At 52.9% G+C, this 57,671-nt stretch carries 55 protein-coding genes (2 of these 55 running past the window's edge); 21 read left to right on the top strand and 34 right to left on the bottom strand.

Features of this window, described 5'->3' with window-relative positions:
- Both DHf2319_RS09805 and DHf2319_RS09810 read right to left on the bottom strand, forming a co-directional pair.
- Positions 1 to 902, bottom strand: partial view of a DUF5801 repeats-in-toxin domain-containing protein gene (locus tag DHf2319_RS09805; protein ID WP_243478035.1) — the 5' end (the start) only. 10,777 nt of this gene lie to the left of the window's left edge; 902 of the gene's 11,679 nt are visible here — the first part of the coding sequence; it begins with the start codon at positions 900 to 902; the stop codon falls past the left edge of the window.
- 162 nt (positions 903 to 1,064) lie between these two features.
- On the bottom strand, positions 1,065 to 1,706 hold the full coding sequence (locus tag DHf2319_RS09810; RefSeq protein WP_243478036.1) for a response regulator transcription factor: 642 nt from the start codon (positions 1,704 to 1,706) through the stop codon (positions 1,065 to 1,067).
- A gap of 246 nt (positions 1,707 to 1,952) precedes the next feature.
- On the opposite strand from DHf2319_RS09810, the gene DHf2319_RS09815 reads away from it, so the two are divergent.
- The 3 genes from DHf2319_RS09815 to DHf2319_RS09825 all read left to right on the top strand — a co-directional run bounded on the left by DHf2319_RS09815 (position 1,953) and on the right by DHf2319_RS09825 (position 4,783).
- A complete protein-coding gene (locus DHf2319_RS09815; RefSeq protein ID WP_243478037.1) occupies positions 1,953 to 2,642 on the top strand; it encodes a response regulator transcription factor in 690 nt (229 codons plus the stop codon).
- A 177-nt stretch (positions 2,643 to 2,819) separates the two neighbouring features.
- Positions 2,820 to 4,160 carry an NAD(P)H-dependent oxidoreductase gene (locus DHf2319_RS09820; RefSeq protein WP_243478038.1) on the top strand — a complete coding sequence of 447 codons (1,341 nt, stop codon included), beginning with the start codon at positions 2,820 to 2,822 and terminating at the stop codon, positions 4,158 to 4,160.
- Between the two features lie 8 nt (positions 4,161 to 4,168).
- Positions 4,169 to 4,783: a 3'-5' exoribonuclease domain-containing protein gene (locus tag DHf2319_RS09825; RefSeq protein ID WP_243478039.1), complete on the top strand. Its 615-nt coding sequence runs from the start codon at positions 4,169 to 4,171 to the stop codon at positions 4,781 to 4,783.
- Positions 4,784 to 4,900: 117 nt separating this feature from the next.
- On the opposite strand, the gene DHf2319_RS09830 is transcribed toward DHf2319_RS09825, so the two are convergent.
- The gene (locus tag DHf2319_RS09830; protein ID WP_243478040.1) at positions 4,901 to 5,515 is read right to left on the bottom strand and encodes a flavin reductase family protein; all 615 of its coding nucleotides are present in this window, start codon (positions 5,513 to 5,515) and stop codon (positions 4,901 to 4,903) included.
- A gap of 530 nt (positions 5,516 to 6,045) precedes the next feature.
- Here DHf2319_RS09830 and DHf2319_RS09835 point away from each other — a divergent pair.
- The 3 genes from DHf2319_RS09835 (at position 6,046) to DHf2319_RS09845 (ending at position 8,892) form a co-directional block, all read left to right on the top strand.
- A complete protein-coding gene (locus DHf2319_RS09835; RefSeq protein ID WP_243478041.1) occupies positions 6,046 to 7,011 on the top strand; it encodes a TRAP transporter substrate-binding protein in 966 nt (321 codons plus the stop codon).
- A gap of 64 nt (positions 7,012 to 7,075) precedes the next feature.
- Positions 7,076 to 7,588: a TRAP transporter small permease gene (locus tag DHf2319_RS09840; protein WP_243478042.1), complete on the top strand. Its 513-nt coding sequence runs from the start codon at positions 7,076 to 7,078 to the stop codon at positions 7,586 to 7,588.
- A 2-nt stretch (positions 7,589 to 7,590) separates the two neighbouring features.
- Complete coding sequence (locus DHf2319_RS09845) at positions 7,591 to 8,892, top strand: TRAP transporter large permease (RefSeq protein ID WP_243478043.1); 1,302 nt, start codon at positions 7,591 to 7,593, stop codon at positions 8,890 to 8,892.
- Between the two features lie 96 nt (positions 8,893 to 8,988).
- Here the strand turns inward: DHf2319_RS09845 and cysQ are convergent, their stop codons facing one another.
- The 4 genes from cysQ to DHf2319_RS09865 form a co-directional block, all read right to left on the bottom strand.
- Complete coding sequence (gene cysQ / locus DHf2319_RS09850) at positions 8,989 to 9,882, bottom strand: 3'(2'),5'-bisphosphate nucleotidase CysQ (protein WP_243478044.1); 894 nt, start codon at positions 9,880 to 9,882, stop codon at positions 8,989 to 8,991.
- A 67-nt stretch (positions 9,883 to 9,949) separates the two neighbouring features.
- Complete coding sequence (locus tag DHf2319_RS09855; RefSeq protein WP_243478045.1) at positions 9,950 to 10,879, bottom strand: electron transfer flavoprotein subunit alpha/FixB family protein; 930 nt, start codon at positions 10,877 to 10,879, stop codon at positions 9,950 to 9,952.
- A gap of 3 nt (positions 10,880 to 10,882) precedes the next feature.
- Positions 10,883 to 11,632, bottom strand: a complete 750-nt coding sequence (locus DHf2319_RS09860; RefSeq protein ID WP_243478046.1) for an electron transfer flavoprotein subunit beta/FixA family protein — start codon at positions 11,630 to 11,632, stop codon at positions 10,883 to 10,885.
- Positions 11,633 to 11,782: 150 nt separating this feature from the next.
- Complete coding sequence (locus DHf2319_RS09865; RefSeq protein ID WP_243478047.1) at positions 11,783 to 12,709, bottom strand: histone deacetylase family protein; 927 nt, start codon at positions 12,707 to 12,709, stop codon at positions 11,783 to 11,785.
- Between the two features lie 9 nt (positions 12,710 to 12,718).
- Between DHf2319_RS09865 and mltB the strand changes: the two genes are divergently transcribed.
- Positions 12,719 to 13,858: a lytic murein transglycosylase B gene (gene mltB / locus DHf2319_RS09870; protein ID WP_369810180.1), complete on the top strand. Its 1,140-nt coding sequence runs from the start codon at positions 12,719 to 12,721 to the stop codon at positions 13,856 to 13,858.
- Positions 13,859 to 13,917: 59 nt separating this feature from the next.
- Here the strand turns inward: mltB and vapB are convergent, their stop codons facing one another.
- The 17 genes from vapB to gyrA all read right to left on the bottom strand — a co-directional run bounded on the left by vapB (position 13,918) and on the right by gyrA (position 31,932).
- On the bottom strand, positions 13,918 to 14,079 hold the full coding sequence (gene vapB, locus DHf2319_RS09875; RefSeq protein ID WP_369810181.1) for a type II toxin-antitoxin system VapB family antitoxin: 162 nt from the start codon (positions 14,077 to 14,079) through the stop codon (positions 13,918 to 13,920).
- A gap of 232 nt (positions 14,080 to 14,311) precedes the next feature.
- The gene (gene cysM / locus DHf2319_RS09880; protein ID WP_243478049.1) at positions 14,312 to 15,226 is read right to left on the bottom strand and encodes a cysteine synthase CysM; all 915 of its coding nucleotides are present in this window, start codon (positions 15,224 to 15,226) and stop codon (positions 14,312 to 14,314) included.
- Positions 15,227 to 15,313: 87 nt separating this feature from the next.
- Positions 15,314 to 15,745, bottom strand: coding sequence for a ComEA family DNA-binding protein (locus DHf2319_RS09885; protein ID WP_243478050.1), 432 nt, complete (start codon positions 15,743 to 15,745; stop codon positions 15,314 to 15,316).
- Positions 15,746 to 15,819: 74 nt separating this feature from the next.
- A complete protein-coding gene (gene rfaD, locus DHf2319_RS09890; RefSeq protein WP_243478051.1) occupies positions 15,820 to 16,821 on the bottom strand; it encodes an ADP-glyceromanno-heptose 6-epimerase in 1,002 nt (333 codons plus the stop codon).
- Positions 16,818 to 17,750, bottom strand: coding sequence for a D-glycero-beta-D-manno-heptose-7-phosphate kinase (gene rfaE1 / locus DHf2319_RS09895; RefSeq protein ID WP_243480086.1), 933 nt, complete (start codon positions 17,748 to 17,750; stop codon positions 16,818 to 16,820). The genes rfaD and rfaE1 overlap by 4 nt, the downstream gene beginning before the upstream one ends.
- A 47-nt stretch (positions 17,751 to 17,797) precedes the next feature.
- Positions 17,798 to 19,015: a lipopolysaccharide assembly protein LapB gene (lapB, locus tag DHf2319_RS09900; RefSeq protein WP_243478052.1), complete on the bottom strand. Its 1,218-nt coding sequence runs from the start codon at positions 19,013 to 19,015 to the stop codon at positions 17,798 to 17,800.
- Positions 19,016 to 19,034: 19 nt separating this feature from the next.
- Entirely contained in the window at positions 19,035 to 19,367 is a 333-nt protein-coding gene (locus DHf2319_RS09905) for a LapA family protein (protein ID WP_243478053.1), read from the bottom strand.
- A gap of 73 nt (positions 19,368 to 19,440) precedes the next feature.
- Entirely contained in the window at positions 19,441 to 20,493 is a 1,053-nt protein-coding gene (locus tag DHf2319_RS09910) for an SDR family NAD(P)-dependent oxidoreductase (RefSeq protein ID WP_243478054.1), read from the bottom strand.
- A gap of 26 nt (positions 20,494 to 20,519) precedes the next feature.
- A complete protein-coding gene (locus tag DHf2319_RS09915) occupies positions 20,520 to 20,864 on the bottom strand; it encodes an integration host factor subunit beta (protein WP_243478055.1) in 345 nt (114 codons plus the stop codon).
- 23 nt (positions 20,865 to 20,887) lie between these two features.
- Positions 20,888 to 22,606, bottom strand: a complete 1,719-nt coding sequence (gene rpsA, locus DHf2319_RS09920; RefSeq protein ID WP_243478056.1) for a 30S ribosomal protein S1 — start codon at positions 22,604 to 22,606, stop codon at positions 20,888 to 20,890.
- Positions 22,607 to 22,953: 347 nt separating this feature from the next.
- Positions 22,954 to 23,637, bottom strand: a complete 684-nt coding sequence (gene cmk / locus DHf2319_RS09925) for a (d)CMP kinase (RefSeq protein ID WP_243480087.1) — start codon at positions 23,635 to 23,637, stop codon at positions 22,954 to 22,956.
- Positions 23,631 to 24,965 (bottom strand): 3-phosphoshikimate 1-carboxyvinyltransferase, encoded by a 1,335-nt coding sequence (gene aroA, locus DHf2319_RS09930; RefSeq protein ID WP_243478057.1) that lies wholly within the window; start codon positions 24,963 to 24,965, stop codon positions 23,631 to 23,633. The genes cmk and aroA overlap by 7 nt, the downstream gene beginning before the upstream one ends.
- Positions 24,965 to 25,891, bottom strand: coding sequence for a prephenate dehydrogenase (locus DHf2319_RS09935; protein WP_243478058.1), 927 nt, complete (start codon positions 25,889 to 25,891; stop codon positions 24,965 to 24,967). The genes aroA and DHf2319_RS09935 overlap by 1 nt, the downstream gene beginning before the upstream one ends.
- Positions 25,888 to 27,036: a histidinol-phosphate transaminase gene (gene hisC, locus DHf2319_RS09940; protein WP_243478059.1), complete on the bottom strand. Its 1,149-nt coding sequence runs from the start codon at positions 27,034 to 27,036 to the stop codon at positions 25,888 to 25,890. Before hisC ends, DHf2319_RS09935 begins: the two co-directional genes overlap by 4 nt.
- Positions 27,033 to 28,121, bottom strand: a complete 1,089-nt coding sequence (pheA, locus tag DHf2319_RS09945) for a prephenate dehydratase (RefSeq protein WP_243478060.1) — start codon at positions 28,119 to 28,121, stop codon at positions 27,033 to 27,035. Before pheA ends, hisC begins: the two co-directional genes overlap by 4 nt.
- Positions 28,114 to 29,259, bottom strand: coding sequence for a 3-phosphoserine/phosphohydroxythreonine transaminase (gene serC / locus DHf2319_RS09950; protein ID WP_243478061.1), 1,146 nt, complete (start codon positions 29,257 to 29,259; stop codon positions 28,114 to 28,116). Before serC ends, pheA begins: the two co-directional genes overlap by 8 nt.
- Positions 29,260 to 29,277: 18 nt before the next feature.
- Positions 29,278 to 31,932, bottom strand: a complete 2,655-nt coding sequence (gene gyrA / locus DHf2319_RS09955; protein WP_243478062.1) for a DNA gyrase subunit A — start codon at positions 31,930 to 31,932, stop codon at positions 29,278 to 29,280.
- 476 nt (positions 31,933 to 32,408) lie between these two features.
- Here gyrA and ompA point away from each other — a divergent pair, with 476 nt between their 5' ends.
- The 4 genes from ompA (at position 32,409) to DHf2319_RS09975 (ending at position 35,238) form a co-directional block, all read left to right on the top strand.
- The gene (gene ompA / locus DHf2319_RS09960; protein ID WP_243478063.1) at positions 32,409 to 32,966 is read left to right on the top strand and encodes an outer membrane protein OmpA; all 558 of its coding nucleotides are present in this window, start codon (positions 32,409 to 32,411) and stop codon (positions 32,964 to 32,966) included.
- A gap of 234 nt (positions 32,967 to 33,200) precedes the next feature.
- Positions 33,201 to 33,953: a bifunctional 2-polyprenyl-6-hydroxyphenol methylase/3-demethylubiquinol 3-O-methyltransferase UbiG gene (gene ubiG, locus DHf2319_RS09965; protein ID WP_369810250.1), complete on the top strand. Its 753-nt coding sequence runs from the start codon at positions 33,201 to 33,203 to the stop codon at positions 33,951 to 33,953.
- 108 nt (positions 33,954 to 34,061) lie between these two features.
- Positions 34,062 to 34,466 carry a type II toxin-antitoxin system HicB family antitoxin gene (locus DHf2319_RS09970; protein WP_243478065.1) on the top strand — a complete coding sequence of 135 codons (405 nt, stop codon included), beginning with the start codon at positions 34,062 to 34,064 and terminating at the stop codon, positions 34,464 to 34,466.
- A gap of 106 nt (positions 34,467 to 34,572) precedes the next feature.
- Positions 34,573 to 35,238, top strand: coding sequence for an HAD family hydrolase (locus DHf2319_RS09975; protein WP_243478066.1), 666 nt, complete (start codon positions 34,573 to 34,575; stop codon positions 35,236 to 35,238).
- A 19-nt stretch (positions 35,239 to 35,257) separates the two neighbouring features.
- On the opposite strand, the gene DHf2319_RS09980 is transcribed toward DHf2319_RS09975, so the two are convergent.
- Genes DHf2319_RS09980 through DHf2319_RS09990 form a run of 3 tightly spaced genes read right to left on the bottom strand, consistent with a single transcriptional unit; the run spans position 35,258 to position 37,184 of the window.
- Positions 35,258 to 35,830 (bottom strand): biotin transporter BioY, encoded by a 573-nt coding sequence (locus DHf2319_RS09980; protein WP_243480088.1) that lies wholly within the window; start codon positions 35,828 to 35,830, stop codon positions 35,258 to 35,260.
- A gap of 44 nt (positions 35,831 to 35,874) precedes the next feature.
- Complete coding sequence (locus DHf2319_RS09985; RefSeq protein WP_243478067.1) at positions 35,875 to 36,507, bottom strand: energy-coupling factor transporter transmembrane component T family protein; 633 nt, start codon at positions 36,505 to 36,507, stop codon at positions 35,875 to 35,877.
- Complete coding sequence (locus tag DHf2319_RS09990) at positions 36,504 to 37,184, bottom strand: energy-coupling factor ABC transporter ATP-binding protein (RefSeq protein ID WP_243478068.1); 681 nt, start codon at positions 37,182 to 37,184, stop codon at positions 36,504 to 36,506. Before DHf2319_RS09990 ends, DHf2319_RS09985 begins: the two co-directional genes overlap by 4 nt.
- Before the next feature lie 54 nt (positions 37,185 to 37,238).
- Between DHf2319_RS09990 and msrB the strand changes: the two genes are divergently transcribed.
- From msrB to DHf2319_RS10010, 4 genes are read left to right on the top strand one after another with little or no spacing between them, the layout of a single operon-like run.
- Entirely contained in the window at positions 37,239 to 37,640 is a 402-nt protein-coding gene (gene msrB, locus DHf2319_RS09995) for a peptide-methionine (R)-S-oxide reductase MsrB (RefSeq protein WP_243480089.1), read from the top strand.
- A complete protein-coding gene (locus tag DHf2319_RS10000) occupies positions 37,637 to 38,227 on the top strand; it encodes a septation protein A (protein ID WP_243478069.1) in 591 nt (196 codons plus the stop codon). Before msrB ends, DHf2319_RS10000 begins: the two co-directional genes overlap by 4 nt.
- Positions 38,211 to 38,486, top strand: a complete 276-nt coding sequence (locus DHf2319_RS10005) for a BolA family protein (protein WP_243478070.1) — start codon at positions 38,211 to 38,213, stop codon at positions 38,484 to 38,486. Before DHf2319_RS10000 ends, DHf2319_RS10005 begins: the two co-directional genes overlap by 17 nt.
- Positions 38,483 to 39,259 carry a peptidylprolyl isomerase gene (locus DHf2319_RS10010; RefSeq protein WP_243478071.1) on the top strand — a complete coding sequence of 259 codons (777 nt, stop codon included), beginning with the start codon at positions 38,483 to 38,485 and terminating at the stop codon, positions 39,257 to 39,259. Before DHf2319_RS10005 ends, DHf2319_RS10010 begins: the two co-directional genes overlap by 4 nt.
- A 75-nt stretch (positions 39,260 to 39,334) precedes the next feature.
- Here the strand turns inward: DHf2319_RS10010 and ligA are convergent, their stop codons facing one another.
- From ligA to smc, 3 genes are read right to left on the bottom strand one after another with little or no spacing between them, the layout of a single operon-like run.
- Entirely contained in the window at positions 39,335 to 41,374 is a 2,040-nt protein-coding gene (gene ligA, locus DHf2319_RS10015; RefSeq protein ID WP_243478072.1) for an NAD-dependent DNA ligase LigA, read from the bottom strand.
- 22 nt (positions 41,375 to 41,396) lie between these two features.
- Entirely contained in the window at positions 41,397 to 42,455 is a 1,059-nt protein-coding gene (locus DHf2319_RS10020) for a cell division protein ZipA C-terminal FtsZ-binding domain-containing protein (RefSeq protein WP_243478073.1), read from the bottom strand.
- Between the two features lie 46 nt (positions 42,456 to 42,501).
- Complete coding sequence (gene smc / locus DHf2319_RS10025) at positions 42,502 to 46,047, bottom strand: chromosome segregation protein SMC (RefSeq protein WP_243478074.1); 3,546 nt, start codon at positions 46,045 to 46,047, stop codon at positions 42,502 to 42,504.
- Positions 46,048 to 46,145: 98 nt separating this feature from the next.
- On the opposite strand from smc, the gene lplT reads away from it, so the two are divergent.
- From lplT to DHf2319_RS10050, 5 genes are all read left to right on the top strand, one after another.
- Entirely contained in the window at positions 46,146 to 47,447 is a 1,302-nt protein-coding gene (lplT, locus tag DHf2319_RS10030; RefSeq protein ID WP_243478075.1) for a lysophospholipid transporter LplT, read from the top strand.
- 175 nt (positions 47,448 to 47,622) lie between these two features.
- Positions 47,623 to 48,603 carry a TAXI family TRAP transporter solute-binding subunit gene (locus DHf2319_RS10035; RefSeq protein WP_256462157.1) on the top strand — a complete coding sequence of 327 codons (981 nt, stop codon included), beginning with the start codon at positions 47,623 to 47,625 and terminating at the stop codon, positions 48,601 to 48,603.
- Positions 48,604 to 48,828: 225 nt separating this feature from the next.
- Positions 48,829 to 51,462, top strand: a complete 2,634-nt coding sequence (locus DHf2319_RS10040) for a TRAP transporter permease (protein ID WP_243478076.1) — start codon at positions 48,829 to 48,831, stop codon at positions 51,460 to 51,462.
- A gap of 19 nt (positions 51,463 to 51,481) precedes the next feature.
- Entirely contained in the window at positions 51,482 to 51,907 is a 426-nt protein-coding gene (locus DHf2319_RS10045) for a universal stress protein (protein WP_243478077.1), read from the top strand.
- A gap of 3 nt (positions 51,908 to 51,910) precedes the next feature.
- A complete protein-coding gene (locus DHf2319_RS10050; RefSeq protein ID WP_243478078.1) occupies positions 51,911 to 53,239 on the top strand; it encodes an aspartate aminotransferase family protein in 1,329 nt (442 codons plus the stop codon).
- 150 nt (positions 53,240 to 53,389) lie between these two features.
- Here DHf2319_RS10050 and DHf2319_RS10055 read toward each other — a convergent pair whose 3' ends face one another.
- The 4 genes from DHf2319_RS10055 to tsaB form a co-directional block, all read right to left on the bottom strand.
- Entirely contained in the window at positions 53,390 to 54,589 is a 1,200-nt protein-coding gene (locus DHf2319_RS10055) for an RNA/DNA-binding domain-containing protein (RefSeq protein WP_243478079.1), read from the bottom strand.
- Positions 54,586 to 54,789 carry a methylation-associated defense system helix-turn-helix domain-containing protein MAD1 gene (gene mads1, locus DHf2319_RS10060; protein ID WP_243478080.1) on the bottom strand — a complete coding sequence of 68 codons (204 nt, stop codon included), beginning with the start codon at positions 54,787 to 54,789 and terminating at the stop codon, positions 54,586 to 54,588. Before mads1 ends, DHf2319_RS10055 begins: the two co-directional genes overlap by 4 nt.
- Before the next feature lie 128 nt (positions 54,790 to 54,917).
- Positions 54,918 to 55,793, bottom strand: a complete 876-nt coding sequence (locus tag DHf2319_RS10065) for a uracil-DNA glycosylase (RefSeq protein WP_243478081.1) — start codon at positions 55,791 to 55,793, stop codon at positions 54,918 to 54,920.
- Between the two features lie 6 nt (positions 55,794 to 55,799).
- Positions 55,800 to 57,038: a tRNA (adenosine(37)-N6)-threonylcarbamoyltransferase complex dimerization subunit type 1 TsaB gene (gene tsaB, locus DHf2319_RS10070; RefSeq protein ID WP_243478082.1), complete on the bottom strand. Its 1,239-nt coding sequence runs from the start codon at positions 57,036 to 57,038 to the stop codon at positions 55,800 to 55,802.
- Positions 57,039 to 57,316: 278 nt separating this feature from the next.
- Between tsaB and DHf2319_RS10075 the strand changes: the two genes are divergently transcribed.
- A protein-coding gene (locus tag DHf2319_RS10075) for an IclR family transcriptional regulator (protein ID WP_243478083.1) crosses the window boundary here: on the top strand, positions 57,317 to 57,671 show its 5' portion. 461 nt of this gene lie beyond the right edge of the window; the window shows 355 of its 816 coding nt (coding positions 1-355); its start codon is at positions 57,317 to 57,319; the stop codon falls past the right edge of the window.

The raw sequence follows: 57,671 nt of genomic DNA on the forward strand, positions 1-57,671 counted from the left end.
AGATCCTGAGTATTGGCTGTGCTGATCTGGGCAAATACCAGACCACTCAAATCAACAGCTTCATCGGTATCAGTGGGGTCAGGATGCTCAAGTGGCTGATACAAGATGCTCCACAGCGCACCTCCCTGCACACTGTTGTCGGTGTGTTCCAAATACACCGCCATCACCACATCACCTAAAGCTGTGGTGCCGTAGACAATGGCGGGATTATGAGTGTCCGAGTAAAGATAGATAGCCTCACCGGTCACTGTCCTTAAGCCACTATCAGTACCGAAAAAGGTTTGACCCTGTGCATCGACCAAAGACATCACGACCGTGCTTGCCTGTGACTCAAACTCAAACGCATTGCCACCAATAAATCCGTTAAATCCTGTCAAGGCGGCATGCGCGGGGTCACCCAACCCCATTTCAATCAGGCGAGCAACAAATGCAGCTGGCAAGGCATCAACATGCGCATCATGGTCATCGCGATCACGTACAGTAGTACCTAGTTCAGCATTTTGCAACCCGACTGACTCATCTAGCGAGGTGTGATTGCCCGTATACCAAATCTCAAGGCTCGATTCAGGATCTGACTGTTGTGACGATTCGGATTCAGTAGCGAGACCTTGATTGGAAGTTTGGGTATTAACAGTTGGATCAGGGTCACCACTTGGATCAAATGCCATTGGTTCAAGCGTACGACCACCAGGTGAAACGCCTCGTGCGCTAGCGACATCAGCCAATACATCATCGTCCGAGTCAGGACGACGAACATCCACTCCTGCCATTTGGCTTAGGCCGCTACTCGCGTCACCCATGGGTTTATGTCCGGCATGGCCATAAAGCACCGTATGAGACGAAAACGAGTCTTGCAACTCATTAACAAGTGACAAACGACCTGCAACTGGGAGTTTGGACATGGTGTTCTCCTGACAAGATGAATTGACGTTGATGCGTTATTGCCTCGACATGAAGCAGCAAACGCGCATATTTCATCTTCAACGAATCGATGGAGAACTTAAATTGATCAGGCGAACTTGTTTTGTAGTAGATGTGGCATATGCCGGTTGTCACACATCATGTTAGGCAGTTACAAGCTGAGAGCGGATGGCATAACGTGTAATGTCTGCCGTTTTGTGCGCACCGATTTTTCTCATGATATTGCGACGATGAACTTCCACCGTGCTTGGTGAAATCGTGAGAATGCGAGCGATCTCTTTCGAAGAATGGCCATCAGAGACGAGTCTGACGACTTGTTTTTCTCTTTCACTCAGACATTCGTTTTCAATCGGCTGATTCCGATTAAACAATCCGCCTAGCAAGGTCTCGGCAACCTTCTGACAGACATAGGTGTTGCCATTGGCAACGCTGCGAACTGCTGGGATCAGCTCATCAAACCCAGCGTGGATTGGTGAAATAAAGCCCTTAGCCCCAGACTCCATGATTTCAAGCACAAAGTGACGCTCCACAGTGTTTGAAACTACTAAAAAGTTCGCGGCATCGCTACCCGCAGAAAAGTCGCGTATGTATCTTGGCGTGTGAGTATCCTGGAAGCGACCGCAGATCACGACCACGTTTGGCACGTGTGTCACATATAACTTTTCGAAATGGCGAGGATCTTCGACCCAGCCAACGACGCTCAAATCCGCCTCCTGTTGCAAGCGCAAACAGGCGCCTTCCGAGATCATATGTCTATGTGACGCAATTAAAATTTTCTTATTCATCGTCAAACCTTGTTTTTAAACAATTTTTTGTAGTCTGGCTGAGCGATCTATTCTTGAAAATTTACAAAATCTCGTAAATACCCTTTAAGTTGTATTGCATAGTAGTTATTTTTCATTAATTATTACGAATTAAGCTGTGGCGGAATAAGTCAGCGTTGGGGCGACTTCGGCGCTAAGCAACTATTTTAATTTTGATAGGCTAAAAAATAAAAATGGGGGAAGCCATGCCCAATCACGGAGGTTTCCATGAAAAGCCACCATTCAGTTGTGATCGCTGCCCACTCCCATCTCGGATTCGAGGCGATTGCCGCTCTTATCAACTCCCACCCAGATTACAGTATCGCCACTTACCAGAGTGATGAAACACTACTGATCGACACATTGCAGCAACATGCTGCCGACGTTTTGGTCATGTGCTACCAATTTGGCAACAATGGCTCTGGCCCGACCATCCCCGATATCAAACAATCGATGCCCGATATCGCCGTAGTGATCGTGAGCGCTCAGCCCCGTGACTTTGAAACAGTCTGCCTACTATATCAAGCAGGCGCAAGTGCATTTTTGTGTTCAACCACCGCAAACCAGCACGCCTTGTTTAACGCTCTCGAGTACGCTACCCACGGTAACAACTACTACACCAACTCGCATAAAGACAAACTCATTGAAACGACAGTTATTTCCACAACCACACCAATAACGAGCGCTGGAAATGGCAAGATTAAACAGGAGGCGGTTGGCTCAAATCTGGGCACTCGAGAAAAACAAGTGTTGTCACTAATTGCGCAAGGACATAGCGCCAAGGAGGTCGCCCGTATTCTGCATATCTCAAAAAACACAGTCGAAGTCCACCGTCGCAACATCATGATTAAGCTCGGATTGCGCAAGTCAACCGAGCTCACACGCTACGCCATTGAACACAAGCTTGACGAGTTTTGATGCGCCTATCAGCAGCTAGACGTTGTCACCGCGTCATTGACTGTACATCCATAAACTAGCCTCTCGATACAAAGCCTCACGATTCAAGCACACGGATCGGGTTTCTGATAGGCTTTCGCTGATTGCCACCGGTCTGAAATGACCTGGTGCTAGCTGTCACAAATTCAGGGAACCAAGATGAATCTCTATGCCAAACTCCAAGCCCGAGCCGCGCAGAACAAACCAATCCGAATCGGTCTGATCGGTGCCGGTAAGTTTGCGTCAATGTATTTGGCTCAAGTACCCAAGACACCCGGCATACACCTTGTGGGTATTGCCGATTTGTTACCAGACAATGCCAAACGCAACCTCGCACGTGTGGGTTGGCAAGCCGAACAATGCGGTGCCGATTCGATGGAGGCTGCGCTAGCTCATGGCAACACGCATGTGGGTGATGATTGGCTGGCCCTAGTTAAACATCCAGCCATTGACATCATTGTGGAGGCTACTGGCTCACCGATTGCCGCTGTTAATCACTGTCTGGGTGCATTTAATAACGGCAAACATGTTGTCAATGTGACGGTGGAAGCTGACGCGCTGTGCGGACCAATGCTGGGCAAACACGCACGAGATGCTGGTGTTGTCTATAGCTTGGCCTACGGTGACCAACCGGCTTTGGTGTGTGACCTGGTGGACTGGGCGCGTGCAGCTGGCTTTAACGTGATATCCGCTGGCCGCGGCCACAAGTGGCTGCCACACTTTGCGCAATCAACACCTGATACCGTCTGGGACAATTGGGGACTGACGCCAGAACAAGCTGAGCGCGGGGGCTTAAATCCCAAGATGTTCAATTCATTTCTTGACGGCTCGAAACCTGCGATTGAATCAACGGCCATTTGCAACGCCACCGGGCTGGTGGCACCGCCCGATGGCCTTACTTACCCACCGGCAAGCGTGGACGATATCCCGTTTGTCTGCCGTCCGATTCCCGAAGGTGGCGTCTTGCATCAAAAAGGACAAGTCGAAGTGGTGTCTTCACTTGAACGTGACGGCCGCGAGATTCCTTACGACATTCGCATGGGTGTATTTGTGGTGTTTGAGGGCGAAACGGAGTACATCCGCAATTGCTTTAGCGAATACAAAGTCAGAACCGATCCGAGTGGTCGCTATGCCTGTCTTTACAAACGCTGGCACTTAATTGGACTGGAAGTAGGCATATCGGTGGCATCGGTTGGGCTACGGCATGAGGCGACTGGCAGCCCGATTTGCTTAAATGCTGATGTCGTGGCTACAGCCAAGCGAGATCTCGCCCCCGGCGAAGTGCTGGACGGTGAAGGTGGCTATACCGTAGTGGGAAGCCTGTTTCAGGCCACCAAGTCGAAAGCCATCGACGCCCTGCCCCTGGGTCTAGCCCACAACCTCAAAGTCACACGCGCAGTCAAGGCAGGCCAGCACTTGACCTGGCAAGATGTTGCAGCTGACACAACGCTGGCTGCCTACCATTTGCGCAATGACATGATGAAAACTCTCTTGCCCTAGGAACTTGCTTGAAACCTGCAGAAGTCTATTTCAGTGTTGACATTGAGGCCGATGGCCCCATCCCCGGGGCAAACTCCATGTTGTCTTTAGGTTGTGCCGCCTTTGATCCTGAGGGTCGGGCGCTTGGCACTTACAGTGCCAACCTGAAACCTTTACCACAAGCAACACCCGACCCGCGCACAATGTCCTGGTGGGCAACGCAACCAACAGCCTGGCAAGCTTGCCAACAAAACCAGCGCGAGCCGTCTGAAGTAATGCCCGAATTTGCCAAGTGGGTGCTCAGCACCGCAGGCGATGGTGTTAAGCCGGTGTTTGCAGCCTGGCCAGTGGGTTTTGATTTCACTCACGTGTATTGGTACTTGATTCGATTCCACGGACACAGTCCATTTAGCCACCATGCGCTAGACATTCGTAGTTTTGCGATGGCATTCATGAATCTGACATACCGCAGTTCACACAAGTCCAAACTGCAAAAACGCCTGAGAGACCGCTTACAGTTGACGCACCGTCATGATCACATCGCAATACATGATGCTATCGAACAAGGTGAATTACTAGTGGCGCTCTTGGCCGCCAACCGTGAACAGCATGCTCAACTAAACTCGCGGCTAACTAATCTATGACTGATTGATGCTCCGACATTTTTATTGTCAGGTAAGTAACTGCAACTATGACCAAGCCAACAGATCATCAGACCGATGTATCGATGCATCGGTCTGACAGGCTGAGCTGGGATTTATCTACGCCTTTAATGGCGCTTCACCTGGTCGCAACAATTGAGTCAAGGTCGTTACCTGCGCGTAGTCCTGATAGCCGCAACGCGCCATGGTCTGAGCCTTCAGCATATCGAATCGCCCATTGACCAGGCAATCATCAGCGATGTGCACGCCAACGACCTGCCCAATCACCATGTACCGCCCCGTCAATTCACCATGCATGTCAACCAGTTCGTTGACAGCGGTGACTTTGCACTCTAATGCAGCTGGGGTATCGGCTACACGCGGAGGCTTGACTATTCGGCTAGGTGCGGAACCAAGCTTGGCAAACTCAAACTCATTCTCACCTGGATCCAACGCCGCTGATGTGGCGTTCATGGCTTGCATCAGCGATGCACTCACAAGGTTATAGACAAATTCACCGGTCTCGCGCGCGTTTCGCACGCTATCTTTCAGGCCTTCGCTAGAGAACATGATCATCTCGGGCACGCCCGAGACAGCGTTAAAGAAACTGTAAGGCGCCAAATTCGGCCGACCCTGGCCATCAATTGTCGACACCCACCCGATCGGCCGCGGTGCGATGATGGCTTTGAATGGATTAAAGGGCAGACCGTGGCCATGGCTTGGCTCGTAGAACATCTCGATCACTCTCCTGATTGGTTTTTATAAGTTCTGTAAATTTTTTGGCAGGCATGAGACTTGCTTGATCAAACCTGCAATTCAGATCGAACGCTCGACACTGAATGCTTATCCCCAAACTTTTTAACTTAATGGTGACGTGACTATAGCAAGTGATACGACCGGCAGGTTGACAAAGTTTCAGGCAAAGCAACGAGCCAAACCGATGTCACCAAGCTTATGGAAGATAACCCTTTAACGAATGTTTGATGAATGATGACTTGCCAGTTCATTCGGATATGAACAGTAGATATCGGTGTAAACACCTAGATGGTGCAAACCCGCACTCGCTTGATGTGCTCCGCACAAAGCCAGTGCCTATGCGGCTCACAGGACATTAAGAATTTTTACATAGGGAATATATTTATGCGCAGATTTGTTGTACGAAGTGTTGATTGTTGCTAATCTTGTCCGACGTTGTGGGCATGATTTAACAACAACAGCTATCTAAACCGCCTTGCAATACCGATCCTCTAACTTGGAGAACAGACATGACATTGACTAAAAGTCTGGTGACTGCAGCAGCATTGGCGACACTGTCCTTTGGCGCTGCCGCCCAAACCAACTGGAACATGGCTACACCCTATCCAGAAGCCGAATTCCACACTAAAAACATCCAACAGTTTGTGGCTGATGTCAACAAACTGTCTGGCGGTGATCTCACGATCAAAGTTCACTCAGCCCAGTCTTTGTTCAAGCACCCCGAAATTCCTCGCGCGGTACGCACGGGACAGGTTGAAATCGGCGAGACCCTGATGGCCAACCTGTCAAACCAGAGCCCTGTTTTCCAAGTGGACGCTATTCCCTTTTTGGTCGATGGTTATGCGTCAGCCAAGAAACTCTGGCAAGGTCAGCGCCCGTTTGTTGAAAAATACCTGCAAGACAACGGTATGCGTTTGATCTACGCGATCCCATGGCCAGGACAGGGCTTTTACACATCCAAGGAAATCCAGTCGATTGCCGACATGGAGGGAGTGAAGTTCCGTACTTACAACTCCACGACCGAGAAAATGGCTACGCTGATGAAAGCCGTGCCCACCACAGTTGAGGCAGTTGAAATTCCCCAAGCTTTCACGGCAGGGATTGTGAATGCTATGGTGACCTCTGCTGCTACTGGCGTGCGCACTGAAGCCTGGACCTTCTCGAATTACTACTACGATACTCAGGCCTGGATGCCCAAAAACATGATTTATGTAAATGAGGCAGCATTCAAGCGTTTGAGCCCCAAGGCGCAACAGGCATTGATTGATGCCGGTAAATCAGCTGAGGAGCGTGGCTGGAAAATGAGCGAAGAGGTGTTCACCGAGACCACCAACACGCTGAAGAGCAAAATGCAATACCGTCAGCCTAATGAAGCACTCACCAAGGCATTGGCACAGATTGGTGACGTGATGTCCGCTGACTGGGCTCAAGCTGTTGGCGCAGACGCCGACAAGATTCTGGCGCCATTGCGCTAACCTGACCTAACCGTCACAAAGCCGGCGCCATCCGCCGGCTTTGTTTTTACTGGAATGACAAACCATGTTCAGTAAGTTCTTGGATCGGCTGTTTACCTGGAGCGGTTACCTGGCTGGCGTTTTTCTAGTCACAATCGCGGTGTTGGTGGTGGCGCAAATTGTTGCTCGCCTCATGAACACGCAAATCCCGTCTGCTGATGAATTTGCTGGTTACAGCCTGGCAGCCAGCAGCTTTTTGGGATTGGCATATTCATTTCGTTCCGGCTCACACATTCGGGTCACGCTTTTGACAGGCCGTCTATCATCCAAAGCCCAGCGTGTAACGCTACTGCTGGTGCTAGCCTATGCAGTCATCATGATTGCGATCTGGGCATACAACTCCATCGGACTGGTGTGGGAGAGCTACACGTTCAAAGAAATGTCCACTGGCATTGTGAAATACCCCATCTGGATTCCACAGTTAAGTATGGGCATCGGGGTGACACTTTTTTGTTTGGCGATTCTCGAAGATCTGGTGAATGTGATTCGAGACAAAGTGCCGAATTTCGAAAAAAATAAAGAACAGATGGTGGACTAGCCATGGACGTCTCAATGATTGGTTTGATTGTGGCGGTCATCATGCTGGTGCTGCTGGCATCTGGTGTGTGGGTGGCTATTACCTTGATGTCGGTGGGTCTACTGAGCATGTTGATGTTCTCACACGCACCGGCTGCCACTATCCAGTCCACAGTGATCTGGGGCCAAAGCTCTAGCTGGGCATTGACAGCACTACCCTTGTTTATCTGGATGGGTGAGATTCTTTATCGCACCCGGCTCGCCAAAGACATGTTCGAGGGTTTGACGCCCTGGCTTGCCGGATTTCCAGGCCGATTGATCCACATTAACGTGGTGAGTTGCGGGATTTTTGCGGCAGTATCGGGATCCTCCGCCGCCACCACAGCTACGATTGGCCGAATCACCATCCCGGAGCTACTTAAGCGTGGCTATGACGAAAAAACCACGATCGGCAGCTTGGCTGGTTCTTCAACCCTGGGCTTTTTGATTCCGCCGTCTATCATCATGATCGTGTATGGTGTGGCCGCTGATGTGTCTATCACCCGGCTCTTTATTGCAGGCGTCTTGCCGGGCGTCATGCTAATGGCTTTGTTTATGGGTTACCTGGCCATCTGGTCCATGATCAACCCCTCCAAGGTACCGCCGCGTGAAGATCGGGTACCAATCCTGCAGCGTATCTGGGCGACACGCAAGCTTTTTCCGATTGTGGCCCTGATGATCGCCGTTATTGGCTCTATCTACATGGGCATTGCCACAGCAACCGAAGCCGCGGCTGTGGGTGTTGTGGGTGCCTTGTTGATTGCACTATTTACTGGGTCACTCACCCGACAAAGTTTCATCGACAGTGTGCTTGGAGCAACGCGAACCAGTGTCATGGTGTCATTCATTCTTGCCGGCGCCGCGTTCCTGTCAACTGCCATGGGCTTCACGGGTATTCCGCGTGAGCTAGCTGCCTGGGTTGGCACACTCGGACTCGATAAGTTCGAGTTACTACTGGCCTTGACGCTATTGTTCATCATCTTAGGCTGCTTTCTGGATGGCATCTCAATCGTTGTATTAACTGCCGCAGTCATCATGCCCATCACTCAGCAAGCTGGCATCGATCCGATCTGGTTTGGTATTTTCATTGTGGTGGTGATTGAAATGTCACAAATCACGCCACCTGTGGGTATTAATCTCTTTATCCTGCAATCCATGACGGGCCGCAACATATGGCAGGTGGCTGTTGCGGCATTCCCGTTTTTCTTATTACTGGTAGTGGCTACGATTCTGCTGATCATCTTCCCGGAAATCGCCACCTGGTTGCCTGATACGATCAGGCAGTAAGGACATCAGCTAACCGGTAACCCAAAACAAATTGATAGACCATTTAGCGGTACCCAACATACGTTGGGTACCGCTAATCTGTTTGACTCACCAAAGCTATGTCAAACGGTCGCCCCACCAGTGCATGACCTTTTCATAAGGCAATGCAGACGCTAAAAAATGGGGGTTAATGATATCGGGCTGGCCATAACTCAAGGGTTGCCCCTGCAGATCAATCACACAACCACCTGCCCCTTCAAGCACTGCTTGAGCAGCAGCGGTATCCCACTGGCTGGTAAACCCCAAGCGGGGATAGAAATCGGCCAAGCCAGCTGCAATCCGACAGAACTTTAACGAGCTGCCAGCCTGCATTAGCTCTGTCTGACCCATGCGTTCTATCAGTGTCCGGGTCTGTGGCCCAAGGTGGCTTCGACTCGCGAGTATGCGCCACGGTGGCTCGGATCTAGATTTGACCGTCATCAATTGGTGATCGCACCCACTGTTGAGCTCATAAGCACCCTCGCCGCCCACGGCACGCCAAGCCCCTAGGTCTGCACCGCCCCAAAACAGCTCTTCAGTCGTAGGTTGATAAACCACACCAAGCACCGGTTTACGGTTCTCGATTAGGGCAATATTGACAGTAAATTCACCCGTGCCCGACAAAAACTCCTTGGTACCGTCCAGAGGATCAACCAGCCAGAATGTCGATCCCGACTGCTGCACCGCTAGAAGCTGTTCGGGCTTGAAGGATTCTTCGGAAATCAACAAAATAGCTGGTGCGTGTTGAGCTAAGCCAGCAGCAATGATTTGATGGGCTGCCAGATCCGCTTCGGTTAACGGTGAATGATCGCTCTTGTGGTGAACCAGCACGCTAGAGCTGCCGTTCGGATGCAATTGTGAAGCCTTATAAACAGCCAGAATCGCTTGACCAGCCTCGTGGGCAAGGGGCAACAGCCACTTGAGCATAGCTCGCAGTTGCTCACTAGTTAATGCACCAGGAACTGTCACCACTGTTTGCATCCTTTAGATGGCACAACGGCCAGCATGGCTGGCCGTTGTCTACTTCGTTGCCGTGAATTTACAGACTTTTTTGAAGCTCGGGCACTGCTTCAAACAAATCAGCTACCAAACCGTAATCCGAGACACCAAAGATGGGTGCCTCCTCATCCTTATTGATCGCCACAATCACCTTGGAGTCCTTCATACCGGCCAAGTGCTGGATCGCGCCCGAGATACCAACGGCCACATATAACTGGGGAGCAACGATCTTGCCAGTCTGACCTACCTGCCAGTCATTGGGTGCAAAGCCAGCGTCAACGGCTGCACGCGATGCACCAAGCGCAGCACCCAACTTGTCTGCCAGAGGTTCCAAAATCTTGAAGTTCTCCGCACTGCCTATGCCGCGGCCACCAGAGACAACCACATTGGCACCTGCCAACTCAGGACGATCACTCTTGGCCAGTTCGCGCCCCACAAAACTTGACTTACCGCTATCGCCGACCACAGTCAAAGTCTCAACAGCGGCACTACCACCTTGGGCTGCAACCGCATCAAACGCAGTCGTGCGCACAGTCAGCACCTTTTTGGCGTCTTGGGACTGCACCGTGGCAATGGCGTTGCCGGCATAGATCGGTCGCTCAAACGTATCAGGCGAGACCACCGCGGTGATTTCAGACACTTGCGCCACATCGAGCTTGGCTGCAACTCGGGGGGCGACGTTCTTGCCCGACACAGTCGCCGGAAACAAAATATGGCTATAGCCATCGGCAACTGCCAATACTTGCTCGGCGACGTTTTCTGCCAGGGCATTACCGAGTGAGTCGCCGTCGGCTAACAGCACCTTGGTGACGCCAACTGCCTTAGCAGCCTCATCAGCGGCAGCCTGTGCACCTTGGCCAGCCACCAAGACATGGACATCAGCATCGATCTTGGTTGCTGCAGCGATTACGTTCAGTGTTGCGCCTTTGAGTTGCGCGTTATCGTGTTCTGCAATGACGAGTACGGACATGATTTACACCACCTTCGCTTCGTTTTTAAGTTTATCAACCAGCGCCGAAACATCTGGGACCTTGATACCAGCCGAGCGGCTTGGCGGCTCGCTTACTTTTAGCGTCTTTAGGCGTGGCGCAGCATCTACGCCCAGATCAGCGGGCGAGACAGTATCTAGCTGTTTTTTCTTGGCCTTCATAATATTGGGCAAGGTGACGTAACGCGGCTCGTTTAAACGCAGGTCCGTCGTGACAATCGCTGGCAACGTCAACGACAGCGTCTCCAAGCCACCATCGACCTCTCGGGTGACGGTGGCTTTGCCGTCGCCAATTTCAACCTTGCTGGCAAATGTTGCTTGTGGCCACCCTAGGAGCGCGGCCAGCATCTGGCCAGTCTGATTGGCGTCATCATCAATAGCTTGCTTACCGAGAATAATCAGTTCGGGCTGTTCTTTGTCAGCCAGTGCCTTCAGGATCTTGGCAACAGCTAGAGGCTGCAGCTCTTCGTCGGTTTGCACTAAAACACCCCGATCAGCACCAATGGCCATGGCAGTACGCAAGGTTTCCTGACACTGGGCTACGCCGCAAGAGACAGCCACAATCTCGGTGACAGTTCCCTTTTCCTTCAGGCGAGTCGCTTCCTCGACGGCAATCTCATCAAAAGGATTCATGGACATTTTCACGTTGGCGATATCGACGCCAGTCTGGTCCGACTTAACCCTGACCTTGACGTTGTAGTCCACCACGCGTTTTACGGGTACTAGGACCTTCATCAATCACTCTCCAGTATTGGTCAATAAAATCAGCGAGACAGCAAATCCGGAGTGTGGTGCGCCGGCAACGGCACCCCAATGTTTTATATTCCCCCAACATGCCGTCTAATCCATGAGCGGCAAGGATTTTCTGTCTAATTTCTGCCCATTCTACAACTTTGCCAAGGTCCGCACGTGAGCAACCACGCTACGCGCCAGCGCCGAGAGGTTATAGCCTCCCTCCAAGGCACTGACAATGCGCCCTTGCGCATGCTTGTCAGCCACCGCCATCAATTGCTCGGTCATCCAGATATAATCGGCTTCCACAAGTCCTAGCTGGGCCATGTCATCCTCACGATGGGCATCGAACCCGGCCGATATGAAGATCATTTCAGGTTTATGAGCCTCCAGCCTCGGTAGCCAATGCTCAGTGACCAACTCTCGAATTCGGTCTCCTCGGGTGTATGCATCGACTGGGATGTTGCACATGTTTGGTGCTGGGTCATGCACACCGCAGTCGGGAAACAACGGGTACTGGAAATAGCTGCACATCAAGACACGCTCATCACCCGCAAATATCGCCTCGGTACCATTGCCATGGTGCACATCAAAATCAATAATCGCGACCCGTGACAAACCATGATTGGCCAACGCATGGGCAATTCCCACGGCGATATTGTTAAAAAAACAAAACCCCATGGCACGGGCAACAGATGCGTGGTGACCGGGCGGGCGCACAGCGCAGAAAGCGTTTGACGCCGAACCCGAGATCACTGCATCAACAGCCTGTATGACGCCACCAGCGGCATGGCGCGCCGCGTCCAGCGTATGCGGGTTCATCACGGTATCGCCATCGATATCGTAAATACCGTTATCAGGTAGCCATGCCGACAAACGATCCAGGTGAGCCTGTGCATGAACCCGTAACAAATCCGTATCAGTTGCCGGTGCGCTCACCTCATCAGTACGGATGTAGTTGATAATGCCACTAGTAAGTAGTTGGTCCGTGATGGCATCGAGCCGCTCGGGACATTCAGGATGCGCTTGCCCCATATCGTGCAAGCGACAAACCGGGTGGGTGAGGAACAGTGTCTCCATGAGGTCTATATGCCTAAGGCTCTAAGTTATTTCCTATTATTATCCCTCTTCTGGGGCACGATAGGGTGTTCCACCCCTGCTACCGACTTGAGATTAGACAAAGGCTCTGCATCCATTGGTGGAGCGCACGCTGCACCCTCAGCCCCATCTCAGCCGCCCATCGCCTCCAACACAGTCGCAAAGCCTGTACCCAACACCGGCTATCTTGCCCGGTCCGATGTGCAGGCTTACGCACAAACTGTCGCGAACGCCCGTAACCTGCCGCTAGACAATGTACGTGCGCTACTGGCCACGGCCAAACGCCTACCCGTGGCGATCCGACTCATGACCCCGCCAGAGCCTGGCAAGCCCGTCACCCCAAAAAATTGGGCCACCTACCGCAATAACTTTGTTGAGCCTATCCGCATTAACGCAGGCAAAGCTTTTATGAGTGAGCATGAGCAGATACTCAAAGCCGCCGAAGCACGTTTTGGGGTGCCTGGGAACATCATTGCGGCCATCATTGGCGTCGAGACTTTGTATGGTCAGTACATGGGCAACTACCGGGTGCTGGACGCACTCACCACGCTGTCGTTTGACTACCCTGACCCTATGCGACCAGACCGCATCGCGATGTTTCAGGGGCAGCTCGCTGATTTGGTTGAGTTACACGAGCAGGGCAAGGTAGACGCCAACCGGCAGCTAGGCTCATTTGCCGGGGCCATGGGGATACCGCAATTCATGCCCACCAGCTTGAAACTCTGGGCGATCTCTAGCGACCCAAAACAAGCCCATATTGACTTGGAGCACAACGTCAATGACGCCATACTATCCGTAGCCAATTTTTTAAAAGTCCACGGATGGATTGCCGGACTACCGGTGTTTGCGCCGGTCGATCTTCCCACCAATGCTGGCGAGCTCGTTGACGGCGGGCTAACCCCCCGCCTTGATTGGTCCGAACTTAAACTCGCTGGCGCCACGCTCGCAGCGGGCGCTGAACCGGGCGCTTGGACTAACTACCCGCTCGGGGTGATCAACCTGCCCCTACCCGCACAAAACACGGTTCAATATCGCACTGCCACGCCCAATTTTTTTGCGCTCACTCAGTATAACCGGAGCTACTTCTACGCCACGGCTGTCGCTGATTTGGCACAAGCATTGATAAGGTAAAAATACAGATGTTTGTGTCTAGCCTATACCTCTGGCGGATCTCTTCTCGACATGAAATCTTAACTAGCAGCAGGTTGCTCAAACCAACTATCCCAAGCGCCACCCAAGGGCTTGATCAAGCGCGAATTACCCATTGCAACTACGTCAACGGACTTCACATTCTCGGGCAATGCCAGGGCCTTCGGTAACCTGATTGCCTGGGTACGGTTAGTCTTGAACACTGAAGCTATGACACTCCCGCCACCTAACCGCCTATGTCGGTTGAGGTGGGGGTTTCCTGGTTCATCGATCTGAGCACCGCACTGTTTCCAGTGCCGCGACTTACCGCGATCTCCCCAAGCGTGAATTCGGAGCAACCCGCCCCTACTGTTTTCTTGCGCATACACAACGGTTTTTTTGCAATTGTTATTTGTCTTTCTCACGCTAGGAAAGCTCGGCCACATGCAGCCAGTGCTACTGATTAAAAATACCTGTGGACAAATAACGGTCACCGCGATCGCAGACAATAAACACGATGGTTGAGTCCCTGACTTCAGCCGCTACTCGAAGCGCGGCTACCAGGGCACCTGCGGCTGAGACGCCTGCGCAAATACCCTCCTCAGCCGCAAGGCGCCTGGCCATCGTTTCGGCATCGGATTGTTCAATCAACTCAAACCGGTCGACCCGGGTAGCGTCGTAGATTTTGGGGAGATAAGCTTGCGGCCACTTACGAATCCCCGGGATTTGTGAGCCTTCAGCCGGTTGTGCACCTACGATCTGAACATTTGGATTCATGAATTTCAAAAATTTCGAAGTGCCCATGATCGTGCCAGTCGTACCCATGGCACTGACGAAATGCGTTACGCGACCTGCTGTCTGCGACCATATCTCGGGGCCCGTGGTCTTAAAGTGCGCGAGTGGATTGTCTGGATTGGCGAACTGATCAAGCACAATGCCCTTGCCCTCACTTTGCATCTTGGTAGCCAAGTCTCGTGCATACTCCATGCCGCCTTGATCTGCAGGCGTGAGAATGAGCTCGGCACCATAAGCCGTCATCGAGGCACGTCGCTCAAGTGAGAGGTTATCTGGCATGATCAGAATCATCTTGTACCCGCGCATGGCAGCTACCATGGCCAAGGCGATTCCGGTGTTGCCGCTAGTGGCCTCAATGAGCGTATCGCCCGGCTTGATATCACCGCGCTTTTCTGCTTCGAGGATCATGGACAGTGCCGGACGATCCTTAACGGACCCAGCTGGGTTATTTCCCTCCATCTTGCCCAGGATCACGTTACCTCTTGGCGTACCCACTTCGCCGGGCAAGCGCTGCAAGCGAACGAGCGGCGTATTGCCGACAAGCTGTTCAAGCGTCAAATACTGATCCTGATTCATGATGACAATCCTGTAGTTTGATTTTTATGTGATTGTATTGAATGGTTGACCTCTGTTCCTGCAAAGACCATCTTGCAGATGATCGCATCAAGGCAACTTCAAAATCTCCGGCGTCACGACATCAGCCCTCATGGACTGGCCTCGCACAGGCTTTGCTTGCGAAACTGCTTGTGGCTTAGCGCAGGGCTTGTCGAGCGTTCCGACACAGAGCCCAGCGCTCTTTAGTTTAATGATGGTTTTAGGGCCGATCCCTGAGAGACGCTCGGAAAGGTGTTCAAGTGACTCAAATGGACCTCTTGCCCGTTCAAGCACAATTCGCTGTGCGGTTTTAGCGCCAATACCTTTGACTTGTTGCAGCTCTTGCACATCAGCGCGGTTGACGTCTACCGCTGCCAAAACACTACTAGAAGCAATAAGCCCCCAAAGAATAAGGATATGCGCGAGCAGCTTTCGCCCCCAAAGCATTGCCGTTGCCCGAACGCCGAATGTCCGGTATTTGAGTGAGTGATTGTTCACCATCAGCCCCTTCTATTAAAGGTGCTTATGGTGAGCCTACGCAGCAACCAATTCAATCACGGCAAATACGGTTTAGGCTAAATCTTTAGATAGCCGTGCTCGATTTGGTAGCGCACGTAATCTGCCACGCCTGTTTGTACATCCTTTAAAGGCTTCTCGTAGCCTGCGGCGCGCAATTCGCCCATGTCAGCCTGCGTGTAACTTTGATAGCGACCCTTTAAATCGTCTGGAAACGGGATGTAACGCAGGATATCTTTAGCCACCAGTTCATCCAGACTTAACTCGGGCTGGCCCCGCGCAGCGCTAATAGCGTTGACAACGGAACTCGCAACATCGTTAAAAGGCTGAGCACGACCTGTTCCACAATTAAAAATGCCACTAATCTGCGGATTATCCAGAAAATGCAGATTAACCGACACCACATCATCGACAGAGATGAAATCTCGCTTTTGCCCGCCATCGGGGTAACCGTCCCATCCCCCGAAAAGTTTCACATGCCCCTCAGTCACAAACTGGTTCATGTTGTGAAACGCCACAGAGGCCATGCGTCCCTTGTGCTGTTCGTGCGGCCCATACACGTTGAAATAGCGTAGTCCCACGACTTGAGCCGTCAACGTTGCAAACCTCGCTCGCACTACCTGATCAAACAGAAACTTGGAGTAGCCATACACATTCAAAGGGCGCTCATTGGCCAAGTCCTCAGCATAGACGGGACCCGCCCCATAGACTGCTGCCGAGGAAGCGTAAATAAGAGGTACACGCTGCGCCTGTGCCCATTCGAACAACTCAAGTGTCACCCGGTAGTTGTTGTCCATCATGTAGTGACCATTACGCTCAGTGGTATCTGAACAGGCACCCTCATGGAACACCGCTCTTGCTGACGGCAGACTGCCGTGAGTCACCATCTGACGGAAATCCGCTTTATGCATATAGTCCGCAATCTCGCAGCCCACCAGATTTACAAACTTGTCACCGTCAGTCAAATCATCGACTGCCAGAATATTCGTCTCACCACGAGCATTCAAGCCCCGCAAAATATTGGCACCGACAAACCCAGCCGCCCCGGTCACGATAATCATTCCAATTCCTCCGCCGTCACAGTCGAGGTACCCAACTTGCCAACCACGATGCCTCCAGCCCGATTGGCCCACCGCATCGCTTCAATCCAAGAACCACCAGCCCCTCGAACAACAGCCAAAGTCGCCAGCACCGTATCGCCAGCCCCTGAAACATCAAACACCTCATGCGCCTGCGCATCGACGTGATGACGCTCTTGATTCATAAACAATGTCATGCCTTGCTCAGAGCGTGTCACAAGTAGCGCTTCAAGCCCGAGTTGCTCTCGTAACTGTTGAGCTCGTGCGTTCAGATCACTCTCATCTAGCCAATGACCAACCGCTTGTTGCATCTCACTCCGATTAGGTGTGACCAAACTAGCACCTCGATAACGGGTATAGTCCAGACCCTTGGGATCCACCAGCGCAGGCACGCCGATCTCTCGAGCTTTATTGATCAAGCTAGCAACCTGAGCCAATGCGCCCTTATCGTAATCAGACAACACCACCACGTCATGATGACCCATCAGTGGCATCACTCGATCCGTCAGGGACTGCACACAGCTTGACGAAGGTCGCCCCTCAAAATCCACTCGCACCATCTGCTGCTGGCGACCAAGCACCCGCATTTTAAGGGTCGTTGGGTGGGACTCGTCATCATCCACCAACTCAGGATGAATGCCGGCATCACGTAGCATGGCATGTACTTCCCGGCCTGGCTCATCACGTCCCACAATACCTGCCAAGGTAACCCGAGCACCAAGTGCAGCAGCATTACGCGCTACGTTGGCAGCACCACCCAATCGATCCTCACAGCGGCCCACATGGACCACCGGCACGGGTGCCTCTGGCGAGATGCGTTCAACCTCCCCAAACCAATAGCGGTCAAGCATGATATCGCCGACAACCAACACACGAACACGCGAGACTGCTTCACGGGGAAACTGCTTCAGATCGCCACCTAAACCCGATCCCTGGCCATCACGCTTGGAAAGTAAATTCATAATTGTTCTTCCACACGACGTGGGCTGTAGGTCTCCCAACCATGACAACCCGGGCACTGCCAGTAAAACGCCCGCGCCTGAAAGCCACAAACACGACAACTGTATCGATCCAACCGCTGGGTATGTCGGCCCACCAAACGCTTAAGCAAATCTAATGACACCAGCGCCTGATTGCTCTGGGTATCGACCCCATCGACTGGCTCAGCCTTGGACTGAGCCAGGAGCGCTCGCTCTAACCCGAGCAAGCTTGGACTTTTACTCAACGCAGTTTGGGCAAAAGCCCAAGCTGCTTGCGAACCATGTGCGCGCCAATTCAGGCGGAACACCACATCAAACAAGTCCAGCGATGGGTGCTGTTCGTAGTGGCTCGATAGACGTTGCAGCAGTTGATCACATTCGTTGGAGGCTGCGAAGTTATTTTGTAAATCACTAGCGATCAGACCGGCGTATTCCGGTGCTTCGTCAAGCAGAGTCAACAAGTAGTGACGCTCCAGTCCGGCATCACCACTGGCACGCGCCAACGCCGCCTCTAGCATCAACACTCTGGCACGTGAGGCTGATGTTGACGTATCTTCCTGCCCCACAATCCTACCTGCCTCATCCAGCGCAGATCGCAGCGCCTCGAACTCGGGTGGTTGATGTGTCAAATGACCCTGTGCGATCTCACAGTAATAATGAACCAGTTGCGGTACTGATTCGCTCGTCAGTTTGCCTAGCCTGCGCACCGCTTCGATGGCTTTGGGCCAGTCATGCTCAGACTCGTAAATACGCACCAAGGCTCGTGCAGCCTGCTCTTGATAGCGCGTGTTCTTCAGTTCCTTATATGCCATTTCAGCACGATCGAGCATTCCCGCTTTTAAATAATCCTGGGCAATCTCATGCAAGGCATGCTCGCGCTCACGCGATGGCAAATCAGCACGCGCCAAAAGACTCTGATGCACCCTGATGGCGCGCTCCATCTCGCCTCTGCGACGAAACAGATTACCGAGCGCAAAATGCAACTCGGTGGTTTCTGGATCAAGTTTGGCAACTTCGACAAATGCGTCGATTGCGCGATCAGGCTGCTCATTGAGCAAAAAATTCAGGCCTTTGAAGTAAGAGTCCGGCAGGTTACGACTTTCGCTAAGCATGTGCCTGAAATCGATCCTCGCGGCAAGCCAACCCAGGCCAAACAACAACGGCAGAAATATCAGCCACCAGGATTCAAAAGTCATCGCTTATCGCTCGCAAGCTTCACAATGGTTTGACAACCGAATCAGCAGACGTTTGACTGTTGGCAGCAGTGTCTGCAACTGCCGCATTGGCTGCCTGATTTTTTTGTACTTTTCGCAGGTCGCGTTTCAAACGCCCGGCTTCACGACGGCGCCGCCAGGTCGAGGGCAACATTAGAAACACACCTAAGACTGTGCCCAACACGAAGGCCACCAGCATCACAATCACCAGTGGTACACCCACAAATTGCGTATTACCCAAAAACTGCACATCAACTGGCGCCATGTTCTTGTAGGCAAATAACACCACCACAGCAAACACTGCCAGTTTGATCGCCCACCAGACGTAGCGCATGTTTAGTTACCCTATGACAATAAGCATTCATTGTAATGCAAGGGATTTGATGCAAACTAGCCAGCAGGCAAGTTCAAGGGCGTGGTGCAAATGCTGCAGCCATGCCTTTCTCGACCGACTGTGGCGGCGTCCAGTGAAGTCGCTCACGGGTAGACTCAATATCAACCTGGAGATTGTCGGATAGACGACGTATCATCTGGCCTTTGCCTAGAGCCTGCGCAGCAAGTTTAAGCAGTCCGATTGGAACAGGCACAGAGCGCAGCACCAGCCCACAAGCTTTGGCAATCTGCCGAGCGAGATCAAGCGTTGACAGGTCATGGTCATCACTTGCTAAAAATACCTGCCCGGGTGCATTGGGGTGACTCGCGCACAAAATCACCAAATCAACCAGATTGGCCAGGCTGATCAGACTGCGGCGATTTCGATCCAGCGCGCCGATGGGAAGCGGCACGCCACGACGTATCGCGCGCTCTAGCAATTCCAAATTACCCTTGGCATCAGGTCCGTAGACCAGTGGCGGGCGCACCACAGTGGCTTGCAGACCCGTTTGACTGGCAACCTCAAACAAACCTTGTTCCGCCTCAAACTTGGACAATGCGTAAGGGTCAGCAGGCGATGCAATCGAATCGATGGCTTTGAAAGCCTGACCAGGTGTGGTTCGTTCCCCATTGACTTTGATCGTACTCAAAAACACCAATCGCTTAACCTTGCTGTCGGCACAGGCCCTAGCCAACCGAACTGTGCCGTCGCGATTGACGGCCATCATGCGTTCAATTTCGTCAGGACCCGGGTTCATCACATGGACTCGAGCCGCTGTGTGTACCACGACATCAACACCATCAAGCGGCCACCGCGCGCGGGGGTCAGCAAGGTCGGGCGCAGCGACTCGGACAACACTTCCCTGCATTTCTAGATCGTCCTGATCGCGTATTGCAGCACGAACTTCATAGCCTCGTGCCACAAACTCACGACACAAGGCCCGTCCAATCAGGCCATTGGCACCCGTGACCAACACCACTGGCAAGCGATGAGGATCGGCCGACTTACCTTTGGAAGCGGGTTTAACGACTAAGGTCGATAACGATTCAGATTCAGCTGATGCGATTGAGGGTAGAACCGCTGACATGGGGCGAGTTCAGATCGCTTGAATCTTCAAGAAGACAGTTTTATGCCGAGGTCTGTAGAGTCTGCCTCGTCATCAGGCTTAGTGGCACCATGGCCATTATCAACCCGCTCGCGCAACTCTTTACCGGCCTTGAAATGCGGCACACGCTTACCAGGTACAGCCACCTGCTCACCCGTTTTAGGGTTACGCCCAATCCGAGGCGCACGCTGGGATAAAGAAAAGCTCCCAAACCCACGGATCTCAATACGCTGGCCGTTGGCCAAGGATTCGACCATGGTGTCAAGGATGGTCTTAACTGCCAAATCAATATCACTGGCAGCGAGCTGCTTATGGCTCGCTGCCAGTGCCGCGATAAGTTCCGACTTGGTCACAACGATCTCGCGGTCAACAAAACTTATTCGCCGTCTTTGGCTTGATCAAGCTTGGCTTTCAACAACGCGCCAAGGTTGGTCGTGCCAGTGGTAGCACCCGCTTCAGACATGCGCTGCAGAGTATCAGCCGTATCAGCATTCTCACGAGCTTTGATTGAGAGCTGAATCGAACGAGCCTTACGGTCCACGTTGATAATCATGGCCTCTACTTCATCGCCCTCTTTGAGCACCGTGGTAGCGTCTTCGACACGACCGCTGGCCATCTCGGAGGCACGCAGGTAGCCTTCCACATCAAGCGACAGGGTAATCACTGCGCCCTTGGGCTCAACCGACTTGACGGTACCTTGAACTACAGCACCCTTGTCGTGTGTACCCACGAAGTTATTAAACGGATCACCTTCGAGTTGCTTGACACCGAGTGAGATACGTTCTTTATCCGTGTCAATGGCCAACACAACGGCTTCGAGCTCATCGCCCTTCTTGAGGTTACGAACAGCTTCTTCACCGGTATCAGTCCATGACAGATCCGACAAATGCACCAGACCATCGATGCCGCCAGGCAACCCGACGAACACACCAAAATCGGTAATCGACTTGATCGCACCGCTAACCTTGTCACCGCGCTTGAAATTGGTCGCAAACTCTTCCCATGGGTTCGGGCGGCACTGCTTCATGCCCAACGAGATACGACGACGCTCTTCGTCGATCTCCAACACCATGACCTCGACCTCTTCACCCAAGGTAACCACCTTGCGCGGATCGACGTTCTTGTTGGTCCAGTCCATTTCTGAGACGTGAACCAGTCCTTCGATACCAGCCTCAACTTCCACAAACGCGCCGTAATCGGTCAGGTTGGTTACCTTGCCAAACAGGCGGGTACCTTGCGGGTAGCGACGCGCCAAACCAATCCAGGGATCTTCACCAAGCTGCTTCACACCTAAGGAAACGCGGCTCTTTTCCTGGTCGAACTTCAATACTTTGGCTTCAATCTCTTGGCCGACCGTCAACACCTCGGACGGATGACGCACGCGACGCCAGGCCATATCCGTAATGTGTAACAAGCCATCAATGCCACCGAGATCGACAAATGCGCCGTAGTCGGTGATGTTTTTGACCACACCCTTGACAGTCGCCCCTTCGCTCAGATTCTCGAGTAACTTCTGACGCTCTTCGCCCATGCTGACTTCGAGCACGGCACGACGTGACAACACCACGTTATTGCGCTTACGATCGAGCTTGATAACCTTGAACTCCAAGGTCTTGCCTTCATAAGGTGTCGTGTCCTTAACAGGACGCGTATCCACCAATGAACCGGGCAGGAACGCGCGGATGCCATTGGTCATTACTGTCAAGCCACCCTTGACCTTGCCGGTGATGGTGCCAGACACCAACTCGTTGCTCTCAAGCGCCTGTTCGAGTGACAACCAGGCAGACAAGCGCTTGGCCCGATCGCGAGACAGCACGGTATCACCGTAGCCGTTCTCAAGCGAATCGATCGCCACAGACACGAAGTCGCCTTCATTGACTTCAAGCTCACCCTGATCGTTGAGAAACTCCTCAAGAGGAATCAAGGCTTCTGATTTCAAACCTGCGTTAACAATCACGAAATTGTGATCCACGCGCAGAACTTCAGCAGAGATCACTTCGCCGGACTTCATGTCCTGCTTTTTGACGCTCTGGGCAAACAAATCGGCGAAGCTTTCGCCGCCAGTTAGGTTTTCAGTGGTTTGTTGAGTTGACATGTAAAAGGTACCTGGTGGATCGTCCCGATCCGGTTTCTCGCCAAGCCTGTCAGCCGACAAACATTCAGTAGAACGTTGTGAGCAGACAACTCGCGGTGTTAAAAATTACCGAAGAACCCGACCCTGACTGCGGTCTGGGCACATCGGCGCTGATGCTACAAGTACTACCGGTTGGTGCTGGCTGTACTACCTATCACCACCTATCCAACACTAGATCCCACATGAATTGTGGAAAGCCGTCTAGGTTAACATAAAAAATCGTTTTTGATCAATCGCTTAGCTATTAACCCAAGGTTTGGTGAGCTCGGACTGCAGAAGCAGCAAAGCAGAACCAGGCCCAAGGGGCACTAAGACTGTCGCAGGCGCTTGTGCCACAGTGACATAACTGCCGCAACGGTGTCCTCAACCGTTAGCCGAGATGAGTCTAGCTGATGCGCATCATCGGCTGGCTTTAAGGGGGCAACCGCACGGTCGGTATCCCGAAAGTCACGCTCTTTGAGGTCGGCAAGCACCGCTTGCTCATCGGGCACGAGGCCTCTTTCGCGAAGTTGCTGACAACGTCTTTGAGCCCGAGACTGAACATCGGCAAGCAAAAATATCTTCAAATCGGCATCAGGAAACACCACCGTGCCCATATCACGGCCGTCTGCCACAAGCCCAGGCGGCTGTCGAAAGGCCCGCTGACGCTCAAGCAAGGCTTCGCGCAAAGGCGCAGCGGGTGCCAGGCGTGAGGCCAAATTGCCAACATGCTCTTGCCGGATCAGCTCGGTGACATCCTGACCGGCCAGCATAATCTGGCCATCATCAAACCGAATTTGCATTCGCCGTGCTGCCAAAGCAACGGCTGCGATGTCATTGGCATTGATGTTGTTATCAAGCACTGTCCAAGCTGCCAATCGGTAGAGCGCGCCGCTGTCCAACACATGCCAGCCCAGTTCAGCGGCTACCCGAGCGGCAACCGTGCCTTTGCCTGAAGCAGTCGGACCGTCAATCGCGATGACTGGAACCCGGACTGACGCCTCAATCACGATACCACCTGCGAATACACCGAGAAATAATCCGGGAAGGTTTTGGCCACACAACCTGGATCCTGTATCGATACCGGCACGGGCCCAAACGCAGCTAGAGAAAAACACATCGCAATACGATGGTCATCGTATGTGTGAATAGAGGCTGCGCGCCATCGGCCTGATTCAATCGGGTAAACCGTAAGCCAATCCTCACCACTATCGACACGCGCTCCAAGTTTGGCCAACTCAGTTGCCATCGCATGAATGCGATCGGTCTCCTTGACTCGCCAACTGCCAATATTGCGCAATGTGCAAGGACCATCGGCATAAATAGCCAAGACAGCAGCCGTCATCGCTGCATCGGGAATCAGATTGAAATCCTCATCAAACGCCTTCAGGCGAGCACCGTTGGCCACTGACACACCAGATACCGTCACGGCGTCAGGCGCCATTTCAAGCCTGCCGCCCATTTGCTCAATGGTTTTAGCAAATGCCATATCACCCTGGATGCTGTCAGCCCCCACGCCACGAATGGTGATGGGTCCTTGGCCAATGAGGCCCAGCGCCATGAAGTAAGAGGCCGATGACGCGTCTGCCTCAACATGTATGGTGCCTGGTGACTGATACCGAATGTCTTTGGGAATCACAAACACCAAGCGACCAGTGGCATCTGTCTGGCGCTGGACCTGCACCCCGAATTTAGCCATGAGATTGGTGGTGATATCGATGTACGGTTTGGAAATCAATGTCCCCACAACGGTAATGCGCAGATCTTGACCAGTTTGCAAAGCAAGCATTGGCCCAGCAAGAAGCAAGGCTGTCAAAAACTGACTAGACACTGAACCATTCACCTCGACCGAATCACCCTCGGCCATAGCAGGCTTGATTCGCAATGGTGGGAAACCACGCTCGCCCAGATAATCAATATCAGCGCCCAAGCCACGCAAGGCATCAACCAAATCACCAATCGGGCGTTCGTGCATTCGTGGCACCCCAGACAATTGGTAGTCACCACCTGCGAAGGCTAGCGCAGCCGTCAAGGGTCGAAAGGCTGTCCCTGCATTACCCAGAAACAAATTGGCCTGCAAAATCCGAAACCGTCCCGGGCTAGTCACCGTCACCACGCCGTTCTTGCGACGACCGACCCCTATACCCAAACCTGAGAGCGCTTGCAACATCACACGAGTGTCGTCAGAATCAAGTAATCCGTGAATATCGGTCGAGCCAACACTCAGCGCGGCCAGTAGCAGCACCCGATTGGAAATGCTTTTAGAACCTGGCAAATTTAATGATCCATGCGCTCGGGTAGATGGGTCAAGCACCAAGTCAGGTTGCGCTGCACCAGTCATTACTTGCCTCGGCCGCTTTCGTGCTTTTGCCGCTCGCCCCATTCACGGCGAACGCTGGCCGCATGCGCAAGCACCGTTTCCAGCCAAGCCTCGTCCTTAGCCTTCAACGCCTCCCGAGCTTGCCCCAGCAAATCATGCAAATCATCCAATTGCCGGAGCATGGCGTCTCGGTTAGCCATAAAAATATCACGCCACATTTCGACTGACCCTTGGGCGATACGAGAAAAATCCCCAAATCCAGCACCGGCTAACTGTAGATTCAAATCCGCGTTGGCATCGCGCGCGACATGTTCAACGTAAAGGCTAGCCAGCCAATGTGGGAGGTGGCTGACCGCAGCTAACACATCATCATGCTGGCCGACCTTCATGGTAACCAACCGTGCACCACAAGCTCGCCAAGCAGCACCCACAAACTCCACTGCTCTGTTTGCATTCTCAGGTAGTGGGCACAAGACAACATGACGATCTCGGTAGAGATCAGCAAAAGCAGCTTGGGGACCCGACTCGTGGGAACCAGCAATCGGATGCGCCGGCACGAACTGACCGATTCGCTCGCCAAGTGCCGCGCGCGCAAACGCGACCACGTTTCCCTTGGTACTGCCGCCATCGGTAATCAACGTCTTGGGAGATAACGCCTTGCTTAAACCCTCGAACAATGGCCCGAATGTTCCCACCGGGGACGCGAGCATGATGAGATCGCATTGGCTGGCTGCTTCATGAAGGGTAATGGTTTCATCGATAATGCCAAGCGTTTGCGCCTGAGCCAGCGTCTCGGGCTGACGCCCAACCCCAAAAACTCTCCCGACACAACCGGCTTGCTTTAAGGCCAGGGCAAACGATCCACCAATTAAGCCCGTACCGATCACAGCCAGGGTATTGACCCGAAAGGCGTTGGAAGCTGTATCAGCGGCAGTGACGCTGCTCACGCAGCCTCCTTGCCGAGCACCTCAGTCATCGCACGAATCAGAATAGCGTTCTCCTCGGGCAGTCCAATGGAGATACGTAACCACTCGGGTAGGCCATCTGCACCCACTGGACGCACAATGACCCCACGCTTTAACAATGCTTGATTGACCGCGTTGGCATCACCAACATGCACCAACACAAAGTTGGCATAGCTCGGCACGTAGGTTAAGCCCAAGCGGTCAAACGCTTCTTGCAACTGTTTCTTTCCAGCCGCATTGACCTCGGCACTCCGCGCCAGAAACGCGTCATCCTGAAATGCCGCAATGGCAGCGGCCTGAGCCAGCGAATTGACATTGAAAGGCTGCCGCACGCGCGCCATCAGATCAGTCAGAGCGGGCTGCGCCAACCCAAAACCAACACGCAGCCCCGCCAGACCATACGCTTTGGAGAAACTGCGCGAGACAACAAGGTTCTCGAATCGTTTAACCAATGCGACGCTATCGATACGAATATCATCAGGTAGATATTCGTTATAGGCTTCGTCTAACACCACAGTCACTCGATTGCCATGGGCTGCATGTACCCGCTCCAAAAACGTCGTGACGTCCCTGGATGTCAAAAAAGTGCCGGTAGGGTTATTAGGATTAGCGATAAACACCACCCGGGTATTGTCAGCAATCGCCTCGAACATCGCATTCAGGTCATGCCCGAAATCTTTCGCGGGCACAACAATGTGCTCGGCGCCCCTGGCCTGCGTAGCAAGTCTGTAAACCACGAATGCGTATTGCGAGTAAACCGCACTGTAGCCAGGTTCCAATAGCGCCATGCCGACAAGTTCGAGGATGTCATTAGACCCATTGCCAAGCGTGATCCATCCGGCTGGCACATCAAGGCGCTTAGCTATCACCTGTTTAAGTGCATAGCCACCCGGGTCGGGATAACGCCCCAAGCCCTTGAGCTCATGCTCGATGGCTTGCTTGGCTGACTCAGGCATACCAAGCGGATTTTCATTGGATGCGAGCTTGACGACCTGCTCAGGTCTGAGTCCTAGCTCCCGCACCAAGTCATCAATTGGCTTGCCCGGAATATAGGGCTGAATTTGCTTGATGTGCTCCGGTGCAATCAACCCTTTGTCACCCACGGTGTTCTTGCTACTGTTACTCACGTCTGCCTCGGATAGGAACCTAGCACCTTGAAAAATGCGCAGCGCGCCTGCAATTCAGACAACGCCTTGGCCACTGCTGAATCTTGCCGATGGCCCTCGATGTCCACATAAAAGTAATACTCCCACTGTCCGGTTCGCGCCGGGCGTGATTCAAATCGATACATGGACACTCCGTTCTCGGCCAGTGGCGCAAGCATCTTATACACCGCGCCGGCCTCGTTGGGCACCGCCAAAATAAGACTGGTTTTGTCCACCCCAGTCGGTAGCGTATCTATTTTGCCAATCGCTAAAAATCGGGTGCGATTTGATGGGTCATCTTGAATACCTTCAGCCACTACCTCCAAGCCCCAAGCCCGTGCGGCAATATCACTGGCAATGGCGGCTACCGTTGGATCTTGCGAAGCGATACGAGCCGCTTCAGCGTTACTGGCTACCGGCTCACGTGCCAAATGAGCCTGGTTCATACCCAACCAATGCTGGCACTGCGCCAAAGCCTGCGGGTGCGCCAAAACGCGCGTTATCCCCTCCATACTTCCTGTCTTGCTTAACAGGCAGTGTCGAATCACGATGGTGTGCTCACCGACGATGCGCACCGGTGTATTCAACAAAAGGTCAAGTGTGCGATTAACAGCACCCTCGGTGGAGTTCTCAACCGGCACCATGCCGACCTCGGCACCGTCAGATTCGACTCGCCTGAATACCTCATCAAAATCCGGACATGGCAAACCAGTAATGTCCTGACCCATGTACTCAAACGCTGCCTGCTCCGAGAAAGATCCGGTCGGCCCGAGATAGGCAACGCGAATTTCCTTTTCCAGACCACGACAAACCGAGATGATTTGGGCCCAAATGGCGTCTATCGCTTTATCGCCGATCGGCCCGGCATTAACAGCTTGCAACGCCCGAATTACTTGAGCTTCACGTTCTGGCCGAAACACGGGTCCCTGTTCGTGGTGAGCGTGCTTTAGGTCACCCACAGCTTGTGCAGTTCGCGCCCGCTCGTTGATTAGCTCCAGAATCTGTTGATCAAGCGTGTCAATTTTCTGGCGCAGTGGCAATAGCTTTGCCTGCAGTTCTTTATCCATGTTCGCGCTCAAACCACTGTAGGTAATCAATCAACGCCATCACACCTTCGAGCGGCATGGCGTTGTATATAGATGCCCGCATACCACCGACGGACTTATGGCCTTTAAGCTGATTCAACCCGGCGGCGCGAGCGCCGTCAAGAAATGCCTGATCCAAAGAGCTATCAACCAGCGTAAAAGGCACATTCATGCGCGAGCGTACCGACGGGTGAACTGGCGCACGGTAAAACTGCGATTGATCAAAAAAGCCGTATAGGGCATCAGATTTGGTGATATTCGCTTTTTCGATGACACTCAGTCCACCCTGGCGCAATAACCACTTAAACACCAAGCCAGCGATATAAATCGCGTAGGTGGGCGGCGTGTTGAACTTTGACTGTTCTTTGGCAACGTTGGAATAGTCAAACGCAGATGGACAAACCGGCAACGCATGACCAATCAGATCGCGCCGAATGATAACGACAGTCACCCCCGCCGGACCTGCATTTTTTTGGGCACCTGCGTACAACATACCCACACGGGAGAAATCCATCGGTCGCGATAGAAAATGTGACGACGCATCGACAACGAGCGGCACGTCTGGCGCACCCATAGCGTTCATTTGGCGGGCATCTGGCCAAGCTATAAACTCTACGCCCCCAATGGTCTCATTGCTGCAAAGATGCAGATAAGCGGCAGTGGACCGCACACGCCACTGACTGACATCAGGCACCCAAGTGAGCGGTCCGTACGTTTGGGCTTGATCATCAAAGACAGCATCGTTGCTAGCAGCCACGGTCACATCGCCGTATTTCGCCGCTTCTTTGAACGATTTGGTTGACCAACTACCCGTGAGGACATAATCAGCATGCTTTTGCGTACTGCGCCCAATCAAATTCATTGGCACGATGGCATTTTCCGCTGTCGCCCCACCCTGCATGAATAGCACAGCAAACTCATCGCCAACACCGAGTAACTGGCGTAGGTCACTTTCGGCCTCGTCACAAATTTGCGTGAACTCCGGGCCTCGATGGCTCATCTCCATGACAGACATACCGCTGCCATGCCAATCAAGCATTTCTGCGGCAGCCTGCTCGAGGACAGCTTCAGGTAGAACCGAAGGACCAGCAGAGAAGTTCCAAGGCCGATGCTTACTCATGGTGTCTGTTTAGAACCTTTATTCAGCTGATGTCTCTGGCCCGGGCAACTCGGGCGTTTGACCCTCATCAGTGCTAGCTGAATCATCCACATCATCAGCCTCATCAGCGTCGCGCTCGGCCACACGGCGAATCCCTGAAAGATGGCTGCCATCATCAACACTGATTAATGTGACACCTTGGGTGGCGCGGCCCATTTCACGAATCTCCGCCACTCGGGTACGAACCAGAACACCGCCATCGGTGATCAGCATAATTTCATCTTCGCCAGACACCAATACGGCGCCCACCACCTTGCCATTACGCTCAGAGGTCTGAATGGCGATCATGCCCTTGGTGCCGCGTCCATGACGGGTGTACTCCACGATGGGGGTCCGCTTGCCATAGCCATTCTCAGTGGCAGTCAAAACGGTTTTGGTCTCGTCGCTTGCCACCACCATGGCGATGACTTCCTGCCCTTGCTCCAGCATCATGCCGCGCACACCTCGCGCGTTACGACCCATGGACCGGACGTCATCCTCACTAAACCGTACAGCTTTGCCAGCGTCTGAAAAGAGCATGACGTCACACTGGCCATCGGTCAAATCTGCACCAATGAGGTAATCACCCTCATCAAGCGTAACAGCAATGATGCCTGCCTTGCGTGGGTTCGAGAAATCCGATAGCGGGGTCTTTTTGACAGTGCCGCGCGAGGTAGCCATAAACACCATGTGCTGATCAGAAAATTGCTTGACCGGCAATACCACTGTAATTTTCTCGCCGTCCATGAGCGGGAACATGTTCACGATCGGTCGACCGCGTGAGGTGCGCGTACCTTGCGGCACCTCCCAGACCTTTAGCCAATACAAGCGACCGCGGTTAGAGAAACACAACAGGTAATCATGGGTATTGGCGATGAACAATTGATCGACCCAATCGTCCTCTTTGGTGGCGGTGGCCTGCTTGCCACGCCCTCCACGCCGCTGAGCACGATACTCAGACAAAGGTTGACTCTTAATGTATCCGCTGTGTGACAGTGTCACCACCATATCAGTCGGCGTGATCAGATCTTCTGTATCGAGCTCTGTGGCGTTATGTTCAATCGTCGACCGGCGAACATCCTTGGCGCTTGTAGAAAACTCGGCACGAATGGCCTCGAGCTCTTGGGCGATGATGGTAGTGATTCGCTCAGGCTTAGCCAAAATATCAAGCAAGTCGGCAATGTTATCCATCACGGTCTTGTATTCGCTGACGATCTTGTCTTGCTCAAGACCGGTCAAGCGCTGCAAGCGCATATTGAGGATTTCTTGAGCCTGGACATCGCTCAACCTGTAAAGGCCATCGCCTTGCAAACCAAAGTTTGGTGACAATCCATCTGGACGGTATGCGGCGCTGCCGCCCGGCGTGTCCCCATCGGCCCGCGCCAACATTTCTCTAACCAGCGACGAATCCCAGGCGCGCGACATCAGCTCCTGCCGAGCGACCGGCGGTGTGGGGGCTGATTTGATGATGGTGATGAACTCATCAATATTAGCCAAGGCAACAGCCAGACCCTCGAGCACATGTCCGCGCTCGCGTGCTTTGCGCAACTGGAATACGGTACGACGTGTAACCACTTCCCGACGATGTGACAAGAAGTAATCCACCATCTGCTTTAGGTTAAGCAGACGTGGTTGCCCATCAACGAGCGCCACCAAATTAATGCCGAACGTGTCTTGCAGCTGGGTGTTCTTATATAAGTTATTGAGTACGACCTCGGGCACTTCACCGCGCTTTAGTTCAATCACCAGTCGCATGCCGTCTTTGTCTGACTCATCGCGGATATCAGAGATGCCCTCGATCTTCTTTTCATTGACCAGTTCGGCCATGCGCTCTTGGAGGGACTTTTTATTCACCTGATAGGGCAACTCATCGACGATGATTGCCTGGCGGTTGCCCTTTTCCATGTCCTCAAAGTGAGTCTTGGCACGCATGATGACGCGACCACGCCCCGTGCGATAGCCTTCACGTACGCCCGACATGCCATAAATAATGCCGCCGGTTGGGAAGTCAGGTGCTTTGATGAGCTCGATTAATTCGTCTACAGCCGCAGTTGGGTTGCGCAAAACATGCAGGCACCCATCAATGACCTCCCCCAGATTGTGTGGCGGAATATTGGTGGCCATCCCCACAGCAATCCCCGAACTGCCGTTGACTAAAAGATTGGGCAAGCGCGTGGGCAACAGCAAGGGTTCATGCTCACTGCCATCATAGTTTGGTCCAAAGTCGACTGTTTCCTGGTCAATATCAGCCAAAAGCTCGTGCGCAATCTTGGATAGGCGAATTTCCGTATAACGCATGGCAGCAGCGCTATCGCCGTCGATCGAACCAAAGTTGCCTTGTCCGTCGACTAGCATGTAACGCAAAGAGAAGTCTTGCGCCATGCGAACGATTGTGTCGTAGACGGCCTGATCACCGTGCGGGTGGTACTTACCGATGACATCACCGACAATACGGGCCGATTTTTTATAGGCGCGGTTCCAGTCATTATTGAGCTCGTGCATGGCAAACAGCACCCGACGATGCACGGGTTTTAAGCCATCCCGAACATCGGGCAATGCACGACCCACAATTACGCTCATCGCGTAATCAAGGTAACTGCGGCGCATTTCGTCTTCGAGGGAGATCGGCAGTGTTTCCTTGGCGAAGGAATCCATAAGAGATGTAATCTAAGTCGAGGATTAAAAGGCCGCTACAACCCTGGGCTGCAACGGTTTGAAACAAACGTTACATTCTACACTTGACCGGTGATGCTGTCCGGTTAGCAAAAAAATGATGAACGCTGCGGGTAGGCAAACTGAAGCCAGCTCAAAAAGTTCAGTCTCAACCGTAAAAAAGTTCCACTGGCAGGACCCAAACTCGTGGCCTCTTGGCAAATTAACAACAATTTGTTGCCAAAACCCAACAACAAATAGCCTGATTGCGTAAATTTACGCCTATACAAGCACTCAAACTTGCGGCAGGGGTCGCATTTGCACGCAAATAGCTTAAGATTTCATTCAACACGCAGGAAACCCAGTGTGTGCATTTTTTTAACTTGCTCTTGGCGTTGTTATACTGGCCCCGTTTCCTGAATTGCGGCGGGGGTTCGCTGCGAGACTAACTTTCAGCTTTAAGCTCAACGAGGAGAAACATGAACAAGCCCTCAAAATTCGCTCTGGCATTTGCCTTCGCTGCCGTGACAGCAACCGGTGCTGCTACCGCTCAGTCAAACGACAACTGGGTCAGCAACTTCGGTGAGATCGTAAAGAGTAACTACGGTCTTTGCTGGCAAGATAACTTCTGGACGCCTGCTACTGCAGACCCACGTTGCGTCGAGAAGAAAGCCGCACCTGTTTCGGACAAGGTTGTTTTTAACGCCGACACCTTCTTCGATTTCGACAAGTACAACCTGAAGCCTGAGGGTCGTCAGTTGCTTGACCAGGTTGCTGCTCAGGTGAACACCATTGCTCTGGAAACAGTTATTGCTGTTGGTTACACCGACTCGATCGGTTCTGACGCCTACAACCTCGGTTTGTCCGAGCGTCGTGCTAACGCTGTGAAGGCCTACTTGGTCTCCAAAGGCGTTGCTGCTGACCGTATCTACACGGAAGGTAAGGGCAAGGCTGATCCAATCGCCTCCAACGCCACTGCCGAAGGTCGCGCCAAGAACCGTCGCGTGGAAGTTGAAATCGTGGGTAGCCGCAAGTAATTCGGTCCCAGATCTGAAAAAAGACCTCCCTCGGGAGGTCTTTTTTTTGCCAATCTTTTTTAGCCATCCCATCGGGCTACTGCCATCGGCGATCGCAATGCATTGCTGTGCACGCTTGCAATTGCGTTATACAGGCAAGCTCGGCTCACTCTTAAACCACTTTGTGGGTTGCAGTAAGCCTTGCCAACTTAAACAATCTGCGACAATGTGTGCATCGAACGCCTAGACATGAGCATCATGAGCAAATTGGAAAGTAACCTCCCTTCAGAGATCAACGTTGATCCAGCTGAGATCGAAAAATTCAGCGCACTGGCATCGCGCTGGTGGGATCCCAATAGCGAATTCAAACCACTGCACGCAATTAACCCCTTACGTTTGGGTTGGATTCAGGAAATGATCAATCCGGCCTCCCCTGACCTGGCTTTACAGGGCAAAACGGTGCTTGATGTTGGTTGTGGCGGGGGTATTTTGGCCGAAGCCATGGCCGTGGCAGGTGGCACGGTCAGTGGCATTGATCTAGCAGAGAAGTCTCTAACGGTTGCCAAACTGCACAGTCTTGAGTCTGGCGTGAAGGTCAAGTATGAAAGCATCAGCGCCGAGGCGCTTGCCATCAGAGAGTCGGCTAGCTTTGATGTGGTCACGTGTATGGAAATGCTGGAGCACGTACCTGACCCCGCTTCTATCGTTCAAGCCTGTGCAACGCTCACCAAACCCGGTGGTTGGCTGTTTTTCTCGACGATCAATCGCAATCCCAAGTCCTTTTTATTTGCGATTATTGGTGCGGAATACGTTTTAAAACTTCTGCCAAAGGGTACTCATAGTTGGGAAGCCTTTATCAAACCTAGCGAACTGGCAGACGCTTGCCGTATGGCAGATTTGCAAGTCCAGACCCTTATCGGCATGACTTACAACCCCTTCACAGAGGTTTATAAGCTCGGCTCAGACAGCAGCGTGAACTACCTCATGGCCGTGCGCAAGCCTGACTGACTTAAAAACGTTGTTAGCTTCCCTAAAACTCAGTATTTGCCACATTTGAAAGCATCGCTTGCCAAGCTATAATGATTTTCTTTTTGGCAACTAAAATTTGGCAACACCATGAAATCAACGCTTTTAGGTCATAAGGGTTACCACGGTTCGATCGAGCCATCAGTGCGCGACGGTCAGCTCAAAGGGCATATCTTGTTTATTGAAGATACGGTTGCCTACGCCGCACCCACTATCCCTGAACTGCAGCGTGCTTTTGAGCAAGCTGTCGACGATTACCTCGAAGACTGTGCTCGCACAGGTAAATTTCCTCAACGACCCTTTAAGGGTCAGTTTAATGTACGTATCGCGCCACACCTTCATCAAACAGCGGTTTTACGTGCAGAAGCAGAAGGGACATCACTTAACAACGTAGTGGTCCGAGCTTTGCGCAACTTTTTGCAGGAGGCTGAATTACCTCATTGCGAAAAGTCAGAGCAACCACCCGTCACCGAAACCGATCGTGAGGCCGCCTGACCCAATCAAAACCATTCGCGCACCAAGGTTTTAAAACACTGCATACGCCGCCCCGTACAATCATGTCCTAATCAGGCTCGGGGCGGTTTTTTGACAGGTGAATTGAATGACGCGACTGGTTTTATTCGACTTCGATGGCACGTTTGCCGACACAGCACCAGACATGGCTGCAGCAGCCAACCGGTTACGTTTGGCTCGCGGTATGCCGGCACTGCCAATTGAACAGTTACGCCCATTCGTATCGATGGGTGCGCGGGGCATGGTCAAAGCCTCGCTTGGCTTTGAGCCTGATCACCCAGAGTTTGAAGACGCTCGCGTGGCCTTTTTGGCGGACTATGAGCAAAACAGCACCACAGATACCGTGATATTTGAGGGCATTAGCGAATTGCTTGACAACATCCGGACTGCGCAAATGCGCTGGGGTATTGTCACCAACAAACACACCCGGTATGCAGAGCCAATCGTGGCCTGGCTAAACCTTCCAGACTGTGCCACTTTGGTGTGTGGTGACACCCTTGAATTCGCCAAACCTCACCCCCTGCCCCTGCGACACGCTGCAAAAGAAGCTGGGTTTGAGACCCACGAGTGTTTTTACGTGGGAGACGACATACGCGACATTCAGGCCGCCCAAGCAGCCGGGATGCCATCGATTGCAGCAGCCTACGGCTATTGCGGCACCGAACTGCCTGTGCATAGCTGGGGTGCTGACGCTATCGTTGATCATCCCTCACTTATCTGGGATGTCATTCAGAATCGCATCAGCCGCAGCTAACAAGACCACACCCGACTAACTATTGCCGATCACCGGCCGCTGGCATCAGTTGGGCCAAACGGGTTGCCACAAAAGCAGCAATCAAGGCCTTTATCACATCGCCTGGCATAAAAATAGCAACCGCAAGCACAGCTTTAGACAGGGGCGTATCAGTCACCATTGCTAACCAAGGCACACCAATGACATAAACCGTCAGGGCTCCGCCGAGTATCGATGCTGTGAGGTTACTGGCAAATATTTGGGCGCCGCTACGCTGGCCTTGCGCAAGTTGCATTGAGCGTCTGGCCATCCAGCCAGTCACAAAAGCCCCAGGTAAAAATCCCAACAAAAAGCCGCCCGTCGGTCCTGCAAAGACAGCCAAGCCACTACGCCCGCCGGGCAAGACCGGAAACCCCACCAAGGCAATCACGAGATATAACGCCATCGAGATCAGAGCCAGCCGTGGCCCAAGCACCAAGCCCGCAAGCATGACACCAAGGGTCTGTAGTGTCAGTGGAACTGGCACCAACGGCATTGGAATGGGCGGGATGATCGCAAACACAATCGTCAGCGACGTGAACAGCGCAATGTAGGTGATGTCTTTGGACGACAGTGACTGGGCCATGGCAGATACAAATTGGAATTAATGCCACAAGCTTACCGCATGTTGGATGACTCAGCGCATTGCCCTCTGGCGTCGATTGCTTCAGCGATCTCATCAGCACGCTTGAGTGTTCTGGCCAGCATCGGTACAAGCAACGCATGAGGCCACGCACGCACACCCCGAGCAGCTTGAGCCTCACTGATTTCATGCCACTGCTCCATCAGAACGGGCACCATTCTGAGCGACAGACCAAACGCAAGTGCAACTTTTTCCGGGTTAACCCAGCCACGACGACCTAATGGGGCGAGTATCCTCTCAATGACTGCCATCATGGCACTGATCGGGGTGCTTGCCACCACAGCAAGCGCCGCCAACAATAGCGCCAAAAGACGAAACAACACCACCATGGCCTGATGAAGACCGCTAAAGGCAGCCACGTATATGACGATCATTGCAATAGTGATCGCCAGCCACGAGGCTTGGCGCCATGCGCGCCAGCGCAATGGCCCTGTGACACTGCGCCAAACCACAGCCATCACAATGCTACTTGCGGCCAACACCCAAGGGTTCTGGACCATCACGAATGCAGTGGCCATGACAAGTAACGTCGCAAGTTTCAGCCCTGCAGGCCATCGATGCAACCAGGTCGCAGGGGTGTGGTCAGGGTGCTCAAAGTGCCAATTCACGCCTGGCACCTGCGTTCATACCAAGCAATCGCCACAGATGGTGTAGCGTCATGCACCACATGACCTTTATCGATGACCAATACTCTCTCGAAAGTCTCAAGCATTGCCAAGTCATGGGTCAGTACGATGGCTTGTTGTGGCAATTCTGACAGGATGCTTTGCAAGCGATTGCGGTAGCGCAAGTCAAGCTGAGCAGTAGGCTCATCAAGGATCATCAGCTTGGGGCTGCGACACAAGGCGCCGGCCAGACTCACCAACTGCTTCTGCCCACCAGACAGTTGCGCGACTGGGCGTTTAGCCAAGTCTTGCATGTCCAGTACACCCAGTACCTCCATGATCCGAGCCTGCCTATCCCTAGCGTGAGGCAAGATCGCCTTTAGACCAAAAGCGAGATCCTCATCAACCACAGGAAACACGATCTGATTGTCTGGATTCTGAAATACAAAGGCGATTTGCTGACGCACCTCGGTCAGCCGTCCAGCAATATTTAAACCATCTATCCAGACTTCACCATCACTAGGCGTCAACAAACCATTAATCAATCGTGCCAGAGAGCTTTTTCCCGCACCGTTATCCCCGATAATACCGATCCGGTGTTGGACAAGGCTAAGATTAAGGTCTTTAAGAATGGTGCGACCCGAGCGCTCAAGCGTGACCGATTTAAACTCGATTAACATGGCTGCTCGCGAAAGTTTTGATAGTGAATTGACAGTTCAACCCGAAAGAACATGATGAACAAGATAAAAAAATCCGATGATCAGTGGCGTGAGATTCTAACGCCAGAAAGCTTTCATGTTACCCGCCAAAAAGGCACGGAACGTGCCTTCACCGGTCAATTTTGGGATCACCGCGCAAAAGGCATCTACCACTGTGTCTGCTGCAACACACCATTGTTTGCGTCAGACACCAAATTTGATGCCGGCTGTGGCTGGCCGAGTTACTTTGAACCGATTAACCCGGGTTGTGTGCGCGAGGAAACCGACTACAGTCACGGCATGGTTAGAACTGAGGTGTTGTGCAATATATGTGATGCTCATCTGGGTCATGTATTTCCCGATGGCCCACCACCGACAGGATTGCGATACTGCATCAATTCACTTTCACTGACTTTTGAGTCACTGGAAGGTCAATGAAAAAATTCCTGTTCGACCTGTTTCCACTGCTGCTGTTTTTTGTTGCCTATCGATTCGCAGATATCTATGTAGCGACTGCGGTGGCCATGGTAGCGGCTGTTGGCCAAATTGCCTACATCAAATTAACCGGACAAAAGATTGAGGCCATGCACTGGATCAATCTGGTGGTGATTGTTGTGTTCGGAGGCGCTACGCTTTGGTTGCAGAATGAAGCCTTCATTAAATGGAAGCCAACCGTGTTGTATTGGCTATTTGGCGGGATTTTGCTGGGTAGCCAATTAATCTTAGGCAAGAACCTTCTGCAAAAGTTACTGGCTGGCAAAGTAAAGCTCGCTGAGGCTGGTTGGCGTGGTCTGAACTGGAGTTGGGCCATCTTTTTCTTGTTTGCCGGCGCTTTGAACCTGTTTGTGGCTTTCTCAGGTTTATTTAGCGAATCTGCATGGGTTAACTTTAAGGTATTCGGGTTGATGGGGCTGCTGGTCGTATTTGTGATTGCCCAGTCGCTTTGGCTATCCAAGCACATGATTGCCGATGACATTGATACCTCTGTGGAACCAAAAGGTAAATCCAATGACAAACCCACATGAAGCGCTTTTGCGTGAACGATTAAAGCAGCTTGAACCGACACTGCTCGAGATCGATGACGAATCCCATCTGCATGCTGGTCATGCCGGCAATCAGGGTGGGGCCAGTCATTTCAGGGTGTGGATAGAGGCAGATTGCTTTAATGGCAAAGGTAAGGTGGCCCAACACCGTCTGGTGTACGATTTGGTCAATGACCTGATGCCGTTTCCAATTCACGCATTGGCGCTACAGACATCCATCCCTCAAAAAGGAAATTCATGAAACGCTTTGCCCTCTTGATTGCAGCTGTCACGATTGCAGCACCTATCTATGCCCAAAACGTCGCCACGGTGAACGGGCAACCAATCACTCAACAAGCTTACGATCAGTTCATCAAACTCTTAAGCGCCCAGGGTGCACCGGATACCCCGCAATTACGCGATCAAGTCAAAGAGGAAATGATCAATCGTCTGGTCATGGTTCAGGCCGCTGAAAAAGCTGGTATCACCAAGCAGCCTGATGTACAGACCGAACTTGAATTAGCCCGCCAAGGTATTTTGGTGCGAGCACTAATGGCCGACTACCTTGAAAAAAACCCAGTGACCGAAGAAAAAGTCAAAGCCGAGTACGAGAAACTTAAAAAAGAACAGGGTGAAGTTCTTGAGTACAACGTGCGACACATACTGGTTGAGGATGAGGCAACAGCCAATAACCTGCAAAAGCAATTGAAAGATAAATCAGCAAAGTTTGAAGACTTGGCAAAAGCCCAATCTAAAGACCCCGGCAGCGCAGCACAAGGCGGCAGCCTCGGTTGGGCATCTGCAGATAACTATGTCGCCCCGTTTGCTGAGGCAGTGAAAAATACCCCAAAGGGCCAGATGACTGACAAACCGGTACAGACCCAATTTGGATGGCATGTGATTGAAGTCGTTGACGCCCGCCCAATCGCTTTCCCGCCATTTGCTGAAGTACGTACACAGCTTGAAGAGATGATGCGCCAGCAAGCTCTGGTGCAATACCAGCAGAAGTTGCGTAGTGAAGCAAAGATCAATTAAAGACTACGCTTAGACGCAGACCCAACAAGCGGGCCGCACGCCATTAAACGTCCGGCCCGCTTATTGTGTAACCACTTACCCTATCCCCAATAAAGCTTTTAGGCCATCCTCATCGATAACCGGTACGCCTAGAGACTCAGCTTTACTGAGTTTGCTGCCAGCTTCCTCACCGGCGACAACGTAGCTGGTTTTTTTAGATACTGAGCCACTGACTTTACCGCCTGCCGCCATAATGGCAGCAGATGCCTCTTCGCGCGTCCAGGTGGGCAAAGTGCCTGTCAGCACAAAGGTCTGCCCAGCAACATCGGCATTTGCACCGGTCACCACCTCTGGTGCTTGAGGTTGCACCCCAGCTTTGAGTAAATCGGCAATGACCTCGCGGTTATGCGTCTCCGCAAAAAAATGTGCAACCGATGCTGCCACCACGGGGCCAACATCTGGCACTGACAACAACGACTCCTCATTAGCAGCCATCAAGGCCTCGATCGACATGAAATGACGTGCAAGATCACGTGCGGTGGTCTCACCCACATGACGAATACCCAAGGCATAGATGAATCGCTCTAACGGCGGCTTTCTGGCTACATCAATAGCTTGCACCAGGTTTTGTGCTGACTTTTGGCCCATGCGCTCGTAACCCGCAAGCTCCTGTTCAGACAACGCAAAGATATCTGCCAGGCTGTGAACACGCCCCCTGTCAACGAGCTGCTCAACGAGTTTGTCACCCAACCCCTCAATATCCAGTGCCTTGCGTGAAGCCGCGTGGATCAGGCTTTGCTTTCTCTGCGCCCCACAAAAGAGCCCACCCGTGCAGCGCGCCACCGCTTCGCCTTCTGGGCGTTCGATCGCGCTGCCACACACCGGACATTGCGATACCATTTGAAATAAGACGGCATTATCCGGGCGTTTGTCTAAAACTGGCCCCACCACCTCAGGAATCACATCACCAGCGCGACGCACAATCACCGTATCACCAATTCGGACATCCTTACGGCGGATTTCATCTTCGTTGTGAAGCGTGGCGTTGGTCACTGTTACCCCACCGACAAACACCGGGGCAAGCCTGGCCACCGGTGTAATCGCGCCGGTGCGGCCAACCTGCAAGTCAATTCCCACTAGCTTGGTTTGTGCTTCTTCAGCGGCGAACTTATGCGCTAATGCAAACCGAGGGGCCTTTGCCACAAACCCCAAGGTCTTCTGGGCAACCAGACTATTAACCTTGTAGACCACACCATCAATGTCATAGTCGAGCGCCGCGCGCTTGGCCCCGACCCGCCTGTAAAAATCCAGTAAGCCCTGGCTGCCCTGCACGCAAGCATGCTCAACCCGATTAACTGGCAATCCCAACTCTGCGATCCAATCCAGCATCTCGCTGTGAGTCGAACGCAAGGGCTCACTGACTTCACCCCAGCCATACGCAAAAAACCTCAAAGGACGTGTCGCAGTGACTTTGGGATCGAGCTGACGCAAGCTACCAGCCGCTGCATTGCGAGGGTTAACAAAGACTTTATCACCACGTGCTGCCTGACGCTCATTCAAGCGCTTGAAGTCCTCATGATCCATGAACACTTCACCACGCACTTCGATGACGCTTGGCGCTAACGCCTTTAGTTTCAATGGAATGGAACGAATCGTGCGTACATTGGCAGTCACATCTTCGCCAGTCTGGCCATCGCCACGGGTTGCAGCTTGGGTCAGTAGACCATTCTCATACCTTAGGCTTAATGCCAGTCCATCAAGCTTTAATTCGCAAAAATACTCAACCGAACCGCTGTCAGGCATCTGCCCTGCCTGACGCAGAGTTTGCGAAACCCTCTGATCAAATGCTGTGACTTCCTCATCATCAAAAGCGTTGCCAAGCGAGAGCATTGGCACTGCATGACGCACTGAATTAAACGCATCTAGCGCCCGGCCACCCACACGTTGAGTGGGTGAGTCTGGCGTTTGTAGCTCAGGATATTGGGCCTCGATCGCTTGCAGCTCGCGCATCAAGCGATCAAATTCAGCATCTGACACCGTAGGCGCATCTAGCACGTAGTAAGCGTAATTGTGCTTTTCCAGTTGCTCGCCCAATTGTTTAGCACGTGCTTTAACGTCTTCAGGAATCTCGGTCATGCGGATAATCTACTTTGGGCAACTAGCCCGAGAAAACGCGCCTTGCACGATCACTGCCAGGCGTCAAGCCAGCCGCTTCGAGCTGAGAACATAGGGCCTGCAGTTGCTGATCTATCGTCACATCTGCGCCGGGTGCCAGTGGATTCCCCTGATCATCGACAATTTCACCGCCCACTCGACGGGCAAGCTCTTGACCAACTTCCATCATGCGACCAAAGTTCACCGGATTTGACGGTGATCTTGGCACATCAAGCAGCAGCGTCAATTGTGTGACATGACTCATACCTGCATTTAACGGTTGGCCATCAGCACGAGACAAGGTGAAGCACTCCAGTCCGTGATCACCAATCCATGACAGATGACTCTCGTGATTGACAAACCCCATGGCCGTTGCGCTAGACACTAGATCTGTAGTTGTGCGCCTGTCATTGAGCACCAGGGTCAACGTGACCTGGGCATCGAGCGTAGCGCAAGTGCTGTCAAGCTCATTGGCTTGGGCAAGCACATCGTTTTGTTCTGGACCGTCTACACTGGCCTCAAGTTTCTCGGCTAGGTCCTGAGCTTTACCCCAAAGCTGTGACCATTCAATTGCTGTAATCGGACCAGCACGATTGGCGAGCAACACTGCCAACTGCACAGCGGTGTAGAGCCGCTCAGCGGCCAACTGTGCCGATAGTGAACCATCTTCCGCTTGCAGCACAACTCGTACCGGACGACGACCAAAGTCAAACCCATCGCGTAAATGCACCGCAATTTCACGCCCAGAAACAGGTTGCGTCATGTGCAACTCAATCACCGCTTCGATCATGGCGTCCGGCTCTGCCAGTGGTGCGGTCTGACCAACCGCATCGCCGTCATCATCGGCAGACTGTGCTGTTAACCCAAGACTACCTAAACCAGGCTCACGCCGCTCGGGCCCCTCGTCATCGTCTATAGCCCTGAGCAAAGGATCCTCATCGACTGCCGGCAAACTGTCTTGCATCTTCTGTCGAGCGCGACGATCCTGCCACCAGTTAAAACCAACGATGGCCAGGATAACGATGCCACCAAGTGCGATCAGACTGATTTGCAATTCACTCATGCTAGCCCCTCATCTCTGGTTCGACACATCAACCCTGGCTTTAGGGTCAGGCTGCTTCAGCTGCTAGCTGTATAGCCGAATCGATATCTACCGCCACAATACGTGAAACGCCCTGCTCTTGCATGGTCACACCGATCAGGTGTTTGGCCATTTGCATGGCAATCTTGTTGTGCGAAATAAACAAGAACTGCGTAGCATCGCTCATTCCGCTCACGAGGTTTGCATAACGCTCGGTGTTCGCGTCATCAAGCGGCGCATCAACTTCGTCAAGCAGACAGAACGGCGCAGGATTCAGTTTGAATAGCGCAAACACCAGGGCCGTTGCTGTTAGTGCTTTTTCACCTCCGGACAGCAGGTGGATGGTGGAGTTGCGCTTACCTGGCGGCTGAGCCATGACTTGCACGCCTGCGTCCAGTATCTCCTCACCCGTCATGACCAGTTTGGCTTCACCTCCACCAAACAGTTTGGGGAAAAGCTCCCCAAAGTGGCCATTGACCTCATTAAAGGTAGTTTGCAGCAACTCTCGAGTCTCTCGATCAATCTTGCGAATAGCATCTTCGAGCGTCTCGATGGCTTCATTCAGATCGTTGTACTGTGACTCCAGGAAAACCTTGCGCTCGCGCGAGCTGTTCAACTCTTCTAGCGCCGCGAGGTTAACCGCACCCAAGCTTTCGATCTGACGATTGATGCGCTGCACTTCGCCTTGCAGCCAGCCGATTTTGTGCCAATCGCCACGCTCATCATCCTGTGATCTCTGCTCAATCTGAATCTTCAGTTGCTCGCGATCAACCTGATGCTCATCGAGTTGTTCAGCAAACTGCTCAGCTGACAGTCTGGCCGCCTGATCCTGCAATTGCAATTGGGTGATGGCTTCGCGCTGAGGCTCTAGTGAACGCTCCAGCGTGAGCCGAGCCTCATCAGCCTCACGCAATTGAGCGGCTAGCGTATCCATTTCGATGCGCAAGCGACCCAACACCTCCTCATGTTCAGCACGAATTTCAAGTGCTTCTTGCAGCCCATTTTGAGGGGTTGCCGCATCTAGCGTTGCCAACTCATGCACCAGTGAATCGGCTTCTTGTGCTGCACGTGTTTGCTGATCAGTCGCCAACTGCAGGTTACGCTCAAGCTCAGCAATGCGAGCTCGGGTACCACGCTCGGCAAATACGCCCTCTTGCTCAGCACGCTCACGATCACGGACACGATCGCGTACCGCCTGCGCTTGGCTGGCAATCGTCTCACCCTGCATTTCAAGCTCGGCGTATACGCTTTGTTGTTCTGCCAACTGTTCATCGAGTTCACCAAACCGAGCCTCGGAGGTCTCGCTCTCAGCGCTTAGTGTCTCGATCTGTGCGTCCAAGTCGCCAAGGTCCTCATCAAGGCGTGCCGAGCGCTCTTGACGTTGCTCTGTTTCTTGCTGCAAACGCGCCACGGACAGCTGTAAATCATGGGCGCGCTGCGTCAATTCAGATACTCGCTGACGCGCTGGGACCACTGCTTCGGATGCCTGTTGCCAGGCAACTTCAGAGCGGGTTGCTGCTGTTCGGGCTTGATCAGCCAGCATCTGCTGTGCTTTGATCTCACGTTGCAGATTCTCAATTTCCTGCTGGCGTGCCAGCATGCCAGCCTGCTCGGAATCGGGCGCATAAAAGCGTACGCTAGACGTATCGACCAAGTGGCCTTCACGAACAACCCACATACCACCAGACGGCAATTGATCTCGCCTGGCAATGGCATCCGAGACGCTATCGGCCACATACACATGACCTAGCCACTGGCTCAAAAGCGTACGCAATGCAGGATCGCTGGTTTGCACCAGAGACAATAGCGGTTTCAGACTTGAGGCATCTGAGCCAGACGCTGCGGGCACCGGCATTTGGTAGAACGCCAGACGCGCCGGCGGTGCATCGTTGGCAAAGGCCTGAGTCCAGCTAAGGTTGCTGACTTCGACGCCCACCATGCGCTCATTGAGCACAGCCTCAAGCGCAGCCTCCCAGCCTGGCTGTATTTGCAACTTTTGCCAAAGACGCGGCAGCTGTGCAAGCTCATGGCTGGCAAGCCAAGGCTCCAGCGTGCCAGACTTTTGCACGTCTTCTTGCAATGCCACCAGCGCTGCAAGCCTGGCTTCAAGATTGGATAGTTGGGTGGACTCTTTTTGCAATTGCTCGCGCGCCTGGGCACGCGCCTGGTCTGCTTCGGGTAGCGCTGCTTCTAAGTCCGTTAATGCTGCATGCGCTTGTTCGAGCTGCTGGTCTGCTGCCTGCTTGTCGCCTTTTAGACGCACTAGCGCTTCTTCATCGGGCACAGCAGCGTCTCGACGCTCTTGCTGCAAACGCTCGCGCCGTTGAGCCAAAACCTGCAATTGCCGTTCGGCATCACCTCGGCGTTGCGCCACCAATGCCAGTTCTTGTTCAATCTTTGCCAAGGCACTGCGCATCTGCTCACGCTGAGCAGCCGCCTCTCGGACACGCTGCTCTATATCTGGCAACTCAGCCTGTGCCGCCTGAGCGGCAAGCTGCGCCTCTTCCAGTTGAGCTGCTTGGGTCTCAAGTGCCTGACGTTCAATATCTAGCTGGGCCGTGCAATGCTCGATTTGAGCAGCCCACTCTTCAGTTTGAGTCGTCAATTGCGACTGACGCGACTGAATGCGGTTTCGAGCATCAACGATGTGGCGAATCTCAGCCTCTAGGCTACTGACCTTGGCATTAGCCTCATAGAGCTTGCCTTGGGCTTGATGCACAGCATCGCTAGCAGCGTAGTGCGCCTGCCGACGTGTTTCGAGATCCGATTCGGCTTGACGCAAACGCGCGATAGCCTCTTCAAGCGCTTGTTCGGCCTGTTCAGTCTTTTGTGCGAGACGGGCTTTTTCTTCGTGCGCCGCTTGCTCACGTAAAAACCACAAGGCGTGCTGTTTTAACTGACCTTCTTCCTGCAACTCTCGATACTGGCCAGCTACCACGGCTTGCTGCTCAAGCTTCTCTAACTGGCTATTCAATTCACGCAAAATGTCTTCAACCCGGGTCAGGTTCTCGCGCGTATCGTGCAAACGGTTTTCTGTCTCTCTGCGACGCTCTTTGTAACGGGATACACCAGCAGCCTCTTCGAGGTAGACACGTAACTCCTCGGGACGTGCTTCGATCAAACGGCTGATCATGCCTTGGCCAATAATGGCGTAACCCCGAGAGCCCAAACCAGTGCCCAGAAAAATATCGTGTACGTCACGCCTGCGCACCTGCTGGTTATTGACGAAATAACTGCTGGTGCCATCACGGGTCAGTACCCGACGCACTGAAATCTCACTGAACACGCTCCACTGGCCCGCGGCGCGCCCGGCACTATTGTCAAACACCAGCTCAACAGAGGCTCTGCCAGCTGGCTTGCGGTCACCCGAACCGCTAAAGATGACGTCTTGCATGGACTCACCACGCAATTCAGTTGCACGCGTCTCACCCAGCACCCAGCGAACAGCGTCGATGATGTTGGACTTACCACAGCCGTTGGGGCCAACCACGCCAACTAGTTGGCTAGGCGTGGGAATCACGGTTGGATCAACAAAGGACTTAAAGCCAGCGAGTTTTATTTGAGTCAGGCGCACAGTGTCTTCTAGGGAAGATTTGGTTATGCCGGAATAATAACGCACGCTGTCACGGGCATGAGGCTATACTCGCCTGCGGGTATCCACGGAGCATGCGGGTGAATAGAGGTTTTTATCTGGTGATGGCAGCACAAGCCTTGTCTTCACTGGCTGATAACGCCTTATTTATTGCGGCGATCGCACTGTTGCAGCAGCTTGACAGCCCTGACTGGATGGCGCCCATGATGAAGTGGTGGTTTGCTGCCACTTACGTACTCTTAGCTGCATTTGTTGGCGCTTTTGCTGACTCTTTCCCCAAGGGCCGTGTGATGTTCGCCACCAATGCCCTAAAAATTACCGGGTGTCTGCTGATGTTCTGGTATTGGGCGTTTGGCCTTTCAGACTCAAGCTCGGCTTATCTGGTGATTGGCGCCTTTGCGCTGGTGGGCGTTGGTGCAGCAGCCTATTCGCCAGCCAAGTACGGCATCGTGACGGAAATGCTTCCTCCCCTCGATCTGGTTAAAGGCAACAGCTGGATTGAAGGTCTGACCGTCTTGTCAATCATTCTGGGTACTGTACTAGGTGGTGTTCTGATATCACCGACCGTCTCGGGCTGGTTGCTCAGCCATCCGGCAATCGCCAGTTTTGTGAAAACGCCTGCTGAGGCTGCCATACTTTGCATCAGTTTTGTGTATGCAGCAGCAGCTATCTGTAACTTATTGATCCCAAGAACAAATATCGAATATCCTCCGCAGCACAAGAACCCAGCAAAGCTTCTGAAGTCGTTTGCCGGTTACGTGAAGATTCTTTGGCACGACAAGCTCGGACAAATCTCACTTGCGGTGACTACCCTTTTTTGGGGTGCGGGTGCGACTTTGCAGCTGATCGTGATTGAATGGGGCCGCAGCCATTTGGGCTACCGTCTCGACCAAGCCTCGATCCTGATGGGTGTAACGGCGTTTGGCACCATATTTGGAGCGGTGTACGCCAGTCGGGTACCACTGCCCAAAGCGCTAGGCGTCTTACCCATGGGTATCGTGATGGGATTGGTCGTTCTCTTTATGCCGCTAGTGACCGAGAAATGGGAGGTCTATAGCTTGCTGCTTGTCATAGGCGGCCTGTCTGGGTACTTTGTCGTGCCCATGAACGCGTTGCTTCAGCACCGCGGCCATTTGCTGCTATCAGCGGGTCATTCGATCGCTGTGCAAAACTTCAATGAACAATTGAACATCTTGCTCATGCTCGGCATTTATGCACTGATGTTAAGGCTTGAACTGCCAATTAACGTCATTATTGTGATCTTTGGCGTGATCGTGGCGGTGCTCATGGCTGTGATCATGCGCTGGAGTCGGTCTAACCTCAAGCAAAATCCTGAGCTCCTTGGCGAGATCGGTCGCCACGGTCATGGAACCGCGCTTTAACACTGACACCTGCTTCTCTTAATACGCATGACGAAGGGCAAACCCTTATAGGGGAATTTGGGTGCCCTTCAAATTCCCACCTATACTTTGGTTACGGCAAAGCTAGCCATGTACTCACAAGGTGCATGACAAATTGGCTTTGAGATTTATTTCCGAAACACATAGGAGAAGCACGATGAAACTACTGGCAACTGCAAGCGCATTGGCCATCGGCGCTGTGGTCGGCATGACCGCCGCTCCCGAGGCACAAGCCCAACAGCCCACCTTCATCACCATCGGTACCGGTGGCGTAACGGGCGTGTACTACCCCACTGGCGGCGCAATTTGTCGCATGATGGCCAGAACCCGCGCTGAACATGGCATCCGCTGCGGTGCAGAATCCACCGGCGGATCAGTCTTTAACGTCAATGCCGTTCGCAATGGTGAACTCGAGTTTGGTGTTGCACAGTCTGACGTTCAATTCAACGCATACAACGGTGCTGACAAATTCAAAGAACAGGGTGCCAACCCCAAGTTGCGCTCGGTGTTTTCTATCCACCCCGAGCCTTTCACTGTCGTGGCACGCAAAGACGCCAACATCAAGACCTTTGAGGACTTAAAGGGCAAACGTGTGAACGTTGGCAACCCAGGTTCAGGCCAGCGCGCCACCATGGAAGTGCTGATGAATCAGATGGGCTGGACCATGAATGATTTCGCACTCGTATCAGAGCTGCAAGCCAACGAACAGTCTCAAGCACTGTGTGACAACAACATCGATGCCATGGTCTACACCGTTGGACATCCGAACGGTTCGATCAAGGAAGCCACCACGGCGTGTGACTCTGTGATTGTCACTGTCGACAATGGTGCAGTCGATGCACTCGTCGCTGGTAAGCCGTTCTACCGCAAGGCTGTCATTCCAGGTGGCATGTACCGTGGCACTGACGCTGACACCAACACCTTCGGTGTGGGTGCCACACTGGTGACCAGCGCCGACGTGCCTGACGAGGTCGTGTACGCATTGACTAAGTCAGTGTTCGAGAACATTGACCAGTTCCGTTCTCTGCACCCGGCATTTGCCAATCTCGATCCCAAGCAAATGGCCAAAGATGGTCTGTCAGCGCCGCTGCATCCAGGCGCTGAGAAGTACTACCGTGAGGCTGGCCTTTTGAACTAAGGTCAGCATCATGGATCGGTGACCCCATGCGTGAAGCATCGGGTCACCGTCCTGTTGGTTTAGTTGCATCAGAACACCAACGAAGCCCAGCCTGTCTGCCGGCTGGCTGGCCAACTCGCTAGCGACATGCTAACGAAGAATGACTGATAAGAATGACTGATTTGTCAGCGATCTGTCAGCAAGTAGTATGATTCGCGGTCTTGTTCAATCCCACAACTGCCCGCCATGACGACCCCAGCACAATCCAACAGCCGCCAATTCAGTGACGAAGAGTTGCAAGAGCTTGTTGCTAGCACGGACAGTGGCGCGCGCACCCCGCAAAACCGCGCTATCGCCATCCTGATTGCGGCAATCGCATTCACCTGGTCACTGTTTCAGCTCTGGATTGCGCAACCTCAACTATGGTTTGCAGAGCACTTACCAGTGCTCAACGCCGCCCAGACGCGCCCGGTACACTTGGGATTCGCGATGCTGCTGGCGTTTCTGGCCTACCCTGCTCTTAAGTCTTCACCTCGCAACCGAATTCCGATCACCGATTGGCTTCTGGCGATTGTCGGTTCCGGTACAGCTTTCTACGTATTCTTTTTCTATCGCGAGTTGGTGGAAACGGCCCGCGCAGGTTTGCCACAGCCAGATCAAATCATCATCGGAGCGATCGGCATCGTGCTTTTACTCGAAGCTTCGCGTCGCGCACTAGGGCCCGCGCTAACCGTGGTGGCTGGCATATTTCTGCTTTACGCCTACATGGGTACTGGGTGGTTAATTCCAGACATCATCGCCCATAGCGGTATATCGTTTAACGCGATTGTGAATGCACAATGGCTAGACACCGGCGGTGTGTTTGGGATCCCGCTCGGCGTATCAACCACGTTCGTGTTTCTATTTGTGTTGTTTGGGTCGCTATTAGATAAAGCCGGAGCTGGTAACTACTTCATTCAACTAGCGTTCGCGGGCTTGGGCAGTCTACGCGGAGGACCCGCCAAAGCCGCCGTGGTGGGCTCTGGTATGACCGGATTGATTTCGGGCTCATCGATTGCCAATGTAGTCACCACCGGTACGTTCACGATACCGCTCATGCGCAAAGTAGGCTTTAGCGCTGAGAAAGCCGGTGCAGTCGAAGTGGCCAGCTCCGTGAATGGGCAAATCATGCCACCAGTCATGGGGGCTGCCGCCTTTCTGATGGTGGAGTTTGTCGGTATTTCTTACGTAGAGGTGATCAAGCACGCCTTTATTCCTGCCATCATTTCCTACATCGCGCTGGTTTATATCGTGCACCTTGAGGCACTCAAACAAGACATGCCAGCACTTGGCCCAGCAAAAAACCTGGCCAGCATGTTTTTAAAAACACTGGTCGGTTTTGTAGTGACAGGTGTGGTTTTTAGCGGTGTGATTTATGGCGTGCGCGGGCTGCAATCTGTAGCACCATCCGTGGCAGATCCTATTGTGCTCTTGATGGTCGCGGCCATTTATCTCGCCACTCTAAAAGTAGCTGCTAGCCGCGATGATCTATCAGCTGACCAGACACTGACTGACGAAACCAAACTGCCGACCATGGGGCAAGTGTTCCCGACCGGCTTGCACTTCTTATTGCCAATCGTGGTTCTGGTCTGGTTTCTGATGGTGGAGATGCAATCGCCGGCCAAGTCGGCATTTTATGCCGTCGCGACCATGCTCTTTATCATCATCACGCAAAAGCCGATCAAAGCGTGGTTTCGCAAGCAGCAAATTGGCCAAGCATTCAAGTACGGGTTTGATGACCTAGTCCAAGGCATGATTGCTGGTGCGCGCAACATGATCGGTATCGGTGTGGCAACCGCTGCAGCCGGTATCATCGTAGCGACCGTCACTCGCACACCCATTGGTACTGAGCTCGCAGACCTGGTAGACACACTCGCTGCCGGTCACCTCATGTTGATGTTGCTGCTAATTGGGGTGTTCTCACTGATTCTTGGCATGGGCCTACCAACGACAGCCAACTACATCGTGGTTTCATCACTCATGGCGTCTGTGGTGGTGACGCTCGGCGCACAAGAAGGCCTGATCGTTCCCCTGATTGCAGCTCACTTGTTCGTTTTTTATTTCGGGATTATGGCCGATGTGACGCCACCCGTCGGATTGGCGAGTTTCGCGGCGGCGGCCGTCTCCGGCGGTGACCCGATACGTACTGGTTTCACTGCTTTTTTCTATTCATTACGTACCGTTGCGTTGCCATTTTTATTTATCTATGAGCCCACATTGATTCTGTATGGGGTCGACTTGGGCACCTGGGCTGGCATTGGTCAGGCGGTTTGGATATTCTGTATCGCGACGATCGCCATGTTGCTCTTTGCTGCTGCCACACAGGGTTACTTTCTGGCACCCTCACGACTCTGGGAAAGCGCGGCTCTTTTGCTGGTTGCATTTACGCTTTTCGTGCCACGCTTTTGGTTAGATCAAGTGCAGGATCCATTCGAACAAAAACCTGCCACTGAACTCGCACAACTCGTTGACGCCATGGCGCCGGGTGAACGGCTACGCTTTGTGGTGCGCGGGCCGTCATTCACCACCGGCGAGCCAACCGAACTGACGATCTCGCACGTCGTAACTGAAAACGACCCAGCTGCAAACCGGCTACAAGAGGCAGGGCTCATGCTGTTGCCTGACGGCGATCGTCTGCTGCTAGATGAACCCATGTTTAATACGGTCTATCAGGAGAAACTCGCCGGCTTTGACTTCTATCTTGACGACAAGGTCGAAGTTGTCAGCGTGCTATCTCCAGCCAAACGCCTACCGAAGCAGGTTTTCTATATCCCCGCCATTGCGTTATTGTTACTCATCATCGTGTTGCAACGCCGTCGCCAAACCAAGCCGGCGTTCTAAATTTCGACCCGAGGCCACCATGCCTAAGAACATTCTGCTGCCAGTGGACTTGTCTGACCTCAAAACGTCAGGCAAGGCTCTGGCGGCTGCGCTTGAATTGGTGGGCCCAAAGACGACCCTGCATGTGGTGTCGGTACTGCCCAAGTTCGGTTATGCCCAGGTGGCTAGCTACTTCAGCGCCGACTTTGAAAAAAAAGCACTTAAACGCTTTGGACAAGCACTGAGTGCTTGGGTCAACACCAACGTACCTGAAGAGGTGAACGTCAAACCCCATGTGCTGCATGGCTCGGTCTATCACGAGGTACTCATGGCTGCCAAGAAATTGAAAGCAGACCTGATCGTGATTGGCGCACACCGCCCGGAGCTCAAAGATTATTTTCTCGGTCCCAATGCTGCACGCATCGTGCAACATGCCAAACAATCTGTCTACGTTGTAAGGAATTAAGTCATGCCTAATCATATTTTCGGTCGCACCGCCAAGTCTAGCATGCCTGTGGCTATCAGGGGTGAAGGGTGCTACATCATTGACGATCAGGGTAAGCGCTACTTTGACGGGTCAGGCGGCGCCGCGGTCTCATGCCTTGGGCATTCCAACGAATCTGTGCGCCTCGCCGTGCGTGAACAAATCGATCATCTTGAATTTGCACATACTGGATTCTTTACCACCCCGGTGGCTGAAACCCTGGCTGACAAGCTAGTTGCACTCGCGCCTGAAGGTATTGACCGGGTCTACCTGGTCTCCGGTGGTTCAGAGGCTGTAGAAGCATCCATCAAGCTCGCCCGCCAATACTTCCTCGAAATTGGAGAGCCTCATCGTCATCACGTCATTGCACGCCGCCAGAGCTATCACGGCAACACCTTGGGTGCATTGGCAGCTGGTGGCAACGAATGGCGCCGTGCTCAGTTTGCACCTCTATTAGTGCCCACCACGCATATCTCACCTTGCTATGCCTATCGAGGCCAGCGTGACGATGAGACACCGGAGCAGTATGGCTTGCGAGTAGCTAACGAGCTTGAAACAGAAATCCAACGACTTGGCCCCGAGACGGTCATGGCGTTCATTGCTGAACCCGTGGTCGGCGCCACGTCGGGAGCCGTCACCGCGGCATCAGGATACTTCAAGCGTGTGCGCGAGATTTGCGATCAATATGGCGTGCTCTTGATTCTGGATGAGGTGATGTGCGGCATGGGCCGCACCGGCTACCTTTTTGCCTGTGAACATGATGGCATCACAGCCGATATCATTACGATTGCCAAGGGACTAGGAGCAGGTTATCAGCCCATCGGCGCCATGCTGACTAGCCAAAAGATTTTCGATGCCATCGCCAAGGGCTCGGGTTTTTTTCAACATGGACATACCTATCTCGGGCATCCAGTAGCAGCAGCAGCGGCCAATGCGGTGCTCGATGTGTTGACATCAGACGGCATGATGGATCGCGTGAAGACGCAGGGAGAGAAACTGCAGGCTGCACTAGAGACTTCACTGGGCGGTCATCCCCATATCGGTGATATCCGAGGCCGAGGTTTGTTCCGTGGTATCGAGCTGGTGCAGGACCGAAACACCAAGGCGGCATTTGACCCAGCCAAAAAACTTCATGCCAAGATCAAGGCTAATGCGTTTGAACGAGGCTTGATTTGTTACCCCATGGGTGGCACGATTGACGGCGTTAATGGCGATCACGTGTTGCTCGCGCCCCCCTTTATCATCGATGACTCACAAATCGATGAAGTTGTTTCCAAGCTCACGCAATCGATTGAAGCGGCATTACAGGGGTGAGATCACCAGCAACATCGCCAAAGGACGTTGAGCACTTCAGAAGCAGCTGCCAGCAGCCCGCATGGGCTGCTGGCCTAATTCCAACACGTGATCGAATGCACACGCGTAGACAAGCTTGCACTTGGCTAGTGAATTAAAGTTCTGTGCTGCTCAAGTCTTTAGGATCACAGCGTTAACAGTGCCCAACCCAATTTCAAACCGCAATCGATCGCCAAGTGCTTTTCTGGCGATCGCTATCCCGGCACCGAATCGTTGGACATAGCCTAATGCTCTCAAGGCCTCGGCTAAGTTCGGGTTGCGATAGTCCGTCACTCCCGGTTTGCCGAAATTTTCTGCAGTAACACTGCCGAATGGACCGCCGGGATTAAGGATTTCAATTCGGTCATCGAACCAGTAAATACGAACGGGTGCATTGGTGCACTCGTAACTGCGATGCATGAATGCGTTACGTACTAGCTGTCTTAAAGCGTCTAACGGATATGTTTCCAGCCTTTGTTCAAGGTCTACGTCCTTGAAATTCACCGCTCGCATATTATGGGCAGCTAATTTTTCTTCCAGTCGTCGAATCTGGTCGGCAATCGTGCCATAGATTGACTCTTCATCCAGGACCGGACAGCTCAGATCGTTACCACTAATCCGTAAAAACTGAGCGTAAGCACAAGGCAACCAATCAGCTGGGACTCTGCCTATCACAAGTAAGCCCAACACTGTAGGCGTAGGTACGTCCTCATCAATCACCATCTTGGTGGCAGCAAGCTTTTGCTCGTATGTCCGTCCATTAGCTGCCAATACATCCGGTGCAACTACAGCCGGCAAATACTCCTCTTCAAAGCGCAAACGGTTGAGCGAATCTAAGCGAGCTCCGGCAATGGGTTGTACATCGAACGGTCGATCACGATGCCTTCTGCGCTCATTTAATATTCTTTCATCCTGAGCAGTCGCAAGCCCACGACGCGGCCCCCAGCGGACATGGACACGGCCTTTGTACCGCACGGGTGGGGTATCGCACGGCCATACCGTGATCACGGCTATATCGGCAGACCCGAATCTGCGCTTCTCAACCAAAAGCGTAGGAGGCGGGACAATGTTACCGTCCGTTTTAAGGTCTGCAAGTTGACGCAAAAGCTCGTCAGACACCTCAAAGTCACTGACCGGCGTGCCATCATCTGTTACGCCAATAATCACAATACCCGGCGAAGCGTGTCCAGCCAAATCGTTGGCGAATGCACAAACTGCTTCACGGACAGTATCTGGTGACTTACCTCGGAAGGACTCTTTACGCTCAACCCGATCTGACTCGAGATCACTCGATAGCGCAGCAAGTTCAGCATCCGATACCGGCTTAATCATGGTTGAAACCCTGAGACGCTCGACTGTTGCTCGATCCACCGCTCGATATCCGCACGTGAAAACCGCCAAGTTCCACCCACCTTGAAAGCCGGTATTTTTTTAGCGGCCGCCAATCTATATATAGTCCTCTGCGTGACCTTAAGGTAATCCGCAACTTGTTTCACCGTAAAAATCTCGGGCGATTCGGCTTGTGAAGTCATTTCATTACCGGAAATACAAGATTTGACAAAATTGTACAAAATTTTCAAATGCAGGTCGTGCGTTAACCAAAAAGTCACACGTCAGCCAGCAGCCCGCATGGGCTGCTGGCCTAATTCCAACACGCTGATCAAGACAGCAGTTCGCGTAACCGTTTCAAATCTTCCCACGCCAAGCGCTTGTCCACAGGTCTGCGTAGCAGGTAGGCGGGGTGATAGGTCACCACCACAGGCACAGATTGACCACCGAGATCAATCGTGTGCGTTGCTTGACGCAGCTTTTGCAGTGGGGCTTCAGTCTTTAGCAACGACTGCGCAGCAAAACGACCCATCGCCAAAATCGCTTTGGGAGCCAAGACCTCCATTTGACGCGCCAAGTAAGGCGCACAAGCTGCAATTTCTTCATCTTTGGGATTACGGTTTGCAGGTGGTCGGCATTTGACTACATTGGTAATGAAAACGCTGGTTTCACGCCCATGGCCAATCGCCTTCAACATATTCTCAAGCAGCTGGCCGGAGCGCCCAACAAAAGGCTTGCCTTGCTGATCTTCTTGCTCGCCGGGGGCTTCGCCCACGATCAAAATAGCGGGCTTCTCGACACCCTCCCCCGGCACAGCGTGCCGTCGGGTTTCGCATAACCCACAGTGCTGGCAAGCAGTGACAGCTTGGGCGATTTGCATCAAACTCAAAGTGGCAAGGTCTGGTCCCGGCACTTGTTCAACGAGGTCAGGTGATGATGCCGCTACGGGTTTCGGAAGCGCAGCTACAGATTGGGCGACAGTTTGCTCAACAGGTTGCGAACCCGCAGGCGTTGATGCCGGCGCAGATGTTGTGTCAGATGCGACGCTGGTGTTGGGACTGTCTACAACAGACTTATCGACAGCAATCCAGGGCACATCAACCCCCATGGCTTTTAGCCAACCATGCTGCAGGCGCGACACCATGATTCGTTTGATCGATCGCTTATCGCCATGCTTGCCCGGGGAGTTCAAAGTTGGTTCTGCCATGCCCTGTTATACCGCTAATTCCCGAATCTCGCGTGATAGAACCAACGCATCTTCGCGCTCGCCTTTACCAGCCGGGTAATAGCCGCGGCGTTTACCAATTTCACGAAATCCCTGTTTTGCGTAGAAAGCCAAAGCTCGCGCATTGGATGGTCTCACTTCCAAAAGCACACGAGACACACCATGATCTCGGGCCAATTGATCAACCTGTGCAAGTAGTTGGGTTGCCAAACCTTGACGGCGATAATCCGGGGCCACCGCAATCACCAACAGATGCACATCATCTGGTGTGGGCATAGCCACACAAAACCCTGCCAGTACATCTTGCACGCGCAACACCCAGGCCCGGTAGCCCGCAGCCAACGCATCCTCAAAATTCCTTCTGCTCCAAGGAAACGCCTGCGACTGTCGTTCAAGCTCCACAACTTCATTCAGATCGACAGGCATCATGGGCATAAGCAGCACTTGATTCGTCCTGCTGCCGCTTGATTCCACTTTGGGGTTTCCGCCCAAGCCATGCTGTCGCTCTTCAGTGGTGAACGCCACTTTGTCGCGCAAGTAAAGTGGTAAAGCTTGTTCTGGCAGGAGCGTCTGACCAGCCTGCCATCGTTGTCGACCGACGATGGCCACTTCTCTGGCATGCGGGCGCGCCTCACTATCAACGCTTTTAACTGGCAGGCTAGTGGTCCAATCCTGGCCTGCTTGCGCATTCACCACTTGCCAGCCCTCACCGACCAACCACGCTAGTTGATCGGTCCCCACGGCTCTAGCCCAAAACTTGAGCCTTGGCTCCACAAATTGCGGCACATCACTTGCCGACAGCAACACAGGCGCTTGTAACTCAATGCCACCTGCGCCGTATGCCGCAAAGTACACCTCCTGCATACGAGCATCAAGTGCGACTAACGTCACACCCGCACCACCATCAAATGCAGCGGCAACAGCCTGCAGTGAATTTACCGCCACCAATGGCAGGTCTAATGCCATAGAGATACCTTGCGCCACGCTGCAACCTAATCGGATACCGGTGAAAGCCCCCGGTCCTTGACCAAACGCCACAAGCCCTATCTCAGATCGGGTGATGCCTGCCTGACGAATCACGCTATCAATCAAAGGCAGGACTGTTTCCGCGTGCCCAGATTGTTGGGTCATGGCGCCGTCAAAGAGCTGTAACTCACCGGCATCGTCACGCAACACTGCCACACTGCCCGTGCGGGTGGTTGTTTCTATCGCAAGAATTGATTTCATGCACGGGATTGTAGCGAGCCCCTGATATCGACGCGCTATCAGTGTCACAGAAAACAAGAACCAGTCTCGTTTCTGGAACAGACCACCCTACGTTATTGGCTTGTCCTGGCTTGTGAATACCAACTTCAAGACACAGTTAAGCTTAACATTTTGTAAAACAAACTTTTGTAGAGCTATCGCTTGACAGGCGGATTGCCAAATCTCATGATCAAGCTCAATAGCATCATAAAAAAGATTTCTTTGTTTAAAAGTTTGTACAGTAAAAAGAGATTGATACCGTGAAACAACGCTCTGATACCAATTCCGTACAAAAGGTTTGTTTGCTGCTAAGCGCAATGTCTAGCCCCGCCCCATGCAGACTCAAAGACTTGGCTGCACAGACGGGTCTAGACAAAGCCAGCATCCTGCGAGTGCTCGAAACCCTGATCGAAGAAGGCTATGTCATACGCGACAATGCCCAGAAAACCTACCAGTTGGGCGACCAGGCTATCTTGCTCGGACTGGCCATGCAGCAGCGCATGCCGGTCGTCCATCAAGCGAGACCCTACATGCTACGCGTGGCCGCCAACAGTGGCGACACAGCACTTCTATTGCAACGCATGGGCGGGGAAGCCGTTTGTATGGATCGTGAGT

This window comes from Orrella daihaiensis (assembly GCF_022811525.1).
GTDB classification, from domain to species: Bacteria; Pseudomonadota; Gammaproteobacteria; order Burkholderiales; family Burkholderiaceae_B; genus Algicoccus; species Algicoccus daihaiensis.

Bases quoted from the DNA above. Each gene is read 5' to 3' on its own strand.
- DHf2319_RS09810 (WP_243478036.1), bottom strand. From the start codon at position 1,706: ATGAATAAGAAAATTTTAATTGCGTCACATAGACATATGATCTCGGAA.
- DHf2319_RS09815 (WP_243478037.1), top strand. From the start codon at position 1,953: ATGAAAAGCCACCATTCAGTTGTGATCGCTGCCCACTCCCATCTCGGA.
- DHf2319_RS09820 (WP_243478038.1), top strand. From the start codon at position 2,820: ATGAATCTCTATGCCAAACTCCAAGCCCGAGCCGCGCAGAACAAACCA.
- DHf2319_RS09830 (WP_243478040.1), bottom strand. From the start codon at position 5,515: ATGTTCTACGAGCCAAGCCATGGCCACGGTCTGCCCTTTAATCCATTC.
- DHf2319_RS09835 (WP_243478041.1), top strand. From the start codon at position 6,046: ATGACATTGACTAAAAGTCTGGTGACTGCAGCAGCATTGGCGACACTG.
- DHf2319_RS09840 (WP_243478042.1), top strand. From the start codon at position 7,076: ATGTTCAGTAAGTTCTTGGATCGGCTGTTTACCTGGAGCGGTTACCTG.
- DHf2319_RS09845 (WP_243478043.1), top strand. From the start codon at position 7,591: ATGGACGTCTCAATGATTGGTTTGATTGTGGCGGTCATCATGCTGGTG.
- DHf2319_RS09855 (WP_243478045.1), bottom strand. From the start codon at position 10,879: ATGTCCGTACTCGTCATTGCAGAACACGATAACGCGCAACTCAAAGGC.
- DHf2319_RS09860 (WP_243478046.1), bottom strand. From the start codon at position 11,632: ATGAAGGTCCTAGTACCCGTAAAACGCGTGGTGGACTACAACGTCAAG.
- DHf2319_RS09865 (WP_243478047.1), bottom strand. From the start codon at position 12,709: ATGGAGACACTGTTCCTCACCCACCCGGTTTGTCGCTTGCACGATATG.
- mltB (WP_369810180.1), top strand. From the start codon at position 12,719: ATGCCTAAGGCTCTAAGTTATTTCCTATTATTATCCCTCTTCTGGGGC.
- cysM (WP_243478049.1), bottom strand. From the start codon at position 15,226: ATGAATCAGGATCAGTATTTGACGCTTGAACAGCTTGTCGGCAATACG.
- DHf2319_RS09885 (WP_243478050.1), bottom strand. From the start codon at position 15,745: ATGGTGAACAATCACTCACTCAAATACCGGACATTCGGCGTTCGGGCA.
- rfaD (WP_243478051.1), bottom strand. From the start codon at position 16,821: ATGATTATCGTGACCGGGGCGGCTGGGTTTGTCGGTGCCAATATTTTG.
- lapB (WP_243478052.1), bottom strand. From the start codon at position 19,015: ATGACTTTTGAATCCTGGTGGCTGATATTTCTGCCGTTGTTGTTTGGC.
- DHf2319_RS09905 (WP_243478053.1), bottom strand. From the start codon at position 19,367: ATGCGCTACGTCTGGTGGGCGATCAAACTGGCAGTGTTTGCTGTGGTG.
- DHf2319_RS09910 (WP_243478054.1), bottom strand. From the start codon at position 20,493: ATGTCAGCGGTTCTACCCTCAATCGCATCAGCTGAATCTGAATCGTTA.
- rpsA (WP_243478056.1), bottom strand. From the start codon at position 22,606: ATGTCAACTCAACAAACCACTGAAAACCTAACTGGCGGCGAAAGCTTC.
- aroA (WP_243478057.1), bottom strand. From the start codon at position 24,965: ATGACTGGTGCAGCGCAACCTGACTTGGTGCTTGACCCATCTACCCGA.
- pheA (WP_243478060.1), bottom strand. From the start codon at position 28,121: ATGGATAAAGAACTGCAGGCAAAGCTATTGCCACTGCGCCAGAAAATT.
- serC (WP_243478061.1), bottom strand. From the start codon at position 29,259: ATGAGTAAGCATCGGCCTTGGAACTTCTCTGCTGGTCCTTCGGTTCTA.
- gyrA (WP_243478062.1), bottom strand. From the start codon at position 31,932: ATGGATTCCTTCGCCAAGGAAACACTGCCGATCTCCCTCGAAGACGAA.
- ompA (WP_243478063.1), top strand. From the start codon at position 32,409: ATGAACAAGCCCTCAAAATTCGCTCTGGCATTTGCCTTCGCTGCCGTG.
- DHf2319_RS09970 (WP_243478065.1), top strand. From the start codon at position 34,062: ATGAAATCAACGCTTTTAGGTCATAAGGGTTACCACGGTTCGATCGAG.
- DHf2319_RS09975 (WP_243478066.1), top strand. From the start codon at position 34,573: ATGACGCGACTGGTTTTATTCGACTTCGATGGCACGTTTGCCGACACA.
- DHf2319_RS09990 (WP_243478068.1), bottom strand. From the start codon at position 37,184: ATGTTAATCGAGTTTAAATCGGTCACGCTTGAGCGCTCGGGTCGCACC.
- msrB (WP_243480089.1), top strand. From the start codon at position 37,239: ATGAACAAGATAAAAAAATCCGATGATCAGTGGCGTGAGATTCTAACG.
- DHf2319_RS10000 (WP_243478069.1), top strand. From the start codon at position 37,637: ATGAAAAAATTCCTGTTCGACCTGTTTCCACTGCTGCTGTTTTTTGTT.
- DHf2319_RS10005 (WP_243478070.1), top strand. From the start codon at position 38,211: ATGACAAACCCACATGAAGCGCTTTTGCGTGAACGATTAAAGCAGCTT.
- DHf2319_RS10010 (WP_243478071.1), top strand. From the start codon at position 38,483: ATGAAACGCTTTGCCCTCTTGATTGCAGCTGTCACGATTGCAGCACCT.
- ligA (WP_243478072.1), bottom strand. From the start codon at position 41,374: ATGACCGAGATTCCTGAAGACGTTAAAGCACGTGCTAAACAATTGGGC.
- DHf2319_RS10020 (WP_243478073.1), bottom strand. From the start codon at position 42,455: ATGAGTGAATTGCAAATCAGTCTGATCGCACTTGGTGGCATCGTTATC.
- DHf2319_RS10035 (WP_256462157.1), top strand. From the start codon at position 47,623: ATGAAACTACTGGCAACTGCAAGCGCATTGGCCATCGGCGCTGTGGTC.
- DHf2319_RS10040 (WP_243478076.1), top strand. From the start codon at position 48,829: ATGACGACCCCAGCACAATCCAACAGCCGCCAATTCAGTGACGAAGAG.
- DHf2319_RS10045 (WP_243478077.1), top strand. From the start codon at position 51,482: ATGCCTAAGAACATTCTGCTGCCAGTGGACTTGTCTGACCTCAAAACG.
- DHf2319_RS10050 (WP_243478078.1), top strand. From the start codon at position 51,911: ATGCCTAATCATATTTTCGGTCGCACCGCCAAGTCTAGCATGCCTGTG.
- DHf2319_RS10055 (WP_243478079.1), bottom strand. From the start codon at position 54,589: ATGATTAAGCCGGTATCGGATGCTGAACTTGCTGCGCTATCGAGTGAT.
- mads1 (WP_243478080.1), bottom strand. From the start codon at position 54,789: ATGACTTCACAAGCCGAATCGCCCGAGATTTTTACGGTGAAACAAGTT.
- DHf2319_RS10065 (WP_243478081.1), bottom strand. From the start codon at position 55,793: ATGGCAGAACCAACTTTGAACTCCCCGGGCAAGCATGGCGATAAGCGA.
- tsaB (WP_243478082.1), bottom strand. From the start codon at position 57,038: ATGAAATCAATTCTTGCGATAGAAACAACCACCCGCACGGGCAGTGTG.